Source organism: Gilliamella sp. X-60 (genome assembly GCF_057063585.1).
Genome location: NZ_JBXSQJ010000012.1, coordinates 1 through 57,441 on the forward strand (window position 1 = coordinate 1; position 57,441 = coordinate 57,441).

68 protein-coding genes and 1 pseudogene (1 of these 69 only partly in view) are annotated in these 57,441 nt (G+C 36.0%); 54 read left to right on the forward strand and 15 right to left on the reverse strand.

Features of this window, described 5'->3' with window-relative positions; all coding sequences use genetic code 11:
* The 7 genes from vgrG to ACYIAM_RS07470 all read left to right on the forward strand — a co-directional run.
* Positions 1-1,736: type VI secretion system tip protein VgrG (gene vgrG, locus ACYIAM_RS07440; RefSeq protein ID WP_483747821.1), on the forward strand; the 1,736-nt coding region annotated here is incomplete at its 5' end.
* 2 nt (positions 1,737-1,738) lie between these two features.
* Positions 1,739-4,357, forward strand: a complete 2,619-nt coding sequence (locus ACYIAM_RS07445; RefSeq protein WP_483747822.1) for a YwqJ-related putative deaminase — start codon at positions 1,739-1,741, stop codon at positions 4,355-4,357.
* Between the two features lie 29 nt (positions 4,358-4,386).
* Complete coding sequence (locus ACYIAM_RS07450; RefSeq protein ID WP_483747823.1) at positions 4,387-5,409, forward strand: hypothetical protein; 1,023 nt, start codon at positions 4,387-4,389, stop codon at positions 5,407-5,409.
* A 7-nt stretch (positions 5,410-5,416) separates the two neighbouring features.
* On the forward strand, positions 5,417-6,433 hold the full coding sequence (locus tag ACYIAM_RS07455) for a hypothetical protein (protein ID WP_483747824.1): 1,017 nt from the start codon (positions 5,417-5,419) through the stop codon (positions 6,431-6,433).
* 14 nt (positions 6,434-6,447) lie between these two features.
* Complete coding sequence (locus ACYIAM_RS07460) at positions 6,448-7,467, forward strand: hypothetical protein (protein ID WP_483747825.1); 1,020 nt, start codon at positions 6,448-6,450, stop codon at positions 7,465-7,467.
* A gap of 13 nt (positions 7,468-7,480) precedes the next feature.
* Positions 7,481-8,503: a hypothetical protein gene (locus ACYIAM_RS07465; RefSeq protein WP_483747826.1), complete on the forward strand. Its 1,023-nt coding sequence runs from the start codon at positions 7,481-7,483 to the stop codon at positions 8,501-8,503.
* 148 nt (positions 8,504-8,651) lie between these two features.
* Positions 8,652-8,813, forward strand: a complete 162-nt coding sequence (locus tag ACYIAM_RS07470) for a hypothetical protein (RefSeq protein WP_483747827.1) — start codon at positions 8,652-8,654, stop codon at positions 8,811-8,813.
* A 203-nt stretch (positions 8,814-9,016) separates the two neighbouring features.
* On the opposite strand, the gene ACYIAM_RS07475 is transcribed toward ACYIAM_RS07470, so the two are convergent.
* From ACYIAM_RS07475 to ACYIAM_RS07535, 13 genes are read right to left on the reverse strand one after another with little or no spacing between them, the layout of a single operon-like run.
* Positions 9,017-9,379: a Mor transcription activator family protein gene (locus ACYIAM_RS07475; protein ID WP_483747828.1), complete on the reverse strand. Its 363-nt coding sequence runs from the start codon at positions 9,377-9,379 to the stop codon at positions 9,017-9,019.
* 3 nt (positions 9,380-9,382) lie between these two features.
* Positions 9,383-9,889: a hypothetical protein gene (locus ACYIAM_RS07480; protein ID WP_483747829.1), complete on the reverse strand. Its 507-nt coding sequence runs from the start codon at positions 9,887-9,889 to the stop codon at positions 9,383-9,385.
* A gap of 10 nt (positions 9,890-9,899) precedes the next feature.
* The gene (locus ACYIAM_RS07485; RefSeq protein ID WP_483747830.1) at positions 9,900-10,301 is read right to left on the reverse strand and encodes a gp16 family protein; all 402 of its coding nucleotides are present in this window, start codon (positions 10,299-10,301) and stop codon (positions 9,900-9,902) included.
* Positions 10,302-10,991, reverse strand: a complete 690-nt coding sequence (locus tag ACYIAM_RS07490; protein WP_483747831.1) for a DUF2786 domain-containing protein — start codon at positions 10,989-10,991, stop codon at positions 10,302-10,304.
* Positions 10,981-11,190, reverse strand: coding sequence for a hypothetical protein (locus tag ACYIAM_RS07495; protein ID WP_091123248.1), 210 nt, complete (start codon positions 11,188-11,190; stop codon positions 10,981-10,983). Before ACYIAM_RS07495 ends, ACYIAM_RS07490 begins: the two co-directional genes overlap by 11 nt.
* Positions 11,183-11,326 (reverse strand): hypothetical protein, encoded by a 144-nt coding sequence (locus tag ACYIAM_RS07500; protein ID WP_483747832.1) that lies wholly within the window; start codon positions 11,324-11,326, stop codon positions 11,183-11,185. The genes ACYIAM_RS07495 and ACYIAM_RS07500 overlap by 8 nt, the downstream gene beginning before the upstream one ends.
* Positions 11,327-11,328: 2 nt before the next feature.
* Positions 11,329-11,850 carry a host-nuclease inhibitor Gam family protein gene (locus tag ACYIAM_RS07505; RefSeq protein ID WP_483747833.1) on the reverse strand — a complete coding sequence of 174 codons (522 nt, stop codon included), beginning with the start codon at positions 11,848-11,850 and terminating at the stop codon, positions 11,329-11,331.
* Between the two features lie 19 nt (positions 11,851-11,869).
* On the reverse strand, positions 11,870-12,142 hold the full coding sequence (locus tag ACYIAM_RS07510) for a hypothetical protein (RefSeq protein WP_483747834.1): 273 nt from the start codon (positions 12,140-12,142) through the stop codon (positions 11,870-11,872).
* On the reverse strand, positions 12,142-13,374 hold the full coding sequence (locus tag ACYIAM_RS07515; RefSeq protein WP_483747835.1) for an ExeA family protein: 1,233 nt from the start codon (positions 13,372-13,374) through the stop codon (positions 12,142-12,144). The genes ACYIAM_RS07510 and ACYIAM_RS07515 overlap by 1 nt, the downstream gene beginning before the upstream one ends.
* Positions 13,374-15,152, reverse strand: a complete 1,779-nt coding sequence (locus ACYIAM_RS07520; RefSeq protein ID WP_483747836.1) for an integrase — start codon at positions 15,150-15,152, stop codon at positions 13,374-13,376. The genes ACYIAM_RS07515 and ACYIAM_RS07520 overlap by 1 nt, the downstream gene beginning before the upstream one ends.
* A 25-nt stretch (positions 15,153-15,177) precedes the next feature.
* Positions 15,178-16,182 carry a hypothetical protein gene (locus tag ACYIAM_RS07525; RefSeq protein WP_483747837.1) on the reverse strand — a complete coding sequence of 335 codons (1,005 nt, stop codon included), beginning with the start codon at positions 16,180-16,182 and terminating at the stop codon, positions 15,178-15,180.
* A gap of 5 nt (positions 16,183-16,187) precedes the next feature.
* Positions 16,188-16,496, reverse strand: coding sequence for a helix-turn-helix domain-containing protein (locus ACYIAM_RS07530; RefSeq protein ID WP_160406635.1), 309 nt, complete (start codon positions 16,494-16,496; stop codon positions 16,188-16,190).
* A 45-nt stretch (positions 16,497-16,541) separates the two neighbouring features.
* Positions 16,542-16,733, reverse strand: a complete 192-nt coding sequence (locus ACYIAM_RS07535; protein WP_065567015.1) for a DNA-binding protein — start codon at positions 16,731-16,733, stop codon at positions 16,542-16,544.
* Positions 16,734-16,826: 93 nt separating this feature from the next.
* On the opposite strand from ACYIAM_RS07535, the gene ACYIAM_RS07540 reads away from it, so the two are divergent.
* The 43 genes and pseudogenes from ACYIAM_RS07540 to ACYIAM_RS07750 all read left to right on the forward strand — a co-directional run bounded on the left by ACYIAM_RS07540 (position 16,827) and on the right by ACYIAM_RS07750 (position 49,897).
* Positions 16,827-17,240 carry a helix-turn-helix domain-containing protein gene (locus tag ACYIAM_RS07540; RefSeq protein ID WP_483747838.1) on the forward strand — a complete coding sequence of 138 codons (414 nt, stop codon included), beginning with the start codon at positions 16,827-16,829 and terminating at the stop codon, positions 17,238-17,240.
* 4 nt (positions 17,241-17,244) lie between these two features.
* Positions 17,245-17,712: a hypothetical protein gene (locus ACYIAM_RS07545; protein WP_483747839.1), complete on the forward strand. Its 468-nt coding sequence runs from the start codon at positions 17,245-17,247 to the stop codon at positions 17,710-17,712.
* On the forward strand, positions 17,696-18,094 hold the full coding sequence (locus ACYIAM_RS07550; protein ID WP_483747840.1) for a hypothetical protein: 399 nt from the start codon (positions 17,696-17,698) through the stop codon (positions 18,092-18,094). The genes ACYIAM_RS07545 and ACYIAM_RS07550 overlap by 17 nt, the downstream gene beginning before the upstream one ends.
* 30 nt (positions 18,095-18,124) lie before the next feature.
* Positions 18,125-18,451 carry a hypothetical protein gene (locus ACYIAM_RS07555; RefSeq protein WP_483747841.1) on the forward strand — a complete coding sequence of 109 codons (327 nt, stop codon included), beginning with the start codon at positions 18,125-18,127 and terminating at the stop codon, positions 18,449-18,451.
* 86 nt (positions 18,452-18,537) lie between these two features.
* Positions 18,538-19,113 (forward strand): hypothetical protein, encoded by a 576-nt coding sequence (locus tag ACYIAM_RS07560; protein ID WP_483747842.1) that lies wholly within the window; start codon positions 18,538-18,540, stop codon positions 19,111-19,113.
* Complete coding sequence (locus tag ACYIAM_RS07565) at positions 19,014-19,607, forward strand: hypothetical protein (RefSeq protein WP_483747843.1); 594 nt, start codon at positions 19,014-19,016, stop codon at positions 19,605-19,607. The genes ACYIAM_RS07560 and ACYIAM_RS07565 overlap by 100 nt, the downstream gene beginning before the upstream one ends.
* Positions 19,585-19,956, forward strand: a complete 372-nt coding sequence (locus tag ACYIAM_RS07570; protein ID WP_065574278.1) for an ASCH domain-containing protein — start codon at positions 19,585-19,587, stop codon at positions 19,954-19,956. The genes ACYIAM_RS07565 and ACYIAM_RS07570 overlap by 23 nt, the downstream gene beginning before the upstream one ends.
* A 121-nt stretch (positions 19,957-20,077) precedes the next feature.
* Positions 20,078-20,485 carry a putative holin gene (locus tag ACYIAM_RS07575; RefSeq protein ID WP_483747844.1) on the forward strand — a complete coding sequence of 136 codons (408 nt, stop codon included), beginning with the start codon at positions 20,078-20,080 and terminating at the stop codon, positions 20,483-20,485.
* 2 nt (positions 20,486-20,487) lie between these two features.
* On the forward strand, positions 20,488-21,111 hold the full coding sequence (locus tag ACYIAM_RS07580; protein WP_483747845.1) for a transglycosylase SLT domain-containing protein: 624 nt from the start codon (positions 20,488-20,490) through the stop codon (positions 21,109-21,111).
* A complete protein-coding gene (locus ACYIAM_RS07585) occupies positions 21,104-21,571 on the forward strand; it encodes a hypothetical protein (RefSeq protein ID WP_483747846.1) in 468 nt (155 codons plus the stop codon). Before ACYIAM_RS07580 ends, ACYIAM_RS07585 begins: the two co-directional genes overlap by 8 nt.
* A 104-nt stretch (positions 21,572-21,675) precedes the next feature.
* A complete protein-coding gene (locus ACYIAM_RS07590) occupies positions 21,676-21,873 on the forward strand; it encodes a TraR/DksA C4-type zinc finger protein (protein WP_075508863.1) in 198 nt (65 codons plus the stop codon).
* Positions 21,870-22,175, forward strand: a complete 306-nt coding sequence (locus ACYIAM_RS07595; RefSeq protein ID WP_483747847.1) for a DUF2730 family protein — start codon at positions 21,870-21,872, stop codon at positions 22,173-22,175. Before ACYIAM_RS07590 ends, ACYIAM_RS07595 begins: the two co-directional genes overlap by 4 nt.
* Positions 22,176-22,181: 6 nt before the next feature.
* Positions 22,182-22,478 carry a VpaChn25_0724 family phage protein gene (locus ACYIAM_RS07600; RefSeq protein ID WP_483747848.1) on the forward strand — a complete coding sequence of 99 codons (297 nt, stop codon included), beginning with the start codon at positions 22,182-22,184 and terminating at the stop codon, positions 22,476-22,478.
* A 2-nt stretch (positions 22,479-22,480) separates the two neighbouring features.
* On the forward strand, positions 22,481-23,026 hold the full coding sequence (locus tag ACYIAM_RS07605) for a phage protein Gp27 family protein (RefSeq protein WP_065574284.1): 546 nt from the start codon (positions 22,481-22,483) through the stop codon (positions 23,024-23,026).
* Positions 23,023-24,414, forward strand: coding sequence for a terminase large subunit domain-containing protein (locus tag ACYIAM_RS07610; RefSeq protein WP_483747849.1), 1,392 nt, complete (start codon positions 23,023-23,025; stop codon positions 24,412-24,414). The genes ACYIAM_RS07605 and ACYIAM_RS07610 overlap by 4 nt, the downstream gene beginning before the upstream one ends.
* Positions 24,414-25,907: a DUF935 domain-containing protein gene (locus ACYIAM_RS07615; protein WP_483747850.1), complete on the forward strand. Its 1,494-nt coding sequence runs from the start codon at positions 24,414-24,416 to the stop codon at positions 25,905-25,907. Before ACYIAM_RS07610 ends, ACYIAM_RS07615 begins: the two co-directional genes overlap by 1 nt.
* A complete protein-coding gene (locus tag ACYIAM_RS07620; RefSeq protein ID WP_483747851.1) occupies positions 25,900-27,138 on the forward strand; it encodes a PBECR2 nuclease fold domain-containing protein in 1,239 nt (412 codons plus the stop codon). Before ACYIAM_RS07615 ends, ACYIAM_RS07620 begins: the two co-directional genes overlap by 8 nt.
* A gap of 98 nt (positions 27,139-27,236) precedes the next feature.
* Positions 27,237-27,719, forward strand: a complete 483-nt coding sequence (locus ACYIAM_RS07625; RefSeq protein WP_483747852.1) for a phage virion morphogenesis protein — start codon at positions 27,237-27,239, stop codon at positions 27,717-27,719.
* A 231-nt stretch (positions 27,720-27,950) separates the two neighbouring features.
* Entirely contained in the window at positions 27,951-29,027 is a 1,077-nt protein-coding gene (locus tag ACYIAM_RS07630; protein WP_483747853.1) for a peptidase, read from the forward strand.
* A 65-nt stretch (positions 29,028-29,092) separates the two neighbouring features.
* Entirely contained in the window at positions 29,093-29,443 is a 351-nt protein-coding gene (locus tag ACYIAM_RS07635; RefSeq protein WP_483747854.1) for a DUF2190 domain-containing protein, read from the forward strand.
* A gap of 62 nt (positions 29,444-29,505) precedes the next feature.
* On the forward strand, positions 29,506-30,432 hold the full coding sequence (locus ACYIAM_RS07640) for a phage capsid protein (protein ID WP_483747855.1): 927 nt from the start codon (positions 29,506-29,508) through the stop codon (positions 30,430-30,432).
* Between the two features lie 51 nt (positions 30,433-30,483).
* On the forward strand, positions 30,484-31,005 hold the full coding sequence (locus tag ACYIAM_RS07645; RefSeq protein WP_483747856.1) for a gp436 family protein: 522 nt from the start codon (positions 30,484-30,486) through the stop codon (positions 31,003-31,005).
* Positions 31,002-31,451, forward strand: a complete 450-nt coding sequence (locus ACYIAM_RS07650) for a phage tail terminator protein (RefSeq protein ID WP_483747857.1) — start codon at positions 31,002-31,004, stop codon at positions 31,449-31,451. Before ACYIAM_RS07645 ends, ACYIAM_RS07650 begins: the two co-directional genes overlap by 4 nt.
* 17 nt (positions 31,452-31,468) lie before the next feature.
* On the forward strand, positions 31,469-32,230 hold the full coding sequence (locus ACYIAM_RS07655; RefSeq protein ID WP_483747858.1) for a phage tail tube protein: 762 nt from the start codon (positions 31,469-31,471) through the stop codon (positions 32,228-32,230).
* 72 nt (positions 32,231-32,302) lie between these two features.
* Positions 32,303-32,719, forward strand: a complete 417-nt coding sequence (locus ACYIAM_RS07660; RefSeq protein WP_483747859.1) for a DUF6631 family protein — start codon at positions 32,303-32,305, stop codon at positions 32,717-32,719.
* A gap of 214 nt (positions 32,720-32,933) precedes the next feature.
* Complete coding sequence (locus ACYIAM_RS07665) at positions 32,934-36,104, forward strand: phage tail length tape measure family protein (protein WP_483747860.1); 3,171 nt, start codon at positions 32,934-32,936, stop codon at positions 36,102-36,104.
* Positions 36,104-37,291, forward strand: coding sequence for a phage tail protein (locus ACYIAM_RS07670; protein WP_483747861.1), 1,188 nt, complete (start codon positions 36,104-36,106; stop codon positions 37,289-37,291). The genes ACYIAM_RS07665 and ACYIAM_RS07670 overlap by 1 nt, the downstream gene beginning before the upstream one ends.
* Positions 37,272-38,078 (forward strand): phage BR0599 family protein, encoded by an 807-nt coding sequence (locus ACYIAM_RS07675; protein WP_483747862.1) that lies wholly within the window; start codon positions 37,272-37,274, stop codon positions 38,076-38,078. Before ACYIAM_RS07670 ends, ACYIAM_RS07675 begins: the two co-directional genes overlap by 20 nt.
* 17 nt (positions 38,079-38,095) lie before the next feature.
* Complete coding sequence (locus tag ACYIAM_RS07680) at positions 38,096-38,329, forward strand: hypothetical protein (protein ID WP_065574298.1); 234 nt, start codon at positions 38,096-38,098, stop codon at positions 38,327-38,329.
* Positions 38,330-38,345: 16 nt separating this feature from the next.
* The gene (locus tag ACYIAM_RS07685; protein ID WP_483747863.1) at positions 38,346-38,543 is read left to right on the forward strand and encodes a hypothetical protein; all 198 of its coding nucleotides are present in this window, start codon (positions 38,346-38,348) and stop codon (positions 38,541-38,543) included.
* Positions 38,533-40,965, forward strand: a complete 2,433-nt coding sequence (locus tag ACYIAM_RS07690; protein WP_483747864.1) for a hypothetical protein — start codon at positions 38,533-38,535, stop codon at positions 40,963-40,965. Before ACYIAM_RS07685 ends, ACYIAM_RS07690 begins: the two co-directional genes overlap by 11 nt.
* A complete protein-coding gene (locus ACYIAM_RS07695) occupies positions 40,958-41,746 on the forward strand; it encodes a phage tail tube protein (protein ID WP_483747865.1) in 789 nt (262 codons plus the stop codon). The genes ACYIAM_RS07690 and ACYIAM_RS07695 overlap by 8 nt, the downstream gene beginning before the upstream one ends.
* A gap of 12 nt (positions 41,747-41,758) precedes the next feature.
* Positions 41,759-41,995, forward strand: coding sequence for a hypothetical protein (locus ACYIAM_RS07700; RefSeq protein WP_483747866.1), 237 nt, complete (start codon positions 41,759-41,761; stop codon positions 41,993-41,995).
* A gap of 113 nt (positions 41,996-42,108) precedes the next feature.
* A pseudogene (locus ACYIAM_RS07705) lies at positions 42,109-42,204 on the forward strand (tail fiber/spike domain-containing protein); the annotation flags it as partial.
* A gap of 60 nt (positions 42,205-42,264) precedes the next feature.
* Positions 42,265-42,501: a hypothetical protein gene (locus ACYIAM_RS07710; RefSeq protein WP_483747867.1), complete on the forward strand. Its 237-nt coding sequence runs from the start codon at positions 42,265-42,267 to the stop codon at positions 42,499-42,501.
* A 17-nt stretch (positions 42,502-42,518) separates the two neighbouring features.
* Positions 42,519-43,238: a hypothetical protein gene (locus ACYIAM_RS07715; protein ID WP_483747868.1), complete on the forward strand. Its 720-nt coding sequence runs from the start codon at positions 42,519-42,521 to the stop codon at positions 43,236-43,238.
* Position 43,239: 1 nt separating this feature from the next.
* Positions 43,240-43,767, forward strand: coding sequence for a tail fiber assembly protein (locus ACYIAM_RS07720; RefSeq protein WP_483747869.1), 528 nt, complete (start codon positions 43,240-43,242; stop codon positions 43,765-43,767).
* A gap of 907 nt (positions 43,768-44,674) precedes the next feature.
* A complete protein-coding gene (locus ACYIAM_RS07725; protein ID WP_483747870.1) occupies positions 44,675-45,652 on the forward strand; it encodes an HlyD family secretion protein in 978 nt (325 codons plus the stop codon).
* A 42-nt stretch (positions 45,653-45,694) separates the two neighbouring features.
* Positions 45,695-46,855 (forward strand): ABC transporter permease, encoded by a 1,161-nt coding sequence (locus ACYIAM_RS07730; protein WP_174797188.1) that lies wholly within the window; start codon positions 45,695-45,697, stop codon positions 46,853-46,855.
* Positions 46,852-48,042, forward strand: coding sequence for an ABC transporter permease (locus ACYIAM_RS07735; RefSeq protein ID WP_483747871.1), 1,191 nt, complete (start codon positions 46,852-46,854; stop codon positions 48,040-48,042). The genes ACYIAM_RS07730 and ACYIAM_RS07735 overlap by 4 nt, the downstream gene beginning before the upstream one ends.
* Positions 48,043-48,335: 293 nt before the next feature.
* Positions 48,336-49,049: an epoxyqueuosine reductase QueH gene (locus tag ACYIAM_RS07740; RefSeq protein WP_174797186.1), complete on the forward strand. Its 714-nt coding sequence runs from the start codon at positions 48,336-48,338 to the stop codon at positions 49,047-49,049.
* Positions 49,050-49,266: 217 nt separating this feature from the next.
* A complete protein-coding gene (locus tag ACYIAM_RS07745) occupies positions 49,267-49,623 on the forward strand; it encodes a CDP-alcohol phosphatidyltransferase family protein (protein WP_202984974.1) in 357 nt (118 codons plus the stop codon).
* A 10-nt stretch (positions 49,624-49,633) separates the two neighbouring features.
* On the forward strand, positions 49,634-49,897 hold the full coding sequence (locus ACYIAM_RS07750) for an HPr family phosphocarrier protein (RefSeq protein ID WP_034913021.1): 264 nt from the start codon (positions 49,634-49,636) through the stop codon (positions 49,895-49,897).
* 120 nt (positions 49,898-50,017) lie between these two features.
* Here ACYIAM_RS07750 and ACYIAM_RS07755 read toward each other — a convergent pair whose 3' ends face one another.
* Positions 50,018-51,379, reverse strand: coding sequence for an APC family permease (locus ACYIAM_RS07755; RefSeq protein ID WP_174797185.1), 1,362 nt, complete (start codon positions 51,377-51,379; stop codon positions 50,018-50,020).
* 368 nt (positions 51,380-51,747) lie between these two features.
* Between ACYIAM_RS07755 and ACYIAM_RS07760 the strand changes: the two genes are divergently transcribed.
* Positions 51,748-52,182, forward strand: a complete 435-nt coding sequence (locus ACYIAM_RS07760) for a PTS sugar transporter subunit IIA (protein WP_174797184.1) — start codon at positions 51,748-51,750, stop codon at positions 52,180-52,182.
* Positions 52,175-53,563, forward strand: a complete 1,389-nt coding sequence (locus ACYIAM_RS07765; protein ID WP_483747872.1) for a PTS fructose transporter subunit IIC — start codon at positions 52,175-52,177, stop codon at positions 53,561-53,563. Before ACYIAM_RS07760 ends, ACYIAM_RS07765 begins: the two co-directional genes overlap by 8 nt.
* 75 nt (positions 53,564-53,638) lie before the next feature.
* Here ACYIAM_RS07765 and ACYIAM_RS07770 read toward each other — a convergent pair whose 3' ends face one another.
* Positions 53,639-55,321, reverse strand: coding sequence for an amidohydrolase (locus ACYIAM_RS07770; RefSeq protein ID WP_483747873.1), 1,683 nt, complete (start codon positions 55,319-55,321; stop codon positions 53,639-53,641).
* A gap of 148 nt (positions 55,322-55,469) precedes the next feature.
* Between ACYIAM_RS07770 and matP the strand changes: the two genes are divergently transcribed.
* Together matP and topA are read left to right on the forward strand one after the other, a co-directional pair.
* Positions 55,470-55,961, forward strand: coding sequence for a macrodomain Ter protein MatP (matP, locus tag ACYIAM_RS07775; protein ID WP_174797182.1), 492 nt, complete (start codon positions 55,470-55,472; stop codon positions 55,959-55,961).
* A 2-nt stretch (positions 55,962-55,963) separates the two neighbouring features.
* A protein-coding gene (topA, locus tag ACYIAM_RS07780) for a type I DNA topoisomerase (RefSeq protein ID WP_174797181.1) crosses the window boundary here: on the forward strand, positions 55,964-57,441 show its 5' portion. It continues 1,132 nt past the right edge of the window; the window shows 1,478 of its 2,610 coding nt (coding positions 1-1,478); its start codon is at positions 55,964-55,966; its stop codon lies beyond the right edge, outside the window.

The following is a 57,441-nucleotide window of genomic DNA, read 5'->3' on the forward strand; positions in this document are numbered from 1 at the left end:
GTGTACAGGGGCAGGGTAACCGCACTGATGCTTATGAACTCACCTTTACCGCCATTCCTTATCAAGCCTTAAAACCCTATCGTCCCGCGCCCATACGTTGGCCGCAAGTCAGTGGCACTTTACCTGCTCGTGTCACCAGTCCTAATCATGACACCTATGGTTATATCGACCCGCAAGGGCGCTATCGGGTTAAATTTAATGTCGACCTGAAAGAATGGAAAAGTGGCACGGAAAGCTTATGGGTACGTTTAGCCAAACCGTATGCGGGTAACACCTATGGTTTTCACTTTCCGTTAATTGACGGCACTGAAGTAGCCATTGCCTTTATGCAGGGCAATCCAGATAGGCCGTATATTGCCCATGCGATGCATGACAGTGCTCACCCCGACCTTGTTACCACCATTAACAAACACCGCAATGTGATTCGCACGCCGGCTAATAACAAACTGCGCATGGATGATAAACGTGGGCAAGAGCATATCAAACTGGCTACCGAATACGGAAAAACTCAACTTAATATCGGTCACTTAGTTAACGAAAAAAAACAACCCCGCGGTGAAGGTTTTGAACTACGCACCGATGAATGGGGTGCGATTGCCGCCAATAGAGGCTTATATTTAACCACCCAAACCCAGCCTAAAGCCCAAGGCAAACAGCTTGATATGCAAGCGGCCATTGCCCAAATTGAGAATGCCCTCTCCATTGCTAAAGCGCTACAAAATGCCGCCACCCAGTCCGAAGCGCACAGCGCCGATACCGACAGCCAAGACCAACTTAAAGCCAACTTAACTCAGCTAACCCAAAGTGGCTTACTGGCCTATGCGCAAGAAGGCATCGCCCTAACCAGCCCTGAAAACATCCAACTATCGACAGCTAACAGCCTGACCTTAACCAGTGAAAACCAAACCGATATCAACGCCTTAAAAAATATCACCCTATCATCGGCTGAAGCGATTGGTTTATTTGCCCAAAAATCAGGGATGAAACTATTTGCCAACCAAGGCGATATCGAGGTGCAAGCCCAAAACGCCAACTTCAATATGGCTGCCAAACAAGATATCAAAGTGGATAGTGTCGATGGTAAGGTGACTATCACAGCGAGCGATGAATTAACTCTAATTTGCGGTGGCTCTTATATCAAAATCAGCAGTGAAGGCATCGAACTGGGCACACAGGATAATATCTATCTTAAATGCAATGTGATGCAGAAGATGGGGGTATCGTCGTTAGATTATAAATCGACACTTTTATCAGGTGCTATTCCTCAAACTTTCACCGCACAGGATAAACAAGAAGGAATAACGCTGTATCTTGAAACCGATGATGGTTACCCAATTCCAACGACTAAATATCAAGTCCGTTTTGATAATGGTGAATTTAGACAAGGTCGTTTAGATCGCGAAGGAAAAGTGGTATTAAAACGTGTCCCTCCTAATATGGACTATTATTATCAATTTCCAGATGATGATGACATTTTAGCGAAAGCCAATGCTCAACGATTGCATAAAGCCATTGAAACGATAAATTCAGAACAAATGATTGGGTATTTAACTTATTCCAAAAATATCATTGAAATGACAATTGATGCATATAAGGAAATTTATGGAAAAGACATGGTAAAAGATATTTACCAAGCATTAGGGCCTTACCACAAAGATAAATTGGCTACCGATTATTTATTTGCAAAAGCAGATATCAAAACGACTAAATATAAAATATCTATAAATAAGGAATAACCATGCAAAATTATCGAATTGTGGCTAAACCGAATTTAACTAATGTGATACGTGGAAAGATCATGTCTTTTTCTTTACAAAGAATCAATCCCGATGCGCCTGCGCTTGAACAAATTCGGGCTTCATGGAAATGTTATCACCATATTTCGTTCAGAACCCATGATAAATATCTGGGAAAAGTTATTAATGGACCTCAAAATTCAACTCAATGGAACGAAGTCAAATGGGCTATTGAAGGGCGTCACAAAATTGTTTGCGAAATAATATACGGTAATCGAAAGGAATATATTGAATATATCCAAAATGTGATTAATGCAAAACAAAGCGTTGCGTATTCCACAAATACTGCCGAAGAATCAGAAAACCCATTTATCTTTTATAAAAATTTAACTCAGCAAATTGACTGGATCTTATTGCAAGAAAAGCAACAGCAGCTATCAGCCGAGGATGAACAGGCTTATCAAAATCGAATGGAATCGTTAAAACTCTTTAAGGATAAACTCAAATTTTTGCTTGATAAAGTGCCATCTAATTGTCGCGAAAACTTTGGACAAGTTCACGTTAAACATATTTCAAGCATTTATGGTGAACGTGAAGATATGTCATTAAGAGTGGGCTATTTTTATAATGATAACGAAGTTCATTTAATTGACTGGACTAGCCCAGTCGATCGGTCATTTTGTGGCGTCTATGTTGGCAAAGGCGAAACAAAAGAAGACGCCATTAAGCAAGCACTTGAATGTTGGGATAAAGATAACCGTTACCCAGAAGGAATTATTAAAGGCTATGCAGCAGTAGATAAACTATTTGGCGTCGCAAAAGAAGTCACTTTTGATGATGATAATCGGATTATCTTAGGGAAAGAGATTATTTATGGTGGTATCGAAATTAATTTTGATACAGATGGCAAAAGTGATTCAGATACCTTATCTGATGCCTTAGCATCATTAGGATTTGCGGCAATGGTGGTTGCTGGTGTCATTACATTAGTTGCTCCAGTGCCAGGTTCAAGAGTGGTATCAGGGTTAATATGGTCATCGATTGCGGCGTCAACTACCTCGGCTGTTATCAATATTTCCGATCGGCATAGCGAAGGGTTTAGTAATTGGAAAGATGATTCATTTGACATCTTAACGATAGTTTCTAATGTGTTTGCTGGTGGCACAATTATCGCATCGGCAAAATGGAGTAGTAAAACACTATTATTAACTAATATTAATCAAAAACAAGCCGTTAAAATCACATTAATAGGTCAAATAAGTGCAGATTCATTACAAGGCATTTTGATAACTGAAGAACTAGCCGAAGCAGTTTATTCGGTGATGAACAATAAAACGCTACCAGCCGATATCAAATTATCTAAAATCTCTGCACTAATCAAGCGAGGCATTATTGATGGGGTACTTATCACAGTAAGTATTCACGGAAGCAAAAAAAACCTTACTGCATTAAAGAATGATCCGTCTCCCTCCAAAACCACGATGAGTCTGGAAAAGATAGATCGATATATTTCAGGTGAAGAACATTTCCCCAAAACGGGTATTGAAAATTCGCCCTATGAGATACAAAGTAAAATACCGAGCAAAAAAACAGAGTCATCCCCAGTACCCAATAGAGTGGAAACACAAAATCAGGTATTACCTGCTTTGCCTAATACGGTATCAAATATTGCCGATGAGATACCCAGTTTAATGCCATACACAAAAGATACGCAATATAGCAAAATACTTTCAGCCCAAATTACTGATGATAACGGCGTAAAAAAGATGTTATCTGCTATATACCCACAAAAGTGGGAACTATTAAGTATGGAAAACAAAGCAAAAGCGGTACCGGGTGAATATTTTGATACAGTATTGAATAAAAATTTAACTAAAGGTAAAGAGCGCTCATCATTAAATGAAAAAAAAGGGGCAATTACCGACACAACCGATTTAGATTCAGGCACAAGAAAATCGAACACAAGTGAATCCGAAAGTAAAACTACGGTTTATACCAACCATGCAAATAAAAAGAAAGGTCAGAAAGAGTTAGAAGATGAGTTGGCAGCTTGGAAACAAAATCAAATAAATCCTGAAAAAATAACAAAACGAAAAGCCTTAGCTCAAACTCGTTGCGAAGTCGAAGGAATTGTTTCGCAAGCCAATTTTTATAATTTAGAAGTGCCATATTATAAAGAGTTAAAAAATGGTAGAGTGAAACTTGTTGAAGCGATCGATGCAACTTATTACCGATTTATTGATGCAGACGCATATATGGAATTATTGAAAGACTCTTATCAAAAATCGAAAAGCTTGTACCCTAATGTTACTTCAGGTTTTACTGATATGCACTCGACCACCGAAAGGTTAATTAGAGAATTTATTGCTAATAATCAACAGTTTCGTATAATTGATGGCTTGCCGGGAATGCATGCTGAAGTGCTATCCACCAATAATGTATTTCAACAATTAGAGGCAAAAGGGAAAAATGTTGACGAATATCTAGACAAAATTGAAGTGTATACCATTCGCTTAACCGAATATGAGCAAGGTAAAGCATTCCCAGCCTGCCGACACTGTAGTGGTATTCTATCCAAATCAAAAGGCATTCACATTCCAACCGGAAGGGTTGATGATTAAATAGAGTAAAAAATTAAGGAATCCATATTATGATAGTCAGAATAGAACTCAATCAACTAGAAAAGCGTAGTAATTACTACTTTTATAACGATACGCCATTTAATGGCGAAGCTTATGATCATCGTGACAATCAGCTTTATCAGGTATACGAAATCACCGATGGCGTTATTACAGGTAGCCGAGATTACGGCTTTTTTGAGGCTAACGGTCAGCCAAAAGTCGATTATGAATTGCTACATAGCGGTGATTTTGATTATGAAATAAATGATATTCCTTATACTTATCAAGGGAGACCTTTTACAGGTTTATCTTTTAGTTATCGTCACGGATTTGTTTTAAGTGAATCGCTGTATCGCAGTGGTTGGATTGTTAAAAGTATTAGCTATTACCCCGATGGTACTGGCAGAATAGGCAGTTATGAAGAAAAGCATATCGATATTACCGAAACAATCGGAGATAGAGAGTGGTTATTGGAGTGGGAAAATAATGCATGTAAAAGGATTGAATCACGCTATTTAGATTATGCAGGAACAGATCATTCAGGCAATTTAGAATTGTATTTTAATGAGCAAAAACTGATTCAACAAGTGATTATAAAAGATGATTATGCTTATGTTTCACTATTAGTGCCTCGAGATGATTTAGGTCTTGATTTTAAAACCTTTGACGATTTACTGGCAAAACAAGATATTTTTGCCGATAACCTATCTATCTGGTCAATTGAGGATTCATTATTTAACCAATGGTTAGATCGTGGGCTTTTAAATCAGGTTAAGCAGTTAGAGTTATATAAGACTAAAATTGAACTTTCAACCATTGCAAGATTAGCTGAGTTACCTTCTTTACAAACATTAAAATGTAAAGAAGCCTCCGTATATCAAACGGATCTTGTTCATGCCGAAAAACAAAAGCAGCAATATCGAGCGCAAGCACTCGCCTTATTTGCCCTACAACAAAATAGCAATATCAAAATAACCTTTAATGATGGCAGAATTGATTATTTTCAGGCATTTTTACCGGATAATTTAAAACAACAGCTTACTTACAGATAAAAAAATCATGATAGTCAGAATAGAACTCAATCAACTAGAAAAGCGCAGTAATGACTACTTTTATAACGATACGCCATTTAATGGCGAAGCTTATGATCATCGTGACAATCAGCTTTATCAGGTATACGAAATCACCGATGGCGTTATTACAGGTAGTCGGGATTATGGTGTATTTGAAGCCAATGGTATGATAAAGGTCGATTATGATTTGTTAACCAGCGGTGACTTTGATTATGAAATGAACGACATCCGTCATTCTTATCAAGGAAAACCATTTACAGGTTTATGTTATCAATATAGTTTTGGTTTTGTACAAGTCGAACATTTGTGTATTGATGGTTGGTTTGTTAAAACTATCGGTTATTATCCCGATGGTACAGGACGAATAAAAAGATACGAAGAAAAACATATTGATATTACCGAAACAACTGGCGATAGAACTTGGAATTTGCAATGGGAAAATAATGCATGTAAAAGGATTGAATCACGCTATTTAGATTATGCAGGAACAGATCATTCAGGCAATTTAGAATTGTATTTTAATGAGCAAAAACAGATTAAACAAGTGATTATAAAAGATGATTATGCTTATGTTTCACTATTAGTGCCTCGAGATGATCTTGGTCTTGATTTTAAAACCTTTGATGATTTATTGGCAAAACAAGATATTTTTGCCGATAACCTATCTATCTGGTCAATTGAGGATTCATTATTTAACCAATGGTTAGATCGTGGACTGTTAAATCAGGTTAAGCAATTAGAGTTATACCATGCAAATATTGAGCTTTCAACCATTGCAAGATTAGCTGAATTACCATCTTTACAAACATTAAATTATCAAGAGATTTCAGTATATCAAACGGATCTTGTTCATGCCGAAAAACAAAAACAGCAATATCGAGCACAAGCGCTTGCCTTATTTGCCTTACAACAAAATAGCAATATCAAAATAACCTTTAATGACGGCAGAATTGATTATTTTCAGGCATTTTTACCGGATGATTTAAAACAACAGCTTACTTAACAGATAAAAAAATCATGATAGTCAGAATAGAACTCAATCAACTAGAAAAGCGTAGTAATTACTACTTTTATAACGATACGCCATTTAATGGCGAAGCTTATGATCATCGTGACAATCAGCTTTATCAGGTATACGAAATCACCGATGGCGTTATTACAGGTAGTCGGGATTATGGCTTTTTTGAAGCTAACGGTCAGCCAAAAGTCGATTATGAATTGCTACATAGCGGTGACTTTGATTATGAAATGAATGATATTCCTTATACTTATCAAGGAAAACCTTTTACTGGTTTATTTTATGATTACTCTTCAGGATTCCTATTAGGTGAATCTCTATGCATTAACGGTTGGATTGTAAAAGATATTAGTTATTATCCTGATGGTACAGGACGGATAAGAAAGTACGAAGAAAAGCATATCGATATTACCGAAACAACTGGCGATAGAGAGTGGTATTTAGAATGGGAAAATAATGCATGTAAAAGGATTGAATCACGCTATTTAGATTATGCAGGAACAGATCATTCAGGCAACATAAAATTATATTTCAACGAGCAAAAACAGATCAGTCGTGCAATTATTGAGGATGATTATGCTTATGTTTCACTATTAGTGCCTCGAGATGATTTAGGTCTTGATTTTAAAACCTTTGATGATTTATTGGCAAAACAAGATGTTTTTGCTGATAACCTATCTATCTGGTCAATTGAGGATTCATTATTTAACCAATGGTTAGATCGTGGGCTTTTAAATCAGGTTAAGCAGTTAGAGTTATATCACACTAATGTTCAACCTTTGACTATAACAAAAATGCAGCAATTGCAATCTTTGCAACAATTAAAAATATCAGAATGGAAAATTGATGAAAATGATAAGCCTTTATTCATTAAACAACAAAAACAACGCTTTTTTGAGTTAGCCTCAGCACTCTTCTTATTGAAAGAAAGTTGCTCTATTGACGTCATTTTAGAGGATGACGATGAAAATATTTTCGAGAAATATTTACCGGATAATTTAAAACAACAGCTCACTTAACAGATTAAAAATCATGATAGTCAGAATAGAACTCAATCAACTAGAAAAGCGCAGTAATGACTACTTTTATAACGATACGCCATTTAATGGCGAAGCTTATGATCATCGTGATAATCAGCTTTATCAGGTATACGAAATCACCGATGGCGTTATTATAGGTAGTCGAGATTATGGCGCTTTACAAGCCGATGGTATGATTAAAATTGATTATGATTTATTGAACAGTGGTGAATATTTTGATTATGAGATGAATCAATTGCCATACTATTTTCAAGGACAACCATTCACTGGTATCGCATATGAATACAGATTTGGTTTTGTATTGGCTGAAGCAATATTTATTAACAGTTGGTTAGTTGAATATATCAGTTTTTTTGCTGATGGTACTGGTAGATTAAAACGTTACGAAAAAAATGACATTGATATTACCGAAACAACTGGCGATCGAGAGTGGTATTTAGAATGGGAAAATAATGCATATAAAAGGATTGAATCACGCTATTTAGATTATGCAGGAACAGATCATTCAGGCAATTTAGAATTGTATTTTAATGAGCAAAAACAGATTAAACAAGTGATTATAAAAGATGATTATGTTTATGTTTCACTATTAGTACCTAGAGATGATTTAGGTCTTGATTTTAAAACCTTTGATGATTTATTGGCAAAACAAGATATTTTTGCCGATAACCTATCTATCTGGTCAATTGAGGATACTTTATTTAACCAATTGTTAGATCGTGGGCTTTTAAATCAGGTTAAGCAGTTAGAGTTATATCACACTAATGTTCAACCTTTGACTATAACAAAAATGCAGCAATTGCAATCTTTGCAACAATTAAAAATATCAGAATGGAAAATTGATGAAAATGATAAGCCTTTATTCATTAAACAACAAAAACAACGCTTTTTTGAGTTAGCCTCGGCACTCTTCTTATTGAAAGAAAGTTGCTCTATTGACGTCATTTTAGAGGATGACGATGAAAATATTTTCGAGAAATATTTACCGGATAATTTAAAACAACAGCTCACTTAACAGATAAAAAATCATGATAGTCAGAATAGAACTCAATCAACTAGAAAAGCGTAGTAATGACTACTTATTGACTTTTTTACTTTTTAAATGATGCATTTTTTAGTGAACAGGCTTATTACCATCAGAATAACCCAACTTACTTGCTTTAATGATTGAAGGGTTAATCTGGTATATTACTGATAATGATCTTGAAAAATGGTTAAAATTTAGTGCATTAGTTACTAAAAATAAGAGTCAAAATGCCTTTAAAAATGTGGCCGAGCAAAAAGCCGAATTTAAAAAAACATTAAAAAAACATGTTTGGTATTGATGAATCCATACTATCACAGGCGAACAATCAAAATAGCACACAACAAGCAGAACAAACTGAAATAGAACATGATAAATAATAACAGAATGATGAGATAAATGGGATATAACAAAATAAACAGGGAAATAATGAAATTGTTTTTTGAAAGAGTGTTACAAAATATGAAATAAAAAATTGCCTAAAAAATTTTGCTCTAAAATTAATTAGGCGTCATTAAAATCAAACAGTGTTGGTTGTTTTTCTTTTATCATTCGTTTATGAACTCGGTCAATTACTTTTCTGATACCTCGTTCTGTCATTTTATATTTTTGACTTAGTTCTGCGTAGTTATTGCCTTTAAATGCGTCATAGATTTGCAAGTCACGTTGGTTAAGTTTGAAGATATAATCACGCGGAAAGGTGAAGTTTTGACCTCCAAATAGTTCTGAAATTGTATTTGCAATGCTATCACCTAACTGTGCTGCAATATCTTCAGGTAAACCGTAATCCATCGCATCGTTAGCTACAGATAATGATACATGTGTTAGTAATTCATGACGTTTAATAGACATTGCAGACTTAGTCATAATTTACGCTCCTGTTTTCTTCTTATACCAATCTAGTGCGCCCGGTATATTTTTTTCTAATTTACTAAAGTCAACACCAGCCCTATACATCTGTTCAAAATATTCTTCATTACTACTACGACTTGGTTTGTCTTCTTCTTTATGTTCAACGTATGCAAATAAATGTTTAGTTGATTCATAAACAGATTTTAAGTAGTTATGATTTTTAAACGGTTTGTATTCACCCAATGCACGCTTTGCGTGAATATTATTAACTGTTTCCCGTAGTGCGTGAGCTAGATGCCTGCTTGGTTGATATAATTTTAGAACTTCATTAATTAAGTTTACTGCTCTAGAATTACTTAAATTTGATTTTTGAGTACGAAATAAACCAATATAGGCTATCATCGGTTTAGCACAGCCATAGTTTAAATTACTTACTAATATAAGTAGTTCTCTGCCAGAATCATCTTCGACTAATGCTTCTAAATTAATTTCGTTATGACAAATTGGGCAACGTGTTAATTTCATACTTCTTCCTTTATATGCGTGCTTGCCAACTTTTTAGGCTTTCAATTACAACCATTGCTTGTTTTTTGGTAAGCCAATCCATCACTTCAACACCAGTAATACGTTTTACATAAGAATTGATAGCTTTTTCAGAACGATTTTTGATTTCACCTGCATCAGCTAGTGCTAGCCATAATGATCGTATTTTTTTATGAACTGGTTCTGTAGCAGTTATCTTCCCCGTTTTTTTTGATGATTTAACTTTAAAACCTTTTGATTTAAGGTTATTTAGAATTTTTTCCAGTTCCCAAACAGTCATATCCTTGGTGCTAGTTTTTTTAGTTATATTCAGTAATAGATGACGATAGGTATCGTCATCCAGATTAAGTTGAGATTTTGCAATATGGATCAGTTTGATATATTTAGATTTCATCTATTTAACCCCTATTAGTGATGGAGAATAACCTGAACTTGATACACCATGATTCAATTGAGCGGTTTTACCTTGTAAGTAACCAATAAATTGTGAAGAATCTGAACCATTACACTTTTTAGCATCTCTAACCTTAGCTGGTGATAAATCTTTGGTCTTTCTATATTCAGCTAATAGATTTAGTTCCTCATCAGTCATTGCAAAATCTTCAATTAATTGATAAACACCATTAACCCAGCCAACACAGAAAGCATCAGCTCGGTTGATTTTAGTGATTTTTTTACAATTACCATTTTGGTGCGATAAGAATTCTTTTCGAGCTTTAACTAATTGAACACTTAAAACGTCAAAGGTATAAGCTGCTAATTGTGGTCGTTCCCTAAGTCCATAACATGAAACCTTTCTTTTACTGTTTTCCCAAGTAAAGTAAGCTCGAACACCAAATGCGCTTGTAATGATACTTACTAATATTGAAAAATATCTTGGTGGTTTTTCTGCATTTGAAGGAGCATGTTTTGACACATGTTCCTCAATTTCAGATAATTCCACATCTTTATTACTAATATTATGTTTTACCATCAATTTGATAGCTTGATTCATAGCAATTGCGGCTTCATGTGGATTAGTTGATTTTGCTAATGCTAAAAGTTTTTTGATTTTTTCAATATACTTTTCATTATTATTTGTCATAAAAACACCTTAAAAAACTAACAAAACGCTGTTTTAATGTTTTAGCTGATTTTAATTTTACATATTCAGCATAAAGTTCATCATACAACTTTCCATCAACATAGCCCTGACCAGTCACTTCACGCATAAATGAATGTTCATGACTGATTGAAATATAATGGTCGGGCATATAACGCTTAGGGCTAGAGAATTTAGCCATTTGCTAATTCCTCAAGATCGTCAATGATGCGATCCGCTTCAAACTCAGATAAACCATATTCTTTACAGTGAGCTATAAAATTAGCTGTCTGGCTTAATATAAATTGATGCAAAATATAATAATCTTGTGTTTGCATGATTAGATAACCTCCTGTTCAAATGGCACTATCGCAAAATCCTCTACATCTTTTTTGATAGTGATGCCAGGAACATGTGCTACTGCATTTGGTTCGTTTAAAATAGCTTCTTTATTAACTTCTTCTTTTGTACGAATAAATCGTTCCAGTTTTAGTTTTTTCAGTGTTTCTATAACCGTTTCTAAACCACGAATAACACATGATGGTGGGCGATTGCGCCATTGCACTTCACCAGTAACTAAATTGGCTGATTTAACTTTACCATTGTTGGTTAATTCATCACGGTTTGCTTCGCACCAAATTTGGATACCTTTTTGTATTTCTGCTGACTTCTTTTTTAATACTTCAATATTTGATGAATAACTTTCTATAATATCTGCGATTTTGTCGTTCATTTCGGTTTCTAATCGGATTAATTCACGCTGTATATCGCCTAAATATTTAATTGCTTCTGATGCTTGTTCTTTAGATTGCACAACATAGATTGATGCGGTAGCTTTAATACGTTTTTTAGTTTTTATCATTTCTATAGCTCCTATTCGATTAATGCAAACGACTAATATCGCGTTCTTTCCACACAATTCGACAGCCATTTAATTCAAACTGTCCAAATCGATAGTGACTATCGTGGCGATAATACGTTGCTTGACCTGCATCTATATACTTATTGCACTTTGGGTGATGCTCAATTTCAATAGTTGGCTTTGAAAGTGAATCATGATAAAAACCAATGACGGTAAATTCTTCATTAGATAATATAGTTACAGCCTTATTAACCGCATTGATGCTATTATTGATGAGTTGGTTCTTTTTCATCAGATATCTCCTCGGTCTTTGATACACTCAATAATTATTTCACCTGTAACTTTTGGTGCGCCTATGCGTGCAGCTAGATTTAATGCGTTAGAAACAAGGTTATTTACTGCTAATGGGTAACATAATGAACGCACTTGTTTTTCACCTCGACGTGTTGTTGCAACACGTAACCGATTGATGATTTCAGTAAATGCAGATGAATCAAATAACGTTGTATAGTCCATATCAACACGTGAAAATTTATGCTTGATATATTCTTCAACTTTAAAATCAAGTGGTTTTAAGTTCACAACTTCACAACGCTGAACCACTTCACGAACTTCAGGGTTATACTCTGATAGTTTTGTTTGTAATTCTGTTTGGCCAATTAAAATAATTGATAGCAGTTTTTTAAAGCCTTCTTGTAGCTCATAAAAGCGTTTTAAATGCTTAAGCGTATGAATTGATAAACCATGCGCTTCTTCAATAATCATTAAATGTTTACGACCTGATAATGCGCTATTTTTAAGTAAAGTATGCATTTGCCTTGCTCGTGCTTCAGCACTGCGTTTTGGTTTTGCTTGTGGATCAATTGCATTGATGATTGCACCACTAATATCCATACTTTTTAACGATTTGCCTTTAACCTCGTTATCTTCTAAACCGAGTACATAGGGTTCTATAACGGTAATAGGTTCATGATTAATGTTGATCCAATCAATTAAATCATGGCGCAATGTTGATTTACCACTGCCAGACTCACCAATCACGGCCAACATACCCCCATGCTTTGCCGTTTGACGCATTGCTGCACGTACATAACGAATATCATCGGATAGATAAACATCAGCATCTTCGGTCATTTCATCCGTAAATGGATCCCTAGGAATACGGAAATGTGCCCGTGCATCTCGATTTATAGTTTGTTTTCGTAGTAACATATAGGCTGACTCCTTTGTTAAGTGTTTTTCATTTGAGTCAACTGGCACAGCGTCGTCCGCCAAGATTTCGGCTGTGTCAGTTTCTTCTTCAAAAATATTTAGTAAATAATCATTGCTTAAACCTAATTTTATTAACGCTTTTTCAATTTTGTTTTCTAGCTCTTCACGTTTAATTGAGCGTGGCCAAATATCATGATTAACAATCTGACTAATAACTGCTTGGCTGATTGAATTACCTTTGTATTCAATATGCTTAGCGAGTTGTGCTTGTTTGATATTGAATTGCGTCATTACGCTTTTTAATTTCAGCATTATTTAACACTCCTAAACCCTGTCGTACCGTTACCAACTGCAACAGGTGTTGTAAATGTACGAATTAGTGAATCTAACGAATCTTCAGGAACACCATCTTGATAACGAGCGGATAGCCATTTATTTTCATCAGTTGTTAATCTGCGACCGATTGAACTTGTAATACGCATTAAAGCCGCAGTTAGTGTTAATGTTGTGGTAGCTGGCTTTAAATGTTCCGGTGTTTCAATTTCATTACCTTTTTGTTCAAAATAAGCAGGATGATTAATATCATCTAGATAACTGAGTGTATTGAGCTGACCGCCGAATGGTGCAACTTGTTTTTGCTTCGCTTTTTTGATTTCATCTTCGGTCATATTTGGGTATGCCACTTGATCCATCGCTTTTGCCGCTTGTTCAATTTCAGTATCACCTTTAGATTTATATTCCTCACCAATCACCGGTGCATCTAAACGTTGTCCAAACTTATCAAAATTGCGATCTGGCTCAACACGATAAATCAGTGCTTCACCGTCATAACGGGGGACTTCAATTTGAATAGCACAATCACCGTAAACTAATGAACGCACACTGACTTTATCTTTAACAGCAATACCATCTAAACCTTTTAAACTATAAATAAGCGAACTATCAGCTTGCGGATGTTTGAAACTAATGGTTAAATCAGCTTTCACTTGTCGTTCTTGCTCACGGCTTGCCATTAATGCCTGACAAACTTCTATTGATGGCAATGTGCGTAACTGCTCTGCCGTAATATGTTGCCAAAGTGATTGACGTGATACAGGTTCTGATAACCCAATACGACGCAAACGTGTATCTTGCCCAGGTAAACGATTAGCGTTATATGCTTCCGCCCAGTTCATTGCTGCATGATTTAACTCATCAATACAGTTAACTGGTTGAAACTTTAAACGGCTTTCAAATTGTGTTTCGATAATATTATTGGCGTTTTCAACACCACCTTTAGCCCTTGCATTGCCAGATTCGTGTTCCATATATTTAACTTCTAAATGGTCTAGCAAATTTTTGATTGCTGATGATGTATTCGCCGAACCTTTATCCCAATACAATAACTTTGGCACACCATGAAATAAACGCCCATCTTGCTTACCCCAAGCAAACATTAAAAACTGGAATAATGAGTGTTGGTTTTCGCCAGCTGCTTCAACATACCAAGGTATAATCACACCAGATGCACGGTCATACAAAGTATAACGCCAGACTTTGTATTTAACTTTTGCGTAGTTTCCTAACTTATTTTTATAAAAATCACGGTCACGCATAATATGTTGTTTATCTTTCATGTAATAAATTAGGCATAGAGAGGGATCTACTTCGTGCACATGATTGGGATGTAATGCACGTAATGACTGAACAGGATTTGCTACTTGTTGTGCTTTTACATTCATTTTGCGGTTTCGTAATAACCTTGTAAAATGATTAGTACTTACACCAATTTCATAACCATTTTGTTTTGCAATACTTGTTGCTGTTGTTGTAAACATAGTTTGTTTACCATTATCACGCACCGACTCTTTACATATTGCTCCGACCACATTTAAAGCAATATCAGAAACACTTGTATCACCTTTATCAGCTCTGCATTTCCGATCACTTGACCAACCACAAAACTCTTTTAATTGTCGGTAAATAGTTTGTTTAGAAATACCTAAAAAGGCTTGAGCTTCACTCATAATAGCGCTTCTTGAACCAAAATCTGTGTTATCTAGCTTAATTGCTAATTCATTTAAATAGTTGCGAATATTAGGTGATACCATTTTTAAATTCCCTTGATATGAAATATCATTTATATAAATCTTGGATATTCTCATTTACTAAAGATTCTTGTCGCTGTTGAGCTTCTATAATATCGCTATCAAATTTGCTCCAAAGTTCACGATGTACATAACGAGCTTGATCTAAAGTTAATACGGCTGAACCATTCAATGTTAATAATGCAATTTGCATTGATTCAGGCAATGAATATGGTTTTTCGGGATCGTAATCAGGGTCATTCTCCAGTATTTCGAGCATTAATTTATACATAATGTCTACATACTGCCTTTGTTCTTCAAATAGCTTATCCATACGTGATTGCGTTTCTGCTATTTGTTTTTTAAACGGCTCTAAACGCTCATCAAGTGGCACGGTTTTCATTTCGAATTGAGCTAATTTTATTGCTAATTCTTCCTTTTCTTTAGCTACATCAGCATTACGCTTGCTCAGGGCTTTATAATCAGCTTGCAAATTACTATTTTCTTTTTTGAGCTGCTCTTTTTCTTTAGCATTTTTAGCAATAAATTCTTCTGCCAATTCAACTAATGCCTCTTTATCACCTGCTTTGGCAACTTCAATCAGTGCTGTTTTTTGGTCTTCGGGCAGTTTGCGATATTGGCGTAATTCACGGTAGCCGATGCCCATGCGTGACATAGATTCAAGGGCTTCTTCACCAAAATTAGTTAAATTCGAAATTGCTTCATTTGCATGTTCAGGGGTATAACCCAATAAATTACAAAACTCCTCCCATGTCCCAGAAAACCCAAGACCGTCTTGAGTTTTCTTTCCTGCTAATCCTTTGTAAAGCTTGTTTTCTTTGACATAAGCCATTTTTGAAGTCAAGACGGTCTTGGAAAATTTGCCAAAGGCATCTGCCATTTGCGCTTGACCTAAAAGCTGATTAACCAGATCGCGTTCTTCGTTGTATTCGCTTTGAATGGCGGTCATGGTATTCATCACCTCATTAATCCCTTGCTCATCAATTGCAGGTAGTTCAATTTCGTCTTTAGTTGGATTTGCTGTTCTTGCCATTTTATTTATCCTCTTGAACCAGCAGTAATACGCTGATTGATTTCTGTTATTTGGTCTTGCATTTTAGTGATGTGAATTGCATGCGCCTGTGCTATTTGCAACATTTGCACACTATGAGCAAACAAACCATTATCTAACTTAATTACTAGTCCTTCCTCGATTAGTGTTTGAAGTGAACGCGTTACATTAACAGGTGATTCATTGATCATCTTTGCGATATCGCCATTAGATAACCCCGTTAATGTATAACCTTTAAGCGCTTTTAGTACCTTAAGTATCCGAGTACCAGATGTTGAAATTTGTGATCTATGCATGTTTTTCGCCCTTTTTCTGTATATGAAAAACTGTTACAATCAGCATTAGTAAGCTTGTTTTAAGCCAAGTTTTACTGCTATATCGTGTGTTTTACCACGATGAGCACGGCTTAAACCATTTAAAACGTTATAAACAACAACGGGGTGGTAACCATTTTCAATCGCCCAAGATTTGATAGTTTTGCCTTTTTGTTGAAATTGTTGCTTAACTTGTTCGGGAGTGAGAACTTTAGACATTTTTAGCTCCTTTTGATATAAGTTATTAATAAGTGATTTATAAATTATGTGTTATATTTTGTGATTTTTAAATCACAAAGTCAAGGGGTTTTTGTGACTATTACATCACCAAAAGATAGAATTAAAGAAGAACGAAAAAAATTAAAATTAACTCAATCAGCTATCGCTGAATTATTTGGCATTAAACGTGAAACGTGGAGTAGATACGAAGCTGGTACTATATCACCAGGTATGGAAGTACTAATTGCATTTTCTAAAATTGGTGCTGATATTCAATATATTTTAACTGGAGAAAAACAAGTTGGTCTAATTTTATCTAGAGAAGAAAAAGAATTAATTGAATTATATCGTAATGCACCATTAGCTATTAAAGCAGCTGCTCTAGGCGCTTTAACCGCAGGAACAGCTCAGCAGACATCCGCCAAACAAATTTTTAACGGAAATATAGCTGGTCAAGTTTCTGCAGAGAATATTTATAATAATATTGGAGTGAAAAGGAAAAGGTGAGATTATGGAGCAACATTTTAATCATACAGTTGGACAAGTTGCAGCAAATAATATCTATAATATCTGTATTGAATTAAAAAATTCTAACTTAGATGTTAATGATTTAACGTTAGAAGAACTGTTAGATGCTGTCTGTGGTTTTAAAAATGAAAATAGAAAAATAATTAGAAGAAAATATTTTAATATTCCTTCGGTTTCTATTCTGTTACTTACTTTGTCTTTATTTTTTGTTGCGCTATTAAATGTGAATTCTATTCTAACAAACGGTATATCAAATTCTTTCTTTCTGAGTAATATCTTGTTTGTTATTGTTATCATTTCTATGCTTTCACTTTCAATTTTATCAAGATTGTTATATTCACGAACTAAATATTTAAATGCGATTTTTGTTGAAAACAACAAAGTAATTTATGAGTTAGAGCTTGAAATTCAAAGAAGAAAATTGAGGGGCGAAAATGAAAATAATAAATAAAATATCTTGGTTATTTTGCATTTCAATTGTATTTAGTGTTTTTTGGCTAGTTGGCTGTGATTCTCACCCAGAATATGAGGGAAAAATAAAAAACTATATGATGGGTAAACTGAAAGATCCAGATAGTGCACAATATATATTTAAAGGCTATATGCAAGGAAAAATAGATGGTCATGATGCAACTGTTTATGTTGTATTTATTAATGCTAAAAATGGGTATGGTGCGTTTACTGGTTATAAAGAATATGAATTTGCAATCTACAAAAATCCATCTGAAATAAGTGGATTACTTTTATCCCAAGGTGGTGTTGAAGAAGTTAGTCATTTAACAAACACAGATAGATTTGAAGTTATTGAGAAAATGAAGATTATTGATGGTTAATATTGAATATTTAAATAAATAGGGTTGAGTATGAATAAATTAAATTTACTAATTTTATGTTTAGCTTTAGGTTTAACTGGATGTGCTACTAAAAATTACGGGCGACAAGGTGAGCTAACTCAATATGAAAAAGAAACCATGACTTGCCGTGAAATAGCACTAGAAAAAGCAAAAGTTCAAGGTTTTATAGAACATGTTGACAAAGAAAGTAAATTTGATGGTCGTTCCGTTCTATCCTTTTTAGGTGATTTTGGGGTTGGCAATGTTATCGAAAAAGGTGAAGCGCTGAAAAGTGCTAATAGGCGGTTGGCGCAATTAAAAGAAGTTGAAGAACAGAAAGATTGTGGGGAAGAGTAAGTTTTACAGTAATGGAATAATTAACATTAATAGCTAAATCTAATAAAACCTATAATTATTGTCAATTTCAAATATGAGGAATAGATATGGATAACTTAAAGATACAAAAATTCGCAGAAGTCAATTTTTCAGACCCTTTTTTTGATTCGTTAAAACGCGATTATGCTCATGGTTTTGTTGATTGGTGGAATAAAAAAGTCAAAACTCAAGATTCTGCATTTGTTTTATATAATTATAATCATTCGTCTATCGATGGTTTTATGTATTTAAAGTTAGAAAATAATATTGATGATATAAATCCACCTTTAATAAATGGTTTATATTTAAAAATAGGAACATTTAAATTTAACCCTGCTGGAACATTACGTGGTGAGCGTTTTATAAAAAAAATATTTGATAACGCCGTAGCAAATAATGTTTCAGGGATATACGTTACAGTTTTTGATAAACATGATTATTTAATTGAGCTTTTTAAACGATATGGTTTTTGTATACATGGTACAAAACAAAGTAATAATGGTATAGAAAATGTATTATTAAAAAAAAGAACTTTTTTGGGGATTTGGAAAAAGATTACCCATATATTAATACTAAAACAAATAAATATTTATTGGCTGTATACCCAAAATATCATACTCAACTTTTTCCTGATTCAATTTTAAAAACAGAATCAAGCTCAATAATTGATGATGTTTCACATACAAATAGTATTCATAAAGTTTATATTTCTAATATCCCAATGACTGGTAATTTTAATAAAGGGGATATTGTAGTAATTTATAGAACAAGAGAAGAAGGTAAAAGCGCCCATTATTCTGCCGTTACGACATCAATCTGTGTTGTTGAAGAAGTAAGGACTATTTCTTCTTTTTCTAATAATAAAAAGTTTGTTGACTATTGTAGTAAATACAGTGTATTTACATTAGATGAATTGAATCAATTTTATTCTAAAAATTATTATAAAACTTATTCTCCTTGTTATGTAATAAAGTTTACATATAATATCGCATTATCTCGTCGCCCCAATAGAGCGACACTAATCGATGAGGTTGGTTTAAACGAAAAAGAAAGATGGTCTTGTTTAAAACTAAGCGATAATCAATTTGAAAAAATATTAAAACTAGGTGAAATTAATGAAAGTCTTATTATCAATTAAGCCAGAATTTGTAACAAAAATATTATCTGGTGAAAAACGATTTGAATTTAGAAAAAATATTTTTAAAAATAAATCGGTTAAGACTATAGTGATTTATGCAACAATGCCTGTTGGAAAAGTCGTTGGAGAATTTGATATAGATTACGTAATATCGGATAATCCTGATTTAGTGTGGGAAAAAACAAAAAAATATGCGGGTATAAGTAAGCGGTTTTATGATGCATATTTTGAACAAAAACAGCAAGCCTTTGCTATCGCTGTTGGTAGAGTGACTCAATATGAGGAACCTAAACCTTTGAACTATTTAGGTAATAATATTGTGGCACCTCAATCATACCGTTATTTATAATTGAAAATATCAATTACATTTAGATTGTTAATGAATAATCTGCCCCCGTTCAAATTACATTTCAAGTAAGTAAGATCATAATAACCTCATACATTAATCTAATTAATTATGAGGTTTTTTTATGGAACACCCTATCAAAAAATTATCCCAAATTCGTCTGCTTAAATGGTATTTAGTCGCTATTACTTTATTTGCAATTATTACGTTACTCTCACCTCAACAGTTGCCAGTTGTAGCTTACAAACTGTCTCTTGTTTTACTTTCTGCTGTTGTTGGTTATCACCTTGACCGTGCTCTTTTTCCTTATTCTTCTCCAGGTAGTTATCTTTGTACTGATTGGAAAAAAGATGGTAAAAACTTCTATCAAATTAAATACAAAAAAGACGGTAGATTATATGACAAATCAAATGCCAATTACTTAGCCGAATACCCTGTATTAGAACCTTATCGGATGATTTTTGCGGTTGTTCTAATTCGCCGTGCATTAATTGTTTTTGCTGTAATCCTTGGCGTAACACTTGGATTATAGCCATGCGTTATTTAACTTTAATTATTGTGTTTATGCTGTTTAGTTGTCATTTAGCACCTGCTATAGCAGGTGTACCAAATGATGCTAAGCAACATCAACGGGAACTGACACGTAATGCACGAGCAATATTTGGTCTTGATGCACCTGTTTCATTATTTGCAGCGCAAATTCATCAGGAATCTCGATGGAAAGTAAACGCAAAATCACCAGTAGGTGCACAGGGGCTTGCTCAATTTATGCCTGCAACGGCGGATTGGATTGCAGGGGCTTACCCTAAATCATTGGGTAGCAACGAACCTTATAACCCATCTTGGGCACTGCGTGCCTTAGTTCAATATGATTATTGGTTATATCAACGCGTAAATGAAACTGCTAGTGATTGTGATAGATGGGGATTCACCCTTTCGGCATATAACGGTGGGCTTGGTTGGGTGAATCGAGATCGTCAGCGAGCAAAACGAGAATACCAAGATGCAACACATTACTGGGGGGTAGTTGAAAATATTAATGGCGGTCGTAAAAGCATTAATTTTAAAGAAAACCGTGATTATCCGATTCGCATTATCTACCGTTGGCAACCTGTTTACATTACTGAAAATTGGGGTTTAGGAGTTTGTGATGATTAAAAATATATACAAATTAATCAAAAGCTTTTTTGTGAGCAATAAAAGTTACTTTTTATTAGGAATAATTTTAATTGTTGGTTTTGGTTCACTTTACCGATTAGGTATCAGTCATGGCAAAGCAATAGCCAAGCAAGAATATATTGCTTTAGAAGCCCAAAAAGTAGCAGATACTTTAAGCCAATTGATTGAGAGCACAACGCAACTAACTAAAACCGCTAACGATGCAAGTTATTCATTGTCACAGCAGATAGCAGAAAGGAAATTATATGATGAACAATCAAATCAAGCATTACAAGATGCACTTAACAAAACGGCTAATGATCGCAGTCATTGCGTGTTTGATGATAGTGTCTTGCAGTTCATCGACTCAGCCCGTGCAAATGCCGCTCAAGCAACAACCCATGGTTTTACCAGCACAACTGACGGTACCATGCGAATTACCCGTAAAACGACGAAATAATATGGCGGATGGTTTAGCTGAAGCCTTAAAACAGCTTTATGACCAATATGGGCAGTGCTCAGGTCGATTTATTGAACTAATAAAATATATTAACGAGGTAAACAATGGACAACGCTGATTTAGCATCAACTGTAGAAATGGAAGCACGGGAACGAATACTAGCAAAACATCAAGCAAAGGCAGGAGTATCAAGCCTGTATTGTCGAATCTGTGAAGAGCCTATAGCTGAAGCACGTCGAAAGTTAGTCGTTACTGATTTATGTATTGAATGTGCAGCATTGGAAGAAAAAAGGAATAAATGATGAATTTTAATGAACTTACCTTTAACTGGCAGTTTCTGCAATGGGCTGTAATGGCGGTGGTTGGTGTTTACTCATGGTTAATTGGACGTCAATCGGCTAGCCAAAAAGAGCTACTAGACTTACGTATTCGAGTAACACAAGTTGAAGAGACGGTTAAGTCATTACCAACTCAGCATCAGGTAACCAAATTGATTGAAAAACTAAGTAGCAATGAAGCAACTTTAAATCAGTTAAGCGATCGACTATCAGGGTTATCTCGTCAATTAGATAACATTAACCAATTTTTATTAAAGAACAAGTGAGGGATTATGAGCTACGCTGAATTTTTAAAAGAAGATCAACGGTTGGTTATTTTGCGTATCTTATATGAAATGCCAAGTTATAGCAGTAATTCTAGCATTATCTATAGTGCGTTAGATCACTATGGCCACGCTATTAGTCGTGATCAAGTTAAAACCCATTTAAGTTGGCTTGGACAGCAAGATTTAATCAAAATCGAAACAATCGGTAGTGTTATTGTTGCACGTTTAACCGATTTTGGTGCTGATGTGGCTACCGGTAAAGTTGTTGTGCCTGGTGTAAAACGTCCAAGCGCAGGAGCGTAATTATGGGACGTAAATCAACGATCCACAAATTAGAACCCGAAGTTCGTTCATACATTGAAAAACTATTACGAGCGGATCAACTTACTCTTGATGAGATGATTGCAGAACTGCAACAAAAATTCCCAAGCAATGAAACTCCTAGCAGAAGCAGTTTGCATCGATATCAGAAGGGATTTAATGAAATGACCAATAGCTTACGTGAAATTGAAACGGCATCACGTATTTTGGTTGATGAACTTGGTGATAGTGTTGATGATAAATCAGGGGCACTACTTGCTCAGGCTGTTACAACGCTGGCAACGCGTGCAGCATTTAAAGCGCATGAATCAGAAGATATCACGATTAAAGAAATTAGTTTTTTAGCGAAAGCAGCCAAAGAAGCCATGCAAGCAAGGCAATTAAGCTTTAAAGAGAGGCAGGAAATAGAGAAAGCCGCACGTGAAAAGTTATTGCGTGAGCAAAAAGAAAAACTGGATGAGCTAGAAAAAACAGGCGAAGTACCAGCTGAGATGTTAGCGAAAGTAATTAAAGCGGCGTATGACTTATGACAACACAAACCGAATCAGCTCTTAAATTATATGATTACCAAAAGCGATGGGTTAATGATACTAGCCGTTTTGCTATTGCAATGTTCTCTCGCCAATGTGGTAAAACCTTTACCAGTACATTGCAAATTGTACTCGACTGTTTGCGAGCTGAAGCTCAAGGTAAACGTGCGCGTTGGGTTATTTTATCACGTGGTGAACGTCAAGCACGCGAAGCCATGAATGAGGGGGTTAAAATTCATCTGCGTGCAATGTCCGCAGGTTTTAAAGAACTCGATTATGATTGGGATGCCAATATTAGAGCGTTAGAAGTTGAATTACCTGGTGGTAGTAAAATTACTGCTTTACCTGCCAATCCTGATACTGCTCGTGGTTTTAGTGCTAGTGTTTTACTTGATGAATTTGCCTTTCACCAAGATAGCCGGGCAATTTGGAAAGCATTGTTCCCTGTTATCTCAAAGCCCGGTTTAAAACTGCGTGTGATCAGCACTCCAAATGGCAAAGGCAATAAATTTTATGAGCTGATGACAGGTAAAGATGATGGTTGGTCACGTCATACTGCTGATATTTATCAATGTGTGGCAGATGGTTTACCACGTAATATTGAAGAGTTGCGACGAGGTGCCGGTGATGATGATTTATGGGCACAAGAGTTTGAGCTCAAATGGCTTGATGAAGCCAGCAGTTGGCTTGATTTTGATTTAATAACCAGTGTCGAAGATGAAAAAGCAGGAGTTCCCGAACACTATACAGGCAATCCTTGTTTTGTTGGCGTTGATATTGCTACACGTAATGACCTATTTGTTATTTGGGTCATTGAACAAGTGGGCGATGTTCTTTGGACTCGTGAAATTATTGAGAGAAAGCGACTCTCTTTTGTTGAACAAGATTTACTGCTTGATGATGTTTTTAGGCGTTATCGTGTTATTCGTATCTGTATGGACCAAACAGGTATGGGTGAAAAGCCGGTGGAGGATGCTAAACGGCGCTATGGTGAAATGGTTGTTGAAGGTGTGCTATTTACCGCTCCCAATAAATTAACATTAGCAACACAAGGTAAACAAGCATTTCAAGATAGAAAACTTCGTATTCCCGCTGGCAATAATGCCCTTCGTGCCGATTTGCATAAGTTGAAAAAAGTTACTGGAGCAACGGGACAACCACGTTTTGTTGCTGATTCTGATAGTAATGGTCATGCTGATAGAACTTGGGCTGCCTTTCTTGCAATTAATGCAGCTAGCCAAGATGGGTATGAAATTGAATACCAATCACTAGGCGTTCGTGATTCTTACCGTTCATTGAATCAATATTCGAGTAGCTCAGAACTGGAAACAACCGATACAGGCTTTGGCACGGTACGGGGCGGTAACGATTTTGGAGGATTTATTTAATGTTTAACTGGTTTAAAGGTAAAAAGCCAAAGATTGAAACAGGAAGAGAACTGGCAGGCACAGGCGAAAATAATGATATTACTAAATTGTATGTTGGTTCGCTAGCGCAGCCAGATGATAGTGTTCTTCGTAATCGGGGTGGTGGTCGTTTAGATATTTACAAAGAAGTATTGAATGATGATGAAGTCAAGTCAGCATTTACCCAACGTCAAGATGCTGTTATATCTCGTGAGTGGAAAGTGGAACCCGGAGGCGATAAACAAATTGATACCGAAGCTGCTGAAGCTATGAGTGAGTTACTGAAATCGGTTGGATTTGACCGAGTGACTAAACTAATGCACTACGGTGTTTTTTACGGTTATGCTGTGGCGGAGTTAATTTATGGCATCAAAGATAATCTATATTGGATTGACGATATCAAAGTTCGTGATCGCCGTCGTTTTCGCTTTACTCCAACCGGTGAACTGCGTTTACTGACACACAATAATATGCATGAGGGGATAGCATGCGAAGCACCGTATTTTTGGCATTATGCAACTGGTGCCGATCATGATGATGAACCGTATGGCCTAGGCTTGGCTCATTGGCTTTACTGGCCAAGCTTTTTTAAACGCAATGATATTAAGTTCTGGCTTATATTTCTTGAAAAGTTTGGTATGCCAACTGCGGTAGGTAAATACGGCACAGGTGCAACACCTGAACAAAAACGGGACTTACTGTCACTCACTCGTGCAATTCAGACCGATTCAGGCATCATCATGCCAGATGGCATGACGCTTGAATTGCTACAAATAGCACGCTCAGGCGCAGGCGATTACAAAGCTTTTTACGACTCAATGAACGAAGCTATTCGGCGTGTAACTGTTGGTCAAATCACTTCTTCAGGCGGTGCATCTAGCTCAATCGGTGGTGATGAATCATTACAAGCTACGGTACTAACATCAATTGCTAAATCAGATTCTGATGTGATGTGTGAAAGTTGGAATCGTGGTCCAGGCACATGGTTTACACAGATGAATTTTCCCAGTGCTGCGGTTCCTCAAGTTTCACGTATTTTTGATGAACCTGAGGATCTGAAATCATTATCAGAACGTGATAAGAACATTATTGAGTCAACCGGCTATCGCCCAACCCTTGCATATGTGCAAGATACTTATGGTGGCGAGTGGGAAGAAAAACCACAACTAGCAGAACCGATTGATGTGCAATCTTTAAAAAACGTTGATTTTGCCGAACAGCAACCGAATACCTTTGCGCCAGTACTTCAGTCACAAAGATTAAACACCGAGATGCATCCCGTTACTGATAAATGGATTAATCAAATTAAAGAACTGGTTGATAGCGTACAATCCTTAGAAGAATTGCGTGATAAGTTATTTGAGCTAATTCCCGATATGCAATTAGATGAATATGCAAAGGTCATGGCTGACGCATTAACAGCAGCTAATTTAGCGGGTCGCACAGAACTACTTGAGGATAGCAAAAATGGTTAATGTGGCATATGGCTCGTTGCCATTTAAAGAGCAAATTGAGTTTTTCCGGCGTAAAGCAAATGTGCCCACAAACAGCTATGTAGATATCTACAATAATGAGCATGATTATGCTTTTGTTGTGGCGGGTGCTAATCGTAATGCATTACTAAATGATTTTCGTGCAGCAATTGATAAAGCAATTAGCCAAGGCACAACACTGGATGAGTTCCGTAAAGACTTTGCTGAGATAGTTGAACGTCATGGTTGGAGTTATAACGGCGGTTTTAACTGGCGTACTCGTATCATCTATGAAACAAATTTAAACAGTTCTTATCAAGCTGGGCGCTATCAACAATTACGTGATTCTAAATTTCCATACCTAGAATACTTACATAGTGATTATGTTGAACACCCTAGAGAACTTCATCAAAGTTGGGATCATCTGGTATTAGATTTTAATGATCCTTGGTGGAATACTCACTTTCCACCCAATGGCTATGATTGTCAGTGCCGCGTTCGTGGGCGTACTAAAGGTGATCTAAAAAGAATGGGAAAAAATCAACCTGACAAAGCACCAACAATAAATTGGGTTGATAGAGTAATTGGGGAAAATAGTGGTAATCCTAGAATAGTTCGAGTACCTGAGGGAGTTGACCCTAGTTTTGAACATATACCAGGGCAATCAAGGCTTGAGCACTTTGTACCAGAACCTCTTGATGATGCGCTCGTAACTGCTGCTGAAAGTCCGGGTATTCCAAATCAACGGGCATTAGATCCTTTACCTGCACCACGTAAAGCAAGCGTTGATCGGTTAATTACACAAAAGCTGACTGATGATGATTATGTTAATTTGTTCCTAAATGAATTTGGTGCAAACTTAACTAATCCTGTTGTATTTAGAGATGTAACCGGTGAACCGTTAGTAATTAGTAAATCATTATTTACTGTGAAAAAAACGGGTAAAACAAAAGTGACTAAACTAGGCAGAGAAAAATATTTGCTATTACTTGCCGATGCACTCAAAGAGCCTGATGAAATTTGGACACGTTTGGAATGGATTGCCGCATTGCAAAAATCTGTCGTTCGCCGTCGTTATATTGCTCGATATCTAATTGATGGAGAGCTAAAACCGATGTTATCAGTTTTTGAGGTTGGTGATGATGGTTGGATTGGTGTAACCGCTTTTGCAGCTGAACGCGAAAATTATTTAGAATCATTACGAATTGGTGTGAATGTTTATCAACGAAAATAAAACCTCAACCACCGACACAGTTGAGGTTGCTACGCGTGGGATTGGACGTCTTGTCGGAGACTGCCCGCGTATGCAATATTGTTAGTATAGGTGAAAAAATGACTGGCGTAAATATTGAGTTTAATATACAAGATGCTCTTGATGCCATGCTTTATATTGAAGCAGCCATAGATGATACTCAAAGTTTATTTAGTCATATGGGCGAAGTATTACTTGATATTCATGAAGCCAGATTTACGGCTCAAGAATCGCCCGATGGTGTACCGTGGAAAGAACTATCTCCTTGGTATAAAGACTCAAAACCCAAACAAAAAGATAAAATTTTAACGCTAGATGGTAATCTAAGAAGTACGTTGCATTGGCAGATTGAAGGTAATACCTTGTTGTTTGGTACGAACTTAATCTATGGCGCTATCCATCAGTTCGGCGGTATAATTAAACCAGTTAAGGGCAATGCATTAAATGTGGGAGGACGTCCTGTAAAGCAAGTGGTAATTCCAGCAAGACCATGGCTTGGCATTAGCGCCCAAGATAAATTACTATTGGTCGATGTTGTGCGTGAGCACTTGGGTTTTGTTTAAAACGCAATATAACGCGTTTTAAGCCATTTTTCTAAAAAAGGCTAATCAGTTTATTTACGAATCGCTTTAATCGTGTTGTAAATGCTTTATAATAAGTTTTTAGTGTATATTCCTTCTATTATTTTGCCGTTCCCCTTTCCAAATCATTAAAAAATTATCTGCCCGCGTTCAGATTACCCTTTCCTTAAAATAGATCATGATGCTCTATATCAATTTATTGGAGCATTTTTTATGGCATTTATCCCCGTTTTTAAACCTGGTACGCATACTGCGGTAGATGGTCGAAAAATCACTTTTACTTTAGAAAACTGTATTGATTTAGCTGAAAGCTACGATCCAAGTTTATCTGAAGCGCCTGCTGTAATTGGCCATCCCAAACTAACAGCTCCGGCTTACGCATGGGCAAAATCATTCGAAGTAAAAGATGGTTTAGTTTATGCCAAGTTAGATCAGATTAATCCCGAGTTTGCTGAAGCCTATAATGCGGGCAGTTATAAAAAACGTTCTTTATCAATCTATTTACCCGATTCACCGGGAAATCCAAAACCGGGTCATTATTATGCTCGTCACATCGGTTTTTTAGGTGCAGCAGCGCCTGCTATTAAAGGCTTGCCTGATGCGAGTTTTGCAGAGTCCGACGGCGAGCAAGGTGCCGCAGAGTTCTCGATGGCTGATGAAGAATTTGATGAAAATTTGATTTCAATTTTATCGAACCTGCGTGACCTCTTGATTGAGAAAGAAGGCATCGCCAGTGCTGACCTATTTTTACCGCAATGGCGCCTTGAATCATTGCGTGCAATATCCGACAGAAAACAAAAGGAGAAAGAAAAAATGCCACAACCTTTAGATGCTAGCTTTGCCGAACAACAAGCTGCAATTGACGCTAAAAATGCTGAACTAGCCAAACGTGAACAAGTATTGCTAGAAAAAGAACAAACTAACAAACGTGCAGAATTTTCCGCCTTTGCTGATGAATTAGTTAAAGATGGAAAATTATTACCTGCTCATAAAACTACAGTTGTTGAAGCATTTATGGCGTTGGGTAGTGAACCAATTTCATTTGCTGAAGGTGATGCAACTGTTAACAGTTCCCCAGTTGATTTAATCAAAAAAGTACTTTCAGAGCGTCCTAGTTTTATGAACTTTGCTGAAAAATCGGCTGCTAGTGATAGTGAAGATAACGTTGATAAACAAGATCCAAAAGTCATTGCTGATGCAGCCAAAGCCTATCAAAAAGAACAGGCAGACAAAGGTAATACAATTTCAATTAGCCAAGCAGTTACGCATGTAACCAAAGCTAAAAAGTAAGAGCATTAATTACAGGCTGATTATTAATGTCAGCATCATTTTAATTTTAATCAAAAGGTTTTTATATGAATATTCCAGGATTAATAGTAGCAAAAACCGCTGAAGGCGAAGTCAAACTTGTCTGTCATGGTAGTGAAGATGGTCTAGCAAAAACAGCGATTGACGGTACCGTATTATTAATCGGTGTATCAACAATTGTTGGTGGCGGTGACGGTGAAGTGTTTGATGTGATTCGTAGCGGTTTAGCGCCTGTTTTTTATAGCGAAGCAATTGCGATAGGTGATCCAATCACAGCAAATGCCGATGGTCGAGCTAAAAAAGCGATGTCAGGTGATTTTATTATTGGTTTTGCTGAAGAAAATGGTAATGAAGGTGAGTTAGGCTCAATTTGGATTGCACCAAGCAAACAAGCTTGACCTGTTATTTAACTAATAGTCTATGACCTTTAATAAACAAATTTTTAATTGAGGAGTTTTATATGCAACGCCCTTTCCCAGTTGAACCGCAGTTGACTGCAATTGCTATCGCTTACCGTAATAATAAGTTAATAGCTGATGAAGTATTACCACGTGTACCCGTTTCTAGCACGTCTTTTAAATGGTTGGAGTACGATTTTTCAGAGCGATTTACGCTCCCAGATACTAAAGTTGGGCGGATAGCACAACCAAATCAAGTTGAATTTGGTGCCAAAGAGCAAGAAAGTTCAGTGACTGATTATGGACTAGATAGCCCCGTACCGCAAGACGATATTGATACTGCAATCACTGGTCATAACCCTCTCGGTCATGCAGTCGAAGCAACGACTGATTTAATTTTGTTAGATCGTGAGGTTCGTGCTGCTAATGTACTGTTTAATGCAAATAACTACACCAACACCCAAAAGTTAACAGAAGCGCAACAGTGGAATAAGGATAAAAGTGATCCGATTGGTTTAATTACAGACGCTTTTGATTCAATGATTGTGCGACCTAATATTGGCACTTTAGGTCGTCGAGTTGCAACAATATTACGTCGTCACCCCAAAATTGTTGCTGCATATCATGGAAATGCCGGTGAAAATGGTCTTGTCCCGCTCGGTTTTTTAGCTGACTTATTAGAGTTAGAAGCGATTTATATTGGTGATGCATTCCTAAATAGTGCTAAACCTGGTAAATCACCAACCCTATTACGTGCATGGGGCAATAAAGCTAGTTTCACCGTTCGCAATAAATTAGCAAATACTAAAGGTGGTGTTACATTTGGCTTTACAGCCCAATTTAAAGATCGTGTTTCGGGTTCAATTGTTGATCCTGATATCGGTTTACGTGGCGGTCAACGTGTTCGAGTTGGTGAGTCAGTCAAAGAGTTAGTTGTAGCTAAAGATGCGGGCTATCTGTTTGAAAATGTTATTCCGGCAAATGGCTAATAATGTGAACTAAAACCAACAATAAATTATTGTTGGTTTGAGGGAGATAAGATGAATGTTCCATATATTACATTGCTTAACCTCGCTGAGCGCCCGGGTCTTATTGAACTGTCGCAAACAGTTGCTCAAGATGGTGAAATCCCTGTTTCGAGTGATTTACTTAGTGCAATTATTCATGAACAAGATACGTCTTCCTGGTCGACGGATGATGTGGCTGCGGCTCATGCAACGATTTCGCGCATTACTGAGTCAATCAACGATTCGGAAGCTGAAATCAATGGTTTTTTGCGTCAGCGTGGGCATAAGCTGCCATTAACTGTTGTGCCTCGATTATTGACAGATTGGACACGCATTATTGTTCGTTACAAATTGCATCGCAATCGTGTTTCTGATGAAAAAAGCGATCCTATCGTGCGTGATTACAAACAAGTTCTGGGCTTTTTAAAAATGGTAGCTGAAGGTAAATATTCGCTTGGTATTGATGATGCTTTGCCTGTTGCAGGTGGAGTTCCGAAACAAACTGGCCCTGTTCGTGTATTTGATATGAACACATTACGGGATTTTGGACGATGAGTAGCGCACCATTTGATGTATCAGTTATTGCTGACAAACTCAAGGTATTGCTGCAAGAAAAAACATTAGTTTTTGTTGGTACCAGTGCTGAATACAGCAAGCTGACTGATTTAACTTCAGCTCCAACACCAGCAGCTTATGTTTTGCTTGGTAAAGAAACACCCAATGATAAGCCCGCAGGGACACGGCAGTCAGTAAGTGTTAATTTTGGTGTTGTGATTGTTGCACGTGATATTTCTAGCCAAGCAACAAATATTCAAAATGTTAAACAGCTAGCAAATCCCGTTATAGGTGCGGTGCGTGATTTGTTGATTGGTAAAACAGTTCAGTTTATTGATGGAGTGCGCCCAGTTAGTTGGATTGGTGGACAAACGTTAGGTTTTCAAAATGGCGTACTAGTGTGGATTGATTCATTTCAAACCCAACACTTCATTGGTAGCCGATAAAAGTTTAGGAGAAAAATATGTCAGATTTATTAATGAGTCTTCAGGGTACGATTAATCTCGCTACTCGTGATACTGCAAGTTCACCAGCCCGCCCTGGTGCATTTCGGCATGTGGGTACGGCTGATTCCTGTGAAATGGAACTAAGTGTTGAAACGGTAACACAAAATGAATCATATACAGGACAGCGCTTACAAGTTGGTGAATTGACATTAGGTAAAAGTGGTACGTTAAATCTTACGTTAAAAGATTGGTCAATCGAAAACATTGCGTTAGCGCTTTATGGTGAAAAGATTACTGTTGATGCAGGTATTGTCACTGATGAAAAATTACCAAACGACTTAGTCATTGGTGATCGCATAAAGTTAGCTAACCCATTTGTTGCAGATGTTGAGTTAAAAATTGCTGATGGAACCACATTAGTATTAGGCACAGATTATGAAATTGAATCAGCCCATGCTGGATTAATCAAGTTACTAACTACACAGGCATTAACAGCAACGGTAGATTATTCATATGCTAAGACTGAAAGCTTGGGTATTTTTACCCGTCAACCACCAGAACGTTGGTTTATGCTCGATGGTATCAATACTGACCGTGAAAATGAACATGTAATTGTGGAGCTATTCCGCGTTAAATTCAATCCAATTTCTAACTTCTCGTTACTACACAATGAGGGATACGGTGAATTACCACTTACTGCCACGGTCTTGGCTGATATGAGTCAAAACAAGGATAGTTCGCTTGGTTATTTTGGCTCATACGTTCAAAAGGCGAAATAAATTTATTTTATTATGCGGTGAATATTCACCGCTAATTATTCAACTCTCTAATTTTATTAGTAGGTAAATAACATGGCAGAAAAAGTGACAGCAACAAAAGAAGAATCAAATGATTTAGCAACATTAATGCCGAATCGTGAGATCGTGCTAGCAGGTGAAACAATTACAGTACGTGAATATTCATTTAAAGATGCACTAACAATCGGTAACGAAATTGACCAGTTCGTGACATTAATCGTTACAGAAATGAACGGTACAAACAAAATCACGATTGAACAAGCGGATGCAATCTTTCTTAATAATCTTGAGCTAGTCAATTTACTAATTAGTGTATCAATCAATAAGCCAATTAGCTTTATTGAATCACTTGGTTACGAAGACGGGATCCAATTGTTGGATTGGTGGTGGGTTGTTAACTCTCGTTTTTTTATGAACGCGGTAACTCGCAAAATCATTCGGCAAAACGCTGCAAAACAGGCAAATCAGTAAGCTGGAGTGATGTTTTTACATTATTAATTAAAAATGGACATGATGCGCAGCAGTTACCGCATTACACGCAACGCCAATTACTGCTGTATTACGATGAATTAATTAAGTTACAAAACCGAGAACGAGCTAACCGAATTGAAGATATTTGTGTTGGCTTTAATGGTGGTAAACAAGTTACAAAGTTTGTAAAACAGTTACGCGGAGAGCAATAATAATGGCTAATAACGATATGAATATTGCAATGAAATTCACGGCTGACGTGAATCGTGCTAAAAAAAATATTCATGAAGTGAGTGATGAAGTTAAAGATTCAGCAAAAACCATTCAAGAAGCAAACCGCAAAAACGCTGAAAGTTTTCAAAAATTATTTAATCAACAATCTGAATCATGGAAAAGAGTTCATATTGAATCTTTGTGGGATGATTACATCAAAGAGCAAGAAAAACTTGCTAAGGCACAAGAGGCAGCGACAAAAGTTACTAAAGCTCATCAAAAAGAGGTTGAGAAATTAAAATCTGGGTTGGATCAATTATTAGCAAGTATTGATCCAGCAACTAAAGGTTTAAGTCGATTAGATGCATTAGAAAGCAAATTAAGGAAATCCAAAAACGCAGGTGTGATTGATGGTGATACGTTTGATGATTATCTTGGGAAAATCAATAATCAACGTGCTGCATTATCAACGGTTGAATCACTAAATGAGGGGACTAAAAGATTGGTATTTAATACTAAATCTGCCCACCGAACTTTTTTTATGATGTCAAAACAGCTAGCTGCGGGTAATTTTAATGGCATTGGTAACTCATTATTTTCAATTGCCAATATGACGGGTAAATTACCATCATTATTTGGTGCTGCTGCTATCTCTGCCGGTGTTTTTATTGCTGCAGCTTACAAAATGTCCCAAGTGATAAGTACGATAATTTCAGACCAAGAGCGGTTTAATCGTGCATTAATTTCAACGGGTAATTATGCCGGTGCTACCGCAGGCGGGCTTGAGGCTATGTCTCAGCGTATCGGTAAAATTAATCATAACTACAGTGAAACACGTGGTGTTATTGCAGAACTGACATCAGCGGGGCGATTATCAGCAAAATCGATTGAAAATATTGCTACTGCATCAGCGTATATGGCACAAGTGACAGGAAAAAGTGCCCAAGACGCCGTTCAATCATTTAAAGGTATTGAAAATTCAGTCACTAGTTGGGCGGTTGAAAGTAATAAACAATATCACTTTTTAGATCTGGCTACTTATCAGCGTATTGCAGCGCTAGAAGCACAAGGTGACACAGAACAAGCTATTGCAGTTGCTACCGAGAGATATGCCAAAGAGATGGAAGTCAGCGCTAACAAGATGCAAGAACAGCTCAATTGGCTAGAAGATGCATGGCGACGCTTCAAAAATGGGGTTAGTGTTCTAGGTAATGAGTTAAAGAAAGAACTTAAGTTTGATTTAGGATTGTCAAGCCTAGAAGAAGATATTGAAAGAATGGAGAAAGCCAAAAAAAGAGGTTTTTACATTGTTCCTGGATCAGTATCTATTCCATACTCAAAAAATGATGATAAAGCATTACAAGAAAAGTATGCTGAACGAGATAAACAGCAAAAAGAAGTACAAGAAAAGCATGATACTGATGTCATTAATGAAAAAGCAATCAATGCCCAAAAAGAGCTTGATGAGCTGCATAAACAAAATGCCAGTGATGCCGAAAAACAAGCTAAAGCGGTTGATGAATTACGTAAGAAATATGAAGCGCTGTGGGCCAACGAAAAAGGTCGTAAAGATTTACAAGCACAAGGGGTTAAATCAAAAGACGGTAAATCATTTTCTGGCGGTCAATATGATAAAGATGTTAAAAATATTACTGATAAAGGTATTCTTGAATACAATAAAGGGGTTGAAAAATCACTAAAACTGACAACAGAACTGCAACGAGTGATGCATGAAATCAATGAAGGGCAGTATAAAAATGCATCACAAGCAGAAAAAGACAGAGCTATTGCGCTAGCTAAACAAGTTGACGCTAAAAATGCGGCAAAACATATCAAAAAAACTGATTTTTCATTAACAAATGACAAAAACAATCTAGCATTGCAGCAACAATTAAATGAACTATTACTTGGTACAAAAGCTAGTGATGACACAGTTGAACAATGGTATAACAATCTATTAGCTAAGTTTAAGAAAATGGGAAATAAAGAAGGTATCGATTTAATCGACCAAATTTTACCCCTTAAAAAAGCTGAAGCGAATTTAAATGAAATTATCACTAAAATTCAACAGGCACAATCACGTCAATCAACGAAAGAACAGAGTATTCAAGCACAAGTAACAAGTGGATTAATTACACAAGTTGAAGCGCAAAGCCAGTTAATTGATTTGCACAAGCAAACAGCGCAAGAACTTGCCAAATATTTACCTACTTTGCAAACTATGACTGAATTACCCGGACAAGCTGGCGAAAATGCCCAAAAAGCGTTGGCAACATTACAATTACAAATTGCTGAACTAAATAAAACCACAGATGTACTTACTAATGCATTTAAAAATGGGTTACACAGCGGTATCCAAGGTAGTCTTGATTCTTTAGCAAAAGGTACATTTGAATTAAAAGATGCATTATTAAACCTTGCACAAAGTATCGTATCAGCAATGGCGCAAGTTGCGACAAAAGGTTTAGCAGATATGGCAATGAATGGACTATCAAATTTAGGTAATTCATTGTTTGGTACAGCAACAGATGCTGCTGTTGATAGTGCAAATGCAGCAGCTTCAGCAGGTTTAATGGAAACAGCTATTGCTACAAGTACTGCTACTGGTGCGGGATTAATGGGTGAGTCTATTTCTATGTCAGCAGGTATTGGAGCTGAAACAATTTCCGCATCAATGGTAACGGCAGGTACAGCTGCTGGTGAAATTATTAGTGCAGCGATGATTGCAGCAGCTGGTGCAAATGCAGGTAGTTCGGCAGTTGGTGCAGCAGCAGTGGCAGTGGCAACAGGTGGTTATATTTCAGGGCCAGGTACTAGCACATCAGATTCTATTCCAGCTAAATTGTCTAATGGTGAATATGTTGTTAATGCAGCATCAGTCAAAAAATATGGTGTTGACTACTTACACGCTATCAATACTGGGCGATTGCATCGTTACGCAACTGGCGGGCTGGTTTCTAATGTTAGCAGACCAACTGCGCCCAATTTATATGATGAAAATTCAACATCAAGCGCAACAAATCAAGCTCAGTCTGCTCCTGTTATTCAACAAACCCTTATTCTTGATAGCGGTGAAATGATGAAGTCTGGTATTAGTTCTGTTGAAGGTTCTCGTGCAATGATGACGTGGATTCGTGCAAACTCCCAAACCCTAAAACAGGAGTTGTCATAATGAAAAAATTTTTATGGCAAGCTGAACCAGATTGGACTAATGGCATAACTGAAATACTGGAATGGAAAACCGATATTTTACAATCGTACAGTGGCGCAGAGCAACGCATTGCTCGGCGATTATCACCACGTCGGACGTTTGAATTTTCCATTCTAATTAATGGTAATGAACGTTCACGATTTGAAAATAGATTGGCATTTGTTGGCGGAAATTCTTGGTATTTTCCTATTTATACTGATGTTACCTATCTGAATTATGCGGTTAATACAGGTGCTATAGTTCTGCCGTGCAGCACGGTAGGTCGTGATTTTGTAGTCGGCAATAAAGTACTAATTAAAAGTGAGATTAACAATGTTAATCAAACAGCATTACTTGAAGTCGCAGCGATAAGCACAGATTCAATCACATTAGTTAATCCAGTTAAAGCTGAGTTTTTGGCCGGTGCATGTATTTATCCTGTTCGATTGGCCGTACTAACAGATATGCCAGAATTAACTCGGCATAATGATGACCTACTGAGTGCACAAATTCGTTTCAGAATTAGTGAGCATAACGCATTTAGTAACGATATTTCATATCTACCTGTTTATCGAGATTTTCCAGTATTAACTATGTATCCAGATTGGTCTGAATCGTTAAAAGGTCGATATGAGCGTGTTTTACTTGAATTAGACAATGGTTCTGGAATTCCAAAAAGATTGGACACCGCCCGTTTACCATTCTTTGTGCAAGAATTTCGTTGGTTTCTGACTGAACGAAATGAGCAAATACAATTGCGTCAATTATTTTACTATTTGACTGGTTGTCAAAAAAATATTTGGGTATCAAGTCACGCGAGCGATTTTAATGTTCTAGCTGTTGATGGTCGAGTTCTTGAAGTTGAAAACACCGGGTTTAATGAAATTGGATTACTGCCTGGTCGAAAAGATTTAGTCATAACTTTATGTAATGGCAATGAGCTATATCGTCGTATTGAACTTGTCGCTATCGTTTCTGATGAGATTGAGCGTTTACTACTGAATGAACCTATTAATGTAAATGCTGACGATATTCTGTCTGTTTCATTTTTAATATTATGCCGTTTAGATTCGGACTCTGTCAGTTGGGAACACGTTACCGATGCTGATGGCTTAGCTAATATTACTTGTAGCTTTAGAGGAGTGCGAGATGAGTTGGAATCAATTTGAGTATTCAACAAATAACGGTAAACCATTAACGTTATATGAATTTATTCGTAATGAACAAAAATATTATCGCTATACCAATGCTGATAGAAATATTGATTTTAATGGTGAGATGTGGATAAGTGAAGTGATCAGTAATACAGGACTAAGTATAGGCACGGGTAATAGTCTAGAAATTACATTGCCATCAACGTCGGACGTAGTTCGTTTATTTCGTGGCGTACCGCCCACAAAACCCGTTGTAATCAAAATGTATCAGTTACACGAAAATGACAATGAATTTAAAGTTATCTGGGTCGGAAAAATCCAAGAAGTTAAACGAGAATCAATTGAAAAAGCAAAACTCATTACGGCAAGCGTTGCAAGTTCGTTTGAACGAAGCGGATTAAGATTAACTTATGGCCGTTCGTGCCCATATGCCCTTTATGACCACAATTGTCAAATTTGGCAAGATAATTATAAAGTGGCCAATATTGAAATTATGGCGTTGGATGGTGCAAATATCACCGTAAATTTATCAGGATTTAATTCGGGTTATTTTTCTGGTGGATACATGGAATTTTATATCGATGGTATTCAAGAACTGCGTGGATTGAAAGCACATGTTAATAATGTGATAGGTGTTCTTGGTGGTACTCAAGGGTTAAGTAAAGGGATGCGCGTTAATTTATATCCCGGATGTAATAAAACCATCAAAGCCTGTAATGAAAAATTTAATAATCATCTCAATTATGGTGGACAACCCCACATTCCGGGCATTTCACCGTTCACAATCGTCAAGCTTTTTTAATTTGGAGGAATTTTATTGTGTGGTGGGCTGTCGCTAAATTTGTTGCTGTTATTGTTGCCAGTTATGTGATTGCACGTGTTACTGCGAAACAACCCAAAAGTAATCGTCCAACCGCTGCAACCGAAGATGATTGGAATATGCCGATACCTGATGAGGGTACTCCTCAGTGTGTTTTTTTCGGTGACTGCTGGACAGCTGATTGGTTCGTGCTCGGTTATGGTAATTATCGTTATAGTGCAATTCGTAAGTAATTTTGGAGCATTTATTATGAAAATAACAATGGAACATATTCGTGCGGGCGGTGGCTGTGCCGGAGGATTACGCGAGTTTTTTAAACGTTATAATCTGGATTTAAATGCGTTTATTCATGATGGATATATTGATTCAGAAAAAGTGTTAAAAACCGGCGATGCGCTAGCTGTTCGTATAGTCAATATTGCAAAGGAGCAAGAAAATGGGCGGTAGTTCATCAAAAAAAGTGACTGTTGGCTATCGGTATTACTGGGATTTATTCTGTGGATTAGGTCGTGGTCCAATTGATTCTATTGTTGCGATTACAGCTGATAAGAAAATTGTGTGGTTGGGAAAAGAAGGCGAAGCAAATACTAATTGCTCTATTTATATAAATAAACCCAATTTATTTGGTGGTGAGGACACTGGTGGTGAAGGTGGTATTCAGGGGAACCTTGAAATAATGATGGGTGAACCAAATCAAATTCCATCAAATAGTTTAAAAAATATTTTAAAAGGATTGATTCCGGGATTTCGTGGTTTGGTCACAACATTTTATTCAGGTTTAATCAGCTGTTACAGTGCATCACCAAAACCGTGGTCATATCGCGTTCGTCGAACAACTAAAGGGTGGGATAAAAATAATGTTTGGTATCCAGAAAAATGTTTGATCTTATTGCGTGATGATTTATCTGAAATTGCAGGGATTGAAACTGAGATTGAAAGTCGCTATGGGAAAATAAATCAACCCATTAAACATAAACATAAGTTTATAAATAAAAATAAAGATAAAACTCCGGAACAACTTGAGCAGGAAAGAAAAGAACGAGAAGAGGCAAAACGCCGAGAAGAAGAGCGACAGAGCAATATCGTAGCTTTACGCAAAGCACTAACTCATAATATTCCAAATATTCATGCAATGAATCCGGCACATATTTTGTTTGAATGTGCGACAAACCGTGACTGGGGACGTGGATTATCATGGAGTGATATTAATATTGAAAGTTTTAAAAAAGCGGCAGATACATTATATAGTGAAAAATTTGGTTTGTGTTTTCGATATAATCGCCAAGATCAAATACAAACTTTCATACAACAAATTTTAGATCATATTGGTGCGGCGCAATATGCTGATTTATCAACGGGTCAATTAAAATTAAAGCTAATTCGCAATGATTATGATTCAGATATGTTACCTCTTTTTACATATGATAATGGTATTTTGTCAGTGCAAGATGATGATAGTGCTAGCAGTGATACATCATATAATGAAATAGTTGTTACATATCATAATCCAGTAACAAACGAAGATGCAACTGTACGAGCACAAAACCTAGCTTCTATTCAGCAGGTCGGTTTAATTAGTAATTCAGTTGAATATAAGGCCATACCAACTCAAGCATTGGCAGCAAGACTTGCTGAACGCGACTTAGAAATGAATGCCGCCGGTATTACACGATTAATCATTAAATTTGATAGACGTGGTGGCATATTAGAGCCGGCATCGTGTTTCCGTGTATCTTTACCTGACCGTGATATTGAAAATATGATTTTACGCGTCGGAAAAATAGAGGAACAAAATGATGGTGCTTTATTAATAACTGGCGTGCAGGATGTTTTTAGTTTGTCATCAACATCTTACAGTACATCACAACAAACAAGCGAATGGGTAGCACCAGATAATTCAATTCGGGCAGTTAATGATGTACAACTTATTGAATTACCTTATGCGGTTCTCGTATCAACACTGAGCGCAGCGGATCTAGATTATGTAAAACCATCGTCAGGATACATAGGTGTTATGGCATCAGCACCAACAGCTGCATCAATTAATTATATTTTACAATCTCGTGCAATGGGAGCTGAATTTGTTACACAAAGTCAAGGGGATTGGACTCCAAAAGCAACACTAATAAACGATATCGAAAAACTAAGAACAAAGTTTGAAATTAAAATTGATTCTGATTATCAAATGTCAATCGGTGAAGGCATTATAATTGACGACGAATTTATGCGAATTGATGAATTTGAGGTTGAGACAAATATCTTGACAGTTGGTCGCGGTTGCTTTGATTCGCTACCGGCATTCCATAATGCTGGTTCAACAATACGTTTCTATATGAGTGTTTTAGAAACAGATCACATTGAATACATTAGCGGCGAAACAGTCGGAGTTAAACTGCTCACGCAAACTAATTCGGGTAAGCTAGATGAGGATATAGCACCAGTAGAAAGAATTGTTATGTCTCATCGTCAGATCCGACCATATTTACCCGGAAATATTAAAGTTAATAATATTTTATATCCTGATTTTATTGATACAGCAGAAAAATACGTTTTAAGTTTTTCACATCGTGACAGAGTTCTACAAGCTGATCGACTGATAGATTGTCTAAATGAAAATATCGGATTTGAAACAGGTACGACTTATCGAATCGAAATCGCTGACTATTATACAAAAGAAGTTATCTGGCAAATGGATACAACAAGTTCATCAATAAATTTACCTTATTTATCTGAAGATCATATTTATGATGATTTGCATATTTTAACGTTATATACAATTTGTAATGGATATGAATCATTTAACAAATTTATAGTGAATCTACCTGAAGGCCGTGTTATTACAGGCAATACGGGGGCCAATAATGTCTAGTCAAAACGAATATTATTATGGGCAAGGTAAAGTTTATTTATCACCAAAATCATCAGTTGGGCAATGGCGGTGGATTGGTGATGTATCTTCGTTAAAAATCAATTTTGAATTTGAAGAACAATATAGTAAACGCAGTATTGGTGGACGATTAGTTAATGGTAAAAGATTTATTATTTTCACTGGAGGGAGTATTACTGCAACTTGGTTTGATCGTTCACTAGAAAATCTTGAATTATTATTACGAGGAAAGTCTGTATCACATCAACAGGGTTGGACTGAAGAAGAGTTCAGAAATATAAAATCAGGCATGACAATCTACTTACAACATCAAAATATAAGAGACGTTTTTATTGAAAATCTAAATGAACATATTGATTACATTGTAGATTGTAAAGCTGGTTCAATTCTCTTTATAACAAAACCAAAATCACAACGGCTTCTAGTTGAATATGATTATTCAGGATTAAGCGGTATTAGCATTTTAAATAATGAACCCAACGATTTTTCACTTCGCTATGAAGGAAAAAACATAATCGATGATAAACCAATCAATATGGAGTTTTATCGATTGTCATTAGATCCAATTGAATTTATCAGTTTGATTGATGATAAATCAGAATTTTCAAATGTTGAAACTACATTACAGTTATTACCTGATTTATCAAAAAATCCAAAATCAGATTTTGGACTATTCGGCAGAATAATACAGTTTAACGATTTCAACGACATCTTATACGATGATGAAATTGCTTATGATGAACGATACGAATTTGCATATTAGAGGGTATAAATAATGGAACATTTAATTGAAGAAGTAAAATGGGAAAATAATGTATATCTCATTCAGCGAAAAGACCGCGTCGGGGGCGGTGTGCGTGGTATAGCAAACAAACCACATCACGAGCTAGCTAACAGAACACAATATTTAAAAAAAGAAGTCGACACAATTAATACTGCATTAGAATTTACATTATCTGCATCTAAAGATAATTCCAATTTTGATGCCAATGTAATCGTATCGAAAATTTAAAAAGACCAGAAAACAAAAATGATGCCGTTAATAAAGAATATGTTGACTGCAATGATGAAAAACTACAAAAACAAGTAAATCGGCTAATCGAGGCTAAGATCGGCTATGAGTCAATTGGTAACTTCAATGATGGATGTTCTATAAATACAAGAAATGAAATTGTCTACAACGAACAAACTAAAAAATATTATGCTTGGGCAGGAAGTTTACCACATATTGTTTTACCACAAACAAATGTAATAGATGAAATAAACAACGGAAAACCATGGTTGGTCATTGAAAACTCGAACGAATTTATAGCAAAAATTGAGAGTATAAAACAAATAGCACAAAGTGTAGCAACCCAATTTTATGGCTTTAAAAAAGACGGTGCAAAATTGATTTTAGAAACAGCAGGAAATATAGATAACAAAACATTACATATTTCTGAATTTCTTGAGTGGATAATTGCACCAGGTGGATGTGAATTTATTGTTAATGACAAAGAACTACTGATGGTTATATAAGAAAAGAGAGGTTAAAAATGGCGACAATTAACTTAGGAAACATCAGATTTAACTGGTGTGGTGAATATGCCAGTTCAACACAATACACAAAAGATGATGTTGTTGGATTCGGAGGTTCAAGCTGGATAGCTCGTAAAAATGTAAAAGGTGTTAATCCTACAAAAAATGAATTTTGGGATTTGATGATTGCCGGAGCGGAAAAACCATACGTTATAGGTGAACAAAAACTAATGGCGTTTAGAGCTTCTGAGCTTCCTTTCGGGTGGTATTTTAGAAATGGCGACAACTACTTACTCGATTCACAACAAGGCCGAGCTTTAAATAGTTTATCTGCAAACTACAAAGAAGATTACAAAATAACTATTAAAGTAATTAACGGCAAACAATACATTAATGTACCGACAGCGTTTGCGCCCGACGGCAGAGGCTGCTTTGAGCGTGCAGTTGATGGAACTCACAGGCAGGTAGGTAGTTTTGAAGATGATGCAATCCGCAATATTAAAGGGGCAATACAGGACGGACCAGGACAAGCTATTTTGGGACATGAAAACTTAACAAATGGTAAAACTGACGGAGCAATATCAATACGCCATAGCGGTAATGATTATTTACATGTCGGTAATCGCCGTGCGCGGTGGGCGTTTTTTGATTTTGATGCATCACGCGTAGTACCGACTGCACACGAAAATAGACCGATTAATGTCGGCATGACGCCAGCTATATATTTGGGAGTTTAATATGATTAATTACTATTTCGATAACACAAATGAACTAAAACCATTCACACATGAATTAGAGGCAAATGATGACACATTACCGCCAGATAATGCGTTGCGTATCGCTCCCGAATTTAAAGATGGCAATTGGCCGTGCGTGCAAAATGGCAAATGGATTTTAGTTGAGGATCATCGAGAAAAAACGGCATATGACATTGAAACGAAAAAATCAAGCGTGGTTAATTATCTCGGTAAAATTAAAAGTGGTTTTACACTACAAGAACCATTCGAATTTTGCAAATGGAACGGCAAAAAATGGGTTTTAGATGAAGAAGAAAAACGAGAGTTTAAAATCAAAAAAAATGTAACTATTAGGGATTCATTACTAAATGACGCTAATACAGAAATTGAAATCATTAATCGAGCAATTCGCCTACGCAGAGCATCTGAAGCAGATAAAACTCGTTTAGAAAAGTTAGAACTCTACACTATCGATTTATACGAATTAGATTTAAACAATGTTGATGTCGTATTTCCCGAAAAGCCGTAAAGTGTAATTCACTTTCAAATATAGAAATAAACGGCGTGGTTAATTATCAATTAATTTAAACAATAATTATCACACGCCGCATCAACAAACTACTGATAATTCATTTTCTGAATATGATGCTTTATTACTGATTATAGATGATTATAATCGGCAAAAACAGTCTCTAATCACCCTATTAGCCGATGCTGTTGCCCAAAAAGCCTTAGCAGAGCAGTTTTAAAATCAATACGAATATATTAATGTTAAAGGTTATTCGATTAGTGACATCTTTAGTGGCAAAATGAATTAACAACGAGGTTTATAATGAATAAATATTTTCAAATTATTACTGGCAAAATCACCGAACTGCAAGTGATTGATACTGATTTATCTCTTATTGTGACAAAAAAAGGAGAGTAACCGAATAATAGTTGATGATTTATCACTCTGAAAGGCTTTATTAGGCGCTAGGCAATATAAATAGTAACCAATTGGATATAAATGATATTTTTGTCAATGTTTGTACTAATGACGGATTTTTACAGAGTTTTTTTAGGCGTTTTTTAAATTTTATTATAAATATAAATCAATTATACTATTTATTGTATAATTACAAAGGATGTTGTTCTAGATAGTTTTATTGATCTTGGAGCGCTGCAAAATTGTGTAATAATTTAGAAGGTGAATTAGGCAATAGTATTGATGGTGTGTTTGCCTGTTTTTTATTATCACAAATAGTGAAAAAAGATTTTAATAAATTGATTTTAAAGGATATATAAGTAATTATTTATCACTAACTCAACACCAATGATTTTTAAAAATCACAGCTATATAACGCTATATTTTATTGCGTATTTTAATATTTGCCTTTATATTATTGCCAATAATCTTATTCTAGTTTTACTCTAATCATTTATAAGCACAATTTATGCATAAAAAACGTCTTTCTTTGATTGTAGCGATCATTGCTGTTATTGCTATGGTTATTATTATATATTTTGCTAATCAACCGAGCACCATTATATTACAAGGTGAAGTTGAATCTAGTCGTGTTGATGTTGCAGCTAGAGTGCAGGGGCGAGTGGTTCAATTTAATTATGATGTTGGAGATAATGTTAAACAAGGTGATGAACTTCTTACCCTTTCAAATCCAGCATTATTAGCGCAGCTTGCAACGGCAGAAGCGCAATTAAAAGTGACAATGGCGAGCCGTGATAATACTTATAGTACTAGACCAGAAACCATTGATGTGCAAAAGGCACAGTTAGATAAAGCGAATTCAGATTTAGTTTTAGCACAAACGAGCTATGAACGTATTAATCGTTTAGCTAAAAATGGAACAGTTTCAAAGCAAAATTATGATGAATCTTTTAATCAATATCAAGCAGCGATTAAGGCCCATGAAGCCGCTAAAGCTAATTTAGAATTAGCCGAAAATGGTAATAGTATAGAACAGAAAAAATTAGCCGATGCGCAGGTGGAACAGTCTAAGGCGGCGTTGTTGCAAGTAAAAACGGATGTCAATGAATTAACTTTAGTAGCTCCTATTAGTGGTCAAATTACGACTCGGGTTGCCGAAACTGGACAATTGTATAGTCCGGGCACGCCACTTTATTCTATTATAGATTTAAATGATATTTGGTTTACTTTTAATATTCGAGAAGATTTGCTAGGCAATCTTAAAGTTGGTGATACGTTTCAAGTAAAAGTGCCGGCATTAAATAATCAAGTTATTGATGTTAAAGTCACCGTATTAAATGCCTTAGGCCAATATGCAAATTGGCAAGCGACCAAAGCGACGGGGGACTTTGACCTAAAAACTTTTGAAATGCGTGCAAAACCAATTAATAATGTGGCTGGTCTTCGTCCAGGAATGAGTGTTACCACAAAGTGGCAATCTCACTAACATAAATAATATGGAGATTATACACAAAAGGAAAGGGCACTGATGTCTCAATCGCTATTAGAAGTGATTAGGTGGGAACTTCGTAAATTAATTAAACAACGTTTTTTGTTTTTATTAGTTTTCATCTATCCTTTATTATTCATTTTTTTATTTCTTTATATGTATCATGCTGGTGTAATTACCCAGATACCTATCGCAGTAGTTGATCAAGATACAACTAAATCATCTCGTACATTAATTCAACAAGTGGCAGCTTCACCGCAGTTACAGGTCGCTGAACGTTATCAAGATCTTTCTTCAGCCAAACATGCGTTGATTAAGGGAAAAGTTTATGCTGTGCTTTTTATTCAACCCGAATTCGAAAAAGATCTTATCGCAGGGCATCAACCAGAAGTAATCGCTTTTTATAATAATCAGTATATGTCGGCGGGTACGATTATTTTTCGGGCGATGAGTTCTGCATTGAAAACAGCTAATAGCCAAATAGTACTGCAAGGATTATTAGAAAAAGGAATTGCTTCACCGGTAGCACAAAGTCAAATGCAAACTATTCCAGCTAGTTTACATCCTTTATATAATCCTACATTAAATTATCTTTATACCTTAATTAATGGTTTAATCCCCACGATTTTGCAGATCATTATTATGATGGCAATGGTTACTAGTGTTACTCGAGATCGCTTTGCTGCAACGAGTTATCAGCAAATCTTACAACTAGCTAATCAGAATATTTTTATCTTTTTATTAGGGCGTATTCTTCCATATTTTCTTTACTTTTTATTTTGTCTGATTTTATTTGATACAGTTTTAATCGCTTATTTTAATTTACCATTAAATGGGCATTTTATATTGCTGATGCTTGGTGGTATCGGGTTTACACTGACTTGTTGTTTATACGGGATTTTTTTTGGTTTAACTGGCTCAACCCTAGCACAAGCTTATGGCAGTGCAAGCTTAGTGGCATCGCCTAGTTTTGGGTTTACTGGTCTGATTTTTCCTCGTCTTGCAATGAATACTTTTGCTTATATTTGGGGCGCTTTATTGCCTGTGACATGGTATATACAGATTCGTCTTGATCAAACATTACGAGCGCCAAATATGATGACTTCGTTAGAACCCTTTGTTTATTTATTGATCCAGTTTAGCGTTATGGCATTACTTATTACTCTTTATTTACGAAAAATCCGTAGGCGGTTAATATGATTAAATCTTTATTATTAATTTCCTATGAAGAACTAAAACGTATTTTCCAAAATAAAGCGATAGCCAGCGTTATGTTTGTGGGAATTTTTATCTATTTTTTCTTTTATCCACAACCTTATTTACATGAAGCGATACGAGATGTTCCGATTGCTGTTATTGACCAAGATAACACTAATTATAGTCGAGAGTTAGTTAGACAACTTGATGCCAATAAATCCATTAACATAAACTTACATATTGCGGATTTACAGACAGCTAAAAAATTGATTGAAGAGCGTAAAATCTATGGGGTAGTGCTGATCCCTTATCGTTTTCAGCAACATATTTTAGAGGGTAAAACGAGCCCTATCTCATATTATGGTGATGCGAGTTATATTTTAATTTATAGTAACGTTGCCACTGCGGTTAATACCGTTGCTAGCAATTTTGGTGCTAAAATTTCCATTTCGCGAAAAATAGCGCAAGGCGTTGATCCAGCTGTAGCAACCAATAGTGTTTCACCGTTTAATAGTCAGTTGATAAGTTTATTTAATCCTCAATCAGGCTATGCAACCTATGTTATTCCTGCTGCTTTTATTTTGATCTTATATCAAACATTGCTTATTGGTAGCATTTTATGTCGTCTATTTAGCAAAAACTCTGATTTTGAAATAACTTTCATTAACCAACAGAACGATGCGACATCTTCAGCATTATTACTACTTTTTGGTAAATTACTCACTTATCTAATGCTTTACCTGATCTATTTTATGATGTATACCGTATTTGCGAATTATTGGTATGATTTACCATGCCTAAGTCATCTTGTTGTTTCGTTGTCGTTTATTATTCCTTTTATTTTTTCTACGGCATTATTAGGTAAAGTTGTATCACATTTTGTGCATACGGTGAGTGATGTTTTTTGCTTAATTATACCGTCAAGTATGGTGATATTTTTTGTTACAGGATTATCTTGGCCAAAAGAATTAATGCCACCATTATTCCACTTGATTGGTGATATATTCCCAGCGGTACCAGCCATAATTGGCTCAGTAAAAATAAATCAAATGGGTGCAAGTTTTGCTGAATTTAGTCCACAATATTGGCATTTGTGGATATTAACGGTTGTCTATTTTGGTATTGCATTTATTCTTGAGAAACGAGCCATTCAAAAGGTAATGTCTGCAAATGTTAGGGAAGAAAAATAAAATAGGGTCGTTTTATTTATCATAACTAATCAAACTTAAGCAGGAATGTTTCAACGCCAATTATTAGGCTAGCTATGTGTTATTGTATTGGTTTATCCCGATTTATCTTTTAGCTTTATGATAAAATCTAATCATTTAAATTAAATATCGTCAATTATCTATAGATTCAAATATAAAATTTCAGCCTTCATCTTGAAGGCTTGTGGATATCGCTATATTATAGTCGGTCGACTAAAAACTTAGTTAACTAAAACAATAAAATAGAAAACAAAATTAAATATAAATGAGTTCCCATGTTAATCAATGCTAAAAACATTCTTGAAAAATTAAATCCACATAATAAAGTAAATTATGATTCTGTATTAAAAGAGGTAATTGCTAATTGGCAGGCAGAATCAGCGCGACCAAAGTTATTAATTCATAGCTGCTGTGCTCCGTGTAGTACTTATGTTCTTGAATATTTGGCTCAATATGCCGATATTACGATCTATTTTGCTAATTCTAATATTCATCCTCGAGTTGAATATGAATATCGTAGTGTGGTACAGCAAAAATTTATTGCTGATTTTAATCAAAAAACGGGGCATAACGTTCAATTTCTAGAAGCGCCTTATCAGCCAGCAGAGTTTATCAAAAAGGTTGAGCACTTGCGTGATGCGCCAGAAGGTGGTGAACGTTGTCATATTTGTTATAAAATGCGATTAGACTTAGCGGCAATTAAGGCTCAAGAACTAGGGTTTGATTATTTTGCTAGTGCATTAACCCTTAGTCCAAAAAAAAATAGCCAAAAAATTAATGAATTAGGATTTGAAATCCAAGAAATTTTTTCGGTCAATTACCTTCCTTCTGATTTTAAAAAGAACAATGGTTATAAACGTTCAATTGAACTTTGTAAAGAGTATGATGTGTATCGTCAATGTTATTGTGGCTGTATTTTTGCGGCTAAAGCACAAGGCGTTGATTTGAAAAACGTGATTAAGCTTGCTAAGCAAGGATTGCAAAAATAGCCATGAGTTGTTTTTACTGTTTGAATTTACACCATAAAATCATACTTCAAAAATTTGTATAACCTAAAACTTCTTGTAAATAGCATTGATTGAAAATAGAACCAATTTGCTATTTACTATTTTTAAAGGCATGCATAAATATAATAGATTTGAATCGTATATCTATGTTATATTTATATAAATATAACATAGTGCATTAAACTGATAGGATTATAATGTGTTGTCAATTTATCAATTAAAACCTAAATTCCAAGCATTCCTTAGACCTTATGCAATTTATCTTCATGATGCCAATATTACTGCTAATCAGTTAACATTAGCGGCATGTTTTGGCTCTATCATTGTTGCTTTATTTGTTGGATTATTGGCACAGTATCAATGGATTTTTGTATTGATTCCTTTATGGATGTTTATTCGTATGGCGCTGAATGCGATTGATGGGATGTTAGCTAGAGAATATCACCAAAGATCAAATTATGTAAATGAATATACAAATCCCCATGTAAAAAATGAGCAAAACAGTTTAATTTATGATATAAATACAGATATTGTTTTAACGTTAAGATATAGATAAGGACTTTATTATGTTAAAAGAGCAAATGGTAGTAAAAAATTCAACCGGCTTGCATGCACGCCCTGTTACAACACTAGTTAAATTAGCTGGTCGTTATAAATCATCAATTGAGCTTGTCTATAATGATAAAGCTATCAAATTAAAAAGTATGATGGGATTACTTGGTGCAGGCGTAAAAGGTGGTTCAACTGTTGAAATCATCTGTGATGGTGAAGATGAACAAGCTGCAATGGACGAAATCCGTGAGTTATTCGCAACAGGCTTTGGCGAATAATTGCTGAGTTAATCTCGTAATCATTTTTAAGAAATTTATTCCGTCGACAATAGTCGACGGAATTGTAAAGAAGGCGTTAACTAAATACTTTATAGTAGACATATTTATCTAATTGAATGGTTAATCTTTGATAATCGAATGTAGTTCTTTATGATCAATCGAAGGTAACAAACGCGTAAATCCTCGAGTAAGATAAAGTAAATAAAGAAAACCCATTGCCAACCAAACTAAACCAACAATCATCGCTGTCGCATCAAGACTTGTCCATAACCATAGTGAGAGTAAAACGCCAATGGCAGGTAATAGCCCATATTTGAATAGGACAGAGACTGTTTTTGTCTTGGTGTCGCCTAAATAGCTTTTAATTACACATAAATTAACAAAGGTAAATGCAACTAAAGCACCAAAACTGATCATTGAAACAACCAAACTAAGATCTAATACCAATGACAGTAAAGAAAAACAGGCGACAAAAATAATCGACAAGTAAGGGGTTCTAAAGCGTGGATGAATCTTATAAAAGATTTGTTTAGGTAACACACCTTCACGCCCCATGGCATAGAATATTCTTGATACACTCGTTTGAGCTGTCATTGCCGATGCAAAGACACCAGTTAAATATGCCGCTTGGAAGAAATTATACATAAAATTACTTCCTAATTGGCTGAGATTACCAACTTGACGAACCACATCTAAACTTGCAGTATCTTTATTATCGATAAAATCACTCCATTTAGGATAAGCTAAGTGAGCACAATAAGAAACCACTAAAAAAATACAACCAGCAATAAGGACAGTCCAGATAATAGCTCTTGGAAGCGATTTTTGAGCATCGTTAGACTCTTCTGCCAAGGTAGCAATGGCATCAAACCCTAAAAAAGCAAGGCATAATATTGCTGCACCAGACATTAAACCGCTAAAATCACTTGCATTGACTTGTAGTGGTTTTATCATTGCTTCAGGGGTTAAATCCACATTAACTAAAGTCAAAAATATAAATAACCCAATAAAAATCATCTGAACAATAATTAAGGTGAAATTTACCGAATTAATCAACTTAATACCCAGATAATTTAAGAGACTAACACCAATCAATGACCCAAGTACAAATACATACGCAGGAACGCTAGGAAATGCTTCGTTAAGGTAAATACCTAGTACCAAATAATTTAATATTGGTAAAAATAGGTAATCAAGGATTTGTGCCCAACCCACCAAAAATCCAATTTTTCCACCAAACGTATGTTGAACATACGAATAGGCAGAACCAGCAATTGGAAGCTTATTTGCCATTCGGCAATAGCTTAATGCTGTAAAAAAGATCATAGCTAGGGTGATAATATAGGCTATAGGTAAGTGACCGTTACTTAATACTGTCACTTCCCCATAAGTGGTAAAGATCCCCAAAGGAACCATATAAGCTAAACCAAATGCAATCAATGCAGGTGTGGTTAAAACTCGTTTCATTTTTATTGCGGACATGACTTTGCTCCTCTGTCCCAAAAAACAATAAAAAACTACTAAGTATAGTTTTGCCTTTTTACCCGCTTAAAGCGGCAGGGAATTCTGCCATATTGTGATAATTATGCAAGTTAATTTTTAGTAAAATGATACTAAAGCAAACAAATTATCACCTTTAAAGCATATTATTAATGGTTTTAGTCTAATTTAATTTAGAGTATTTGATTAAACAGTTGAGTTTCTATTTGCATATTTGTGATCCAAATCTATTATTTATTAGACAAAATAAGTGTCAGTGCAAATAAATTATTGTATATTTTATCTACAATACATGTAGAGTGAAAATTGAGTTATTGCAAATATTCTATTATCAGTAAGAGGATCAATTTATGCAGTCAATCTCTGTTTTACCGGTTGATTTAACGGGTGATGTTGTTACTCAAAAATCAACAGTTATCCATTTAATGGTTGAAGCTAGCCAAGCTTATTTAACTAATATTAAAACCTTTTTTGACGATGTTATGGCGCACGAACAAGAAATGGAAACCGATGTGTTACCTGATATTGCTTTACCACACGCTAAAAGTAATGCGGTTAAAACGCCATTTATTGTTGTTGGTAAATATGTCGATGGCATAATTTGGAATAATGGCAATAAAGTCAAATTAGTCATTTTAATTGGCGCGCCAGAACACGCCAATAAAGAGCACTTATCCATTATTGCAAAATTAGCATCGAATTTAGCTAATGATGATTTTGTCGAAGATTTGCTTAAAAGCGATATTCAATCTGTGGCAAATAAGATTAGAGGTTTATATGAGTAAAAAAAAGATTGTTGCGATTTGTGCGTGTACCGCAGGGATGGCTCATACTTATATTGCTAAGCAAAAAATTGAAAATGAGGCGAAAAAACGTGGTTGGGATTATAAAATCGAAACACAAGGTGCCGCAGGTATTGAAAATTCATTAACCGAACAAGATTTTAAAAGTGCCGATGTGATTTTATTAGCGACTGATATTTCAATTGAAAATGCCGATAGGCTTGAGCCTTATAAAAATGTCATAAAAGTGAGTACTGGTGAAGCAGTTAAAAATACTGCCAATATTTTTAATAATGCAGAAACTATGTCGACTAAAGTGGTTAAAGATAGTATCGGTAAAGAGATATTTAGAGCATTAAATACGGGTATTAGTAAGTTTTTGCCCGTTATCATTGCATCGGGAATACTTTTTTCAATTGTGTTAATGACAGGTGAGGTAACAAACGATACTATTTTGCCAAGTAATCAATTCTTTATTGATTTAAAACAAGTTGCCTTATATGGCTTTGCCATGATGGTGCCTGTGCTTGCTGCTTATATGGCTTATTCCATTGGTGGTAATGCTGCTTTAGCGCCTGCATTTATTATGGGGTATGTGGTTAATAATCCAATTGGTTCTAACCAAGTCAGTACTGGATTTATTGGTGCAATGATTTTTGGTATTTTAATTGGCTATTTTGTTAAATGGTTCAAAACAGTTAAAGTTCATCCAGTGATAGCTTCGGTTATGCCTGTGATGATTATTCCAACTGTAACGATACTAGTGATGGCACCACTTTATATTTATGGGCTATCTTATCCGCTCGATTGGTTTGTTAAAGCTATGGTCGCAACTTTAAAAGGTATGTCAGAGGTTAATGCTGCATTTTTAGGTATTGGCATTGGTATATTAGCGGCGCTAGATATGGGAGGGCCATGTAGTAAAGCGGCGACTGCATTTACCTTAGCGGCAATGGCTGAGGGGGTTTATGGTCCAAATGGCGTATTTCGTATGTGCTGTGCTATTCCACCATTAGGTTTAGCTATGTCGTCATTGATTGTGTCACGCCCAAAATACACAAAAGAAGAGAAAGAGTTTGGTATTACCGCTTTCTTTTTATCATTGGCGGGTATTACCGAAGGTGCGATCCCTTTTGCGGCTAAAGATCCAAAGCGTGTTATTATTGCTATTGTTGTTGGCACTGCCATCGCAGGTATGCTAGGTATGATCAATGGGATTGAATCATTGGTAGCATTTGGCGGGTTAGTTGCATTAGGTGGGGTGACCAAAGCGACAGCGTGGTATGTCATTGATATGTTTATTGGTGCATTAATTATCGCCGCTATTTTACATTTCACGAAACCAACAGCAGTGGAAACCGAAGTAGTTGCTGATGTTGACTAAAGTCTAAATAATAACCTATGCTACACCAATCATGGTTGGTGTAGCAATTTGTAAATTAAAGACATAAAGTTTAAATTATGCTTGTTGATAAACGATTTTACCGCCCACAATCGTTGTTAATACCTTGACATTTTGCATATCGGTTGCTGGAATAGTAAATGGATTGCGATCTAAAATAATCAAATCAGCAAATTTACCTTTTTCAATTGACCCTATGTATTCATCTTGTTTTAATACATATGCGGCATTAATAGTAGCGCTACGTAATACTTCAATAGCGGTTAGATTGCGATCACTGTTTAACCGAGGATGCTCGGCATCGATTTGTCTAGTCATTGCAATTTGGAAATCGTACCATTCATTTAATGGGTCAATTGGCCAATCGCTACCAAAAGCACATGTTACACCTGCATCAATATATTGCCCGTGTGCTTCTAAACCGTTATAGCGTTCTGGACCAAATAGGGTTTGATATTGTTCAACCATTGCTGAACTACAACCAGCCCATTGGAACGAAAATACTACACATGCATTTAATTGTTTGTATCTGGTAAATTGGTGTAGTGCGCTTAGTTCGTTATGCGCAGTGCTTGGACGAATATCGGCATTAGGTAATGCCTTACGCATTTTTTCAATGGCATCAAGTACAACTTCGATAGCCCCTTCACCAACTGTATGCATATGCGGATGAAAACCAGCTTTTGCCGATTCAAGAATTAGAGCATCTAACATTTCAATGGAATAATAAAGATCACCGTAACGATCTTTTTCGTCGGCTAAATTGTACGGTTTAAGCAAGCGTGCGGTCATTAATGGTGCTTGCATTACACCATCTACAAATAATTTGGTATGCGAAATTTTAATGCCGGGCTTGGGTTGCCAGTTTTTATCGTCGTAACGTGCAGCGAACTGTTTAACTTTGTTAAGTAAAGTTGGAATTTCTTCTATTGAGGATACATCATCTGGCGGTAATTCACGTGCACCAAATAAGCGAATCGATAGTTGGTCTTGTTGTTGTAGTTTTAAAAATGCCTCGGCTTGGGTTTCGGTAATTCGAGCATCCATAACAGCAGTAACGCCTTGTTTATTAAGTTCTGCTTGCGATAATTTAGCAATGTTGACAGCTTGTTCATCGGTGAGCTTAGAAATGCTGTCAAACGCACGCATAGCCGGGGCATCTTCTAATATGCCATTTAATTCACCGTCATCAGTACGACCAATTTTTCCATCGGTTGGTTCAGGGGTGTTTCTATCTAAACCAAATTTCTTTAAAGCAATGCTATTGGCAACTAAAGTATGGCAGTCATTAGAAAACAAAATAACAGGGCGTTTTGTATTAAGTCTATCGAGATCAAAGCGCGTAATATCTGTGCCAATTGGTAAAACCTCTTGCCTTAGCCAGCCACGAACTTGTAACCAATGAGTATTATCACTGATAGAATCTTTATCTAAATATTGTTGTATAATAGCTAATGTATCATCAATGGTTAAGCTTTGATAATTTAAATTACACGACGATAATTGCATACCTCCCCAAAAAGTATGCAAATGCGAATCAATGATTCCTGGCATCATCGTTTTACCTTGCAGATCATAAATGGTTGTGTGATTATCAACATAGTGATTGTTATTTATCTCTTGCGTGCTACCAGTTGCAATAATATAGCCATTTTCGATTGCTATTGCCTCGCAGACACTATCTTGTTTGTCTGCGGTGTAAATATAGCCATTAATATAAATAACATCTGCTTTAGCCATTATGGGGATTCCTTAAATAAAGATCAAAATGAAAGGTCAACGATAGCAGATTTATAAAAAATTTGTCAAATGTAATAATTTTCTTTATTGTGTGAGCAGATTATGCTACAAATATTCCATTTTAGTTACAACGTCACAAGGTGAGCGGATGAAATACCAACAACTAGAAAACCTTGAATGCGGTTGGAAGTGGCACTATTTAGTAAAAAGGCATCTAGAGGGTGAACTAATTACTCGATATATTGAAAAAAGCGCTGCTGAGCAGGCTGTCAATGCATTATTGTTACTAGAACATAATCCAGCAGGTGTCGTTGATTGGATAAAAGAGCATTTAAATCCAGATTTAGATAACCGCATGAAACAAACCATTCGGGCAAAACGAAAACGGCATTTTAATGCGGAACAGCAATATACTCGAAAGAAGTCCATTGATTTGGAATTTTTAGTCTGGCAACGATTAGCTAATTTAGCCAAACGCCGTGGATGCACATTGTCACAAACCATTACGCAACTCATTGAAGATGCAGAGCAGAAAGAGCAATATGCAACACAAGTAACAACAATTAAAGATGATTTACTATCACTCCTAAATGCGAAGCCAGATAGTAAAGAATACAAACAACAGAATAGAAAGGTTTAATTATGGGAAAATCCCTTGTTATTGTGGAATCACCAGCTAAAGCAAAAACGATTAATAAATATCTTGGTAAAGATTTCGTGGTTAAATCAAGTGTAGGTCATATTCGCGATCTACCCAAGAGTGGTAGTAGCCAACGAGCTGAAAAATCAACAAAAGAGACAAAAGACAAAGCCGAAAAAAAAGTTAAACGCTCCGAACAACAGATTTTAGTTGATCGGATGAGTGTTGATCCATACAACGGTTGGAAAGCGCATTACGAAATTTTACCTGGCAAAGAACGGGTGGTATCAGAATTAAAAAAACTGGCTAAAGATGCAGATATGATCTATCTCGCAACCGATTTGGATAGAGAGGGAGAAGCCATTGCTTGGCATCTTAAAGATGTCATTGGTGGCGATGAGAGTAAATACCGTCGTGTTGTGTTTAACGAAATCACCAAAACAGCGATCAAAAATGCCTTTAATGAGCCAGCTATGCTCGATATGGATCGGGTCAATGCTCAGCAAGCACGCCGATTTATGGATCGGGTTGTGGGTTTTATGCTATCACCTTTACTTTGGAAAAAGGTTGCTAGAGGCTTATCGGCTGGTCGTGTTCAGTCAGTTGCAGTGCGTTTAGTGGTTGAACGTGAACGTGAAATTCATGCTTTTATTCCTGAAGAATATTGGGATCTTTTTGCTGATTTAAACACAGCTCAAAAAGAGTCTTTAACCCTACAAGTTACCCATTATAAAGACGAAGCGTTTGAACCAAAAGATAAAGTTGCTATTGATATTGCGCTAGCAGGACTTAATCAAAATCAATATCAAGTAACGAATATTGAAGAAAAACCGACAAAAAGTAATCCAACTGCCCCGTTTATTACTTCGACTTTACAGCAAGCCGCAAGTACTCGCCTTGGTTTTGGTGTTAAAAAGACTATGATGCTAGCTCAGCGCTTATATGAAGCTGGTTATATCACCTATATGCGTACCGATTCAACTAACTTGAGTCAAGATGCATTAACTATGGTACGAGATTATATCGGCAACAAATTTGGCGATAAATATTTACCAAAATCACCTAATGTATATAGTAGTAAAAAGAATTCACAAGAAGCGCACGAGGCGATTCGCCCATCAGATGTTACTATTCTTGCTGATAATATTAGTGATATTGAAGCAGATGCGAGTAAATTATATCAACTCATTTGGCGTCAATTTGTGGCTTGTCAAATGACATCAGCCGAATATAACTCAACAACAATTACAGTTAAATCAGGCGATTTTACTTTAAAGGCCAAAGGTCGTACATTGCGTTTTGATGGTTGGACTAAAGTACAACCACAACTGGCAAAAAATAATGAAGATAAAATATTACCACCGTTATCAGTCAACGACAAACTCGATTTAATCAGTTTAAATCCAAATCAACACTTTACCAAACCACCTGCTCGGTATAACGAAGCATCACTGGTTAAAGAGCTTGAAAAACGTGAAAT

Bases quoted from the DNA above. Each gene is read 5' to 3' on its own strand.
- ACYIAM_RS07575 (WP_483747844.1), top strand. From the start codon at position 20,078: ATGGAACACCCTATCAAAAAATTATCCCAAATTCGTCTGCTTAAATGG.
- ACYIAM_RS07620 (WP_483747851.1), top strand. From the start codon at position 25,900: ATGGTTAATGTGGCATATGGCTCGTTGCCATTTAAAGAGCAAATTGAG.
- ACYIAM_RS07600 (WP_483747848.1), top strand. From the start codon at position 22,182: ATGAGCTACGCTGAATTTTTAAAAGAAGATCAACGGTTGGTTATTTTG.
- ACYIAM_RS07580 (WP_483747845.1), top strand. From the start codon at position 20,488: ATGCGTTATTTAACTTTAATTATTGTGTTTATGCTGTTTAGTTGTCAT.
- ACYIAM_RS07645 (WP_483747856.1), top strand. From the start codon at position 30,484: ATGAATGTTCCATATATTACATTGCTTAACCTCGCTGAGCGCCCGGGT.
- ACYIAM_RS07685 (WP_483747863.1), top strand. From the start codon at position 38,346: ATGAAAATAACAATGGAACATATTCGTGCGGGCGGTGGCTGTGCCGGA.
- ACYIAM_RS07655 (WP_483747858.1), top strand. From the start codon at position 31,469: ATGTCAGATTTATTAATGAGTCTTCAGGGTACGATTAATCTCGCTACT.
- ACYIAM_RS07760 (WP_174797184.1), top strand. From the start codon at position 51,748: ATGCAGTCAATCTCTGTTTTACCGGTTGATTTAACGGGTGATGTTGTT.
- ACYIAM_RS07475 (WP_483747828.1), bottom strand. From the start codon at position 9,379: ATGACTAAGTCTGCAATGTCTATTAAACGTCATGAATTACTAACACAT.
- matP (WP_174797182.1), top strand. From the start codon at position 55,470: ATGAAATACCAACAACTAGAAAACCTTGAATGCGGTTGGAAGTGGCAC.
- ACYIAM_RS07555 (WP_483747841.1), top strand. From the start codon at position 18,125: ATGAATAAATTAAATTTACTAATTTTATGTTTAGCTTTAGGTTTAACT.
- ACYIAM_RS07450 (WP_483747823.1), top strand. From the start codon at position 4,387: ATGATAGTCAGAATAGAACTCAATCAACTAGAAAAGCGTAGTAATTAC.
- ACYIAM_RS07690 (WP_483747864.1), top strand. From the start codon at position 38,533: ATGGGCGGTAGTTCATCAAAAAAAGTGACTGTTGGCTATCGGTATTAC.
- ACYIAM_RS07460 (WP_483747825.1), top strand. From the start codon at position 6,448: ATGATAGTCAGAATAGAACTCAATCAACTAGAAAAGCGTAGTAATTAC.
- ACYIAM_RS07640 (WP_483747855.1), top strand. From the start codon at position 29,506: ATGCAACGCCCTTTCCCAGTTGAACCGCAGTTGACTGCAATTGCTATC.
- ACYIAM_RS07725 (WP_483747870.1), top strand. From the start codon at position 44,675: ATGCATAAAAAACGTCTTTCTTTGATTGTAGCGATCATTGCTGTTATT.
- ACYIAM_RS07610 (WP_483747849.1), top strand. From the start codon at position 23,023: ATGACAACACAAACCGAATCAGCTCTTAAATTATATGATTACCAAAAG.
- ACYIAM_RS07730 (WP_174797188.1), top strand. From the start codon at position 45,695: ATGTCTCAATCGCTATTAGAAGTGATTAGGTGGGAACTTCGTAAATTA.
- ACYIAM_RS07715 (WP_483747868.1), top strand. From the start codon at position 42,519: ATGGCGACAATTAACTTAGGAAACATCAGATTTAACTGGTGTGGTGAA.
- ACYIAM_RS07550 (WP_483747840.1), top strand. From the start codon at position 17,696: ATGAAAATAATAAATAAAATATCTTGGTTATTTTGCATTTCAATTGTA.
- ACYIAM_RS07625 (WP_483747852.1), top strand. From the start codon at position 27,237: ATGACTGGCGTAAATATTGAGTTTAATATACAAGATGCTCTTGATGCC.
- ACYIAM_RS07755 (WP_174797185.1), bottom strand. From the start codon at position 51,379: ATGTCCGCAATAAAAATGAAACGAGTTTTAACCACACCTGCATTGATT.
- ACYIAM_RS07765 (WP_483747872.1), top strand. From the start codon at position 52,175: ATGAGTAAAAAAAAGATTGTTGCGATTTGTGCGTGTACCGCAGGGATG.
- ACYIAM_RS07615 (WP_483747850.1), top strand. From the start codon at position 24,414: ATGTTTAACTGGTTTAAAGGTAAAAAGCCAAAGATTGAAACAGGAAGA.
- ACYIAM_RS07455 (WP_483747824.1), top strand. From the start codon at position 5,417: ATGATAGTCAGAATAGAACTCAATCAACTAGAAAAGCGCAGTAATGAC.
- ACYIAM_RS07630 (WP_483747853.1), top strand. From the start codon at position 27,951: ATGGCATTTATCCCCGTTTTTAAACCTGGTACGCATACTGCGGTAGAT.
- ACYIAM_RS07560 (WP_483747842.1), top strand. From the start codon at position 18,538: ATGGATAACTTAAAGATACAAAAATTCGCAGAAGTCAATTTTTCAGAC.
- ACYIAM_RS07485 (WP_483747830.1), bottom strand. From the start codon at position 10,301: ATGAAATCTAAATATATCAAACTGATCCATATTGCAAAATCTCAACTT.
- ACYIAM_RS07665 (WP_483747860.1), top strand. From the start codon at position 32,934: ATGGCTAATAACGATATGAATATTGCAATGAAATTCACGGCTGACGTG.
- ACYIAM_RS07480 (WP_483747829.1), bottom strand. From the start codon at position 9,889: ATGAAATTAACACGTTGCCCAATTTGTCATAACGAAATTAATTTAGAA.
- ACYIAM_RS07740 (WP_174797186.1), top strand. From the start codon at position 48,336: ATGTTAATCAATGCTAAAAACATTCTTGAAAAATTAAATCCACATAAT.
- ACYIAM_RS07675 (WP_483747862.1), top strand. From the start codon at position 37,272: ATGAGTTGGAATCAATTTGAGTATTCAACAAATAACGGTAAACCATTA.
- ACYIAM_RS07545 (WP_483747839.1), top strand. From the start codon at position 17,245: ATGGAGCAACATTTTAATCATACAGTTGGACAAGTTGCAGCAAATAAT.
- ACYIAM_RS07515 (WP_483747835.1), bottom strand. From the start codon at position 13,374: ATGCTGAAATTAAAAAGCGTAATGACGCAATTCAATATCAAACAAGCA.
- ACYIAM_RS07490 (WP_483747831.1), bottom strand. From the start codon at position 10,991: ATGACAAATAATAATGAAAAGTATATTGAAAAAATCAAAAAACTTTTA.
- ACYIAM_RS07650 (WP_483747857.1), top strand. From the start codon at position 31,002: ATGAGTAGCGCACCATTTGATGTATCAGTTATTGCTGACAAACTCAAG.
- ACYIAM_RS07570 (WP_065574278.1), top strand. From the start codon at position 19,585: ATGAAAGTCTTATTATCAATTAAGCCAGAATTTGTAACAAAAATATTA.
- ACYIAM_RS07735 (WP_483747871.1), top strand. From the start codon at position 46,852: ATGATTAAATCTTTATTATTAATTTCCTATGAAGAACTAAAACGTATT.
- ACYIAM_RS07660 (WP_483747859.1), top strand. From the start codon at position 32,303: ATGGCAGAAAAAGTGACAGCAACAAAAGAAGAATCAAATGATTTAGCA.
- ACYIAM_RS07750 (WP_034913021.1), top strand. From the start codon at position 49,634: ATGTTAAAAGAGCAAATGGTAGTAAAAAATTCAACCGGCTTGCATGCA.
- ACYIAM_RS07590 (WP_075508863.1), top strand. From the start codon at position 21,676: ATGGACAACGCTGATTTAGCATCAACTGTAGAAATGGAAGCACGGGAA.
- ACYIAM_RS07585 (WP_483747846.1), top strand. From the start codon at position 21,104: ATGATTAAAAATATATACAAATTAATCAAAAGCTTTTTTGTGAGCAAT.
- ACYIAM_RS07505 (WP_483747833.1), bottom strand. From the start codon at position 11,850: ATGATAAAAACTAAAAAACGTATTAAAGCTACCGCATCAATCTATGTT.
- ACYIAM_RS07720 (WP_483747869.1), top strand. From the start codon at position 43,240: ATGATTAATTACTATTTCGATAACACAAATGAACTAAAACCATTCACA.
- ACYIAM_RS07510 (WP_483747834.1), bottom strand. From the start codon at position 12,142: ATGAAAAAGAACCAACTCATCAATAATAGCATCAATGCGGTTAATAAG.
- ACYIAM_RS07770 (WP_483747873.1), bottom strand. From the start codon at position 55,321: ATGGCTAAAGCAGATGTTATTTATATTAATGGCTATATTTACACCGCA.
- ACYIAM_RS07700 (WP_483747866.1), top strand. From the start codon at position 41,759: ATGGAACATTTAATTGAAGAAGTAAAATGGGAAAATAATGTATATCTC.
- ACYIAM_RS07445 (WP_483747822.1), top strand. From the start codon at position 1,739: ATGCAAAATTATCGAATTGTGGCTAAACCGAATTTAACTAATGTGATA.
- ACYIAM_RS07500 (WP_483747832.1), bottom strand. From the start codon at position 11,326: ATGCAAACACAAGATTATTATATTTTGCATCAATTTATATTAAGCCAG.
- ACYIAM_RS07470 (WP_483747827.1), top strand. From the start codon at position 8,652: ATGATTGAAGGGTTAATCTGGTATATTACTGATAATGATCTTGAAAAA.
- ACYIAM_RS07595 (WP_483747847.1), top strand. From the start codon at position 21,870: ATGATGAATTTTAATGAACTTACCTTTAACTGGCAGTTTCTGCAATGG.
- ACYIAM_RS07495 (WP_091123248.1), bottom strand. From the start codon at position 11,190: ATGGCTAAATTCTCTAGCCCTAAGCGTTATATGCCCGACCATTATATT.
- ACYIAM_RS07535 (WP_065567015.1), bottom strand. From the start codon at position 16,733: ATGTCTAAAGTTCTCACTCCCGAACAAGTTAAGCAACAATTTCAACAA.
- ACYIAM_RS07465 (WP_483747826.1), top strand. From the start codon at position 7,481: ATGATAGTCAGAATAGAACTCAATCAACTAGAAAAGCGCAGTAATGAC.
- ACYIAM_RS07695 (WP_483747865.1), top strand. From the start codon at position 40,958: ATGTCTAGTCAAAACGAATATTATTATGGGCAAGGTAAAGTTTATTTA.
- ACYIAM_RS07635 (WP_483747854.1), top strand. From the start codon at position 29,093: ATGAATATTCCAGGATTAATAGTAGCAAAAACCGCTGAAGGCGAAGTC.
- ACYIAM_RS07605 (WP_065574284.1), top strand. From the start codon at position 22,481: ATGGGACGTAAATCAACGATCCACAAATTAGAACCCGAAGTTCGTTCA.
- ACYIAM_RS07525 (WP_483747837.1), bottom strand. From the start codon at position 16,182: ATGGCAAGAACAGCAAATCCAACTAAAGACGAAATTGAACTACCTGCA.
- ACYIAM_RS07530 (WP_160406635.1), bottom strand. From the start codon at position 16,496: ATGCATAGATCACAAATTTCAACATCTGGTACTCGGATACTTAAGGTA.
- ACYIAM_RS07670 (WP_483747861.1), top strand. From the start codon at position 36,104: ATGAAAAAATTTTTATGGCAAGCTGAACCAGATTGGACTAATGGCATA.
- ACYIAM_RS07520 (WP_483747836.1), bottom strand. From the start codon at position 15,152: ATGGTATCACCTAATATTCGCAACTATTTAAATGAATTAGCAATTAAG.